This window comes from Streptomyces sp. KL116D (assembly GCF_030766975.1).
Taxonomy (GTDB): domain Bacteria; phylum Actinomycetota; class Actinomycetes; order Streptomycetales; family Streptomycetaceae; genus Streptomyces; species Streptomyces longispororuber_A.
This window is the reverse complement of sequence record NZ_JASERH010000054.1, coordinates 1-44,747: the sequence shown is the minus strand read 5'-3', so window position 1 is coordinate 44,747 and position 44,747 is coordinate 1. Positions and strand designations below refer to the sequence as shown.

At 73.5% G+C, this 44,747-nt stretch carries 31 protein-coding genes and 15 pseudogenes; 28 read left to right on the top strand and 18 right to left on the bottom strand.

The window, feature by feature from the left end; genetic code table 11:
• Positions 1 to 87: 87 nt before the first annotated feature.
• Positions 88 to 314: pseudogene (locus RBJ77_RS21660) on the bottom strand (response regulator); the annotation flags it as partial.
• Positions 315 to 1,188: 874 nt separating this feature from the next.
• Here RBJ77_RS21660 and RBJ77_RS21655 point away from each other — a divergent pair.
• Together RBJ77_RS21655 and RBJ77_RS21650 are read left to right on the top strand one after the other, a co-directional pair.
• A pseudogene (locus RBJ77_RS21655) lies at positions 1,189 to 1,790 on the top strand (DUF2064 domain-containing protein); the annotation flags it as partial.
• 1,627 nt (positions 1,791 to 3,417) lie between these two features.
• Complete coding sequence (locus tag RBJ77_RS21650; protein ID WP_372346543.1) at positions 3,418 to 3,573, top strand: hypothetical protein; 156 nt, start codon at positions 3,418 to 3,420, stop codon at positions 3,571 to 3,573.
• 7 nt (positions 3,574 to 3,580) lie between these two features.
• On the opposite strand, the pseudogene RBJ77_RS21645 reads toward RBJ77_RS21650, so the two are convergent.
• Positions 3,581 to 4,304, bottom strand: a pseudogene (locus tag RBJ77_RS21645) (aspartate/glutamate racemase family protein).
• 591 nt (positions 4,305 to 4,895) lie between these two features.
• On the opposite strand from RBJ77_RS21645, the gene RBJ77_RS21640 reads away from it, so the two are divergent.
• Positions 4,896 to 5,261 carry a hypothetical protein gene (locus RBJ77_RS21640; RefSeq protein ID WP_372346542.1) on the top strand — a complete coding sequence of 122 codons (366 nt, stop codon included), beginning with the start codon at positions 4,896 to 4,898 and terminating at the stop codon, positions 5,259 to 5,261.
• 760 nt (positions 5,262 to 6,021) lie between these two features.
• Here the strand turns inward: RBJ77_RS21640 and RBJ77_RS21635 are convergent.
• The 4 genes and pseudogenes from RBJ77_RS21635 to RBJ77_RS21620 form a co-directional block, all read right to left on the bottom strand.
• Positions 6,022 to 6,630: pseudogene (locus tag RBJ77_RS21635) on the bottom strand (isochorismatase family protein).
• Between the two features lie 45 nt (positions 6,631 to 6,675).
• Positions 6,676 to 7,104: a hypothetical protein gene (locus RBJ77_RS21630; protein WP_372346541.1), complete on the bottom strand. Its 429-nt coding sequence runs from the start codon at positions 7,102 to 7,104 to the stop codon at positions 6,676 to 6,678.
• Between the two features lie 1,004 nt (positions 7,105 to 8,108).
• A complete protein-coding gene (locus tag RBJ77_RS21625; protein ID WP_372346548.1) occupies positions 8,109 to 8,399 on the bottom strand; it encodes a MarR family transcriptional regulator in 291 nt (96 codons plus the stop codon).
• 221 nt (positions 8,400 to 8,620) lie between these two features.
• Positions 8,621 to 9,445 (bottom strand): annotated as a pseudogene (locus RBJ77_RS21620) (MerR family transcriptional regulator).
• Positions 9,446 to 9,840: 395 nt separating this feature from the next.
• On the opposite strand from RBJ77_RS21620, the gene RBJ77_RS21615 reads away from it, so the two are divergent.
• Positions 9,841 to 10,731 carry a hypothetical protein gene (locus RBJ77_RS21615; RefSeq protein ID WP_372346540.1) on the top strand — a complete coding sequence of 297 codons (891 nt, stop codon included), beginning with the start codon at positions 9,841 to 9,843 and terminating at the stop codon, positions 10,729 to 10,731.
• 304 nt (positions 10,732 to 11,035) lie between these two features.
• Here RBJ77_RS21615 and RBJ77_RS21610 read toward each other — a convergent pair.
• Positions 11,036 to 12,713, bottom strand: a pseudogene (locus tag RBJ77_RS21610) (glycoside hydrolase family 13 protein).
• Positions 12,714 to 13,358: 645 nt separating this feature from the next.
• Here RBJ77_RS21610 and RBJ77_RS21605 point away from each other — a divergent pair.
• The 5 genes from RBJ77_RS21605 to RBJ77_RS21585 all read left to right on the top strand — a co-directional run bounded on the left by RBJ77_RS21605 (position 13,359) and on the right by RBJ77_RS21585 (position 16,934).
• Positions 13,359 to 14,099, top strand: a complete 741-nt coding sequence (locus tag RBJ77_RS21605; RefSeq protein WP_372346539.1) for a hypothetical protein — start codon at positions 13,359 to 13,361, stop codon at positions 14,097 to 14,099.
• Entirely contained in the window at positions 14,093 to 14,494 is a 402-nt protein-coding gene (locus RBJ77_RS21600) for a hypothetical protein (RefSeq protein WP_372346538.1), read from the top strand. The genes RBJ77_RS21605 and RBJ77_RS21600 overlap by 7 nt, the downstream gene beginning before the upstream one ends.
• A 565-nt stretch (positions 14,495 to 15,059) precedes the next feature.
• Positions 15,060 to 15,218, top strand: a complete 159-nt coding sequence (locus tag RBJ77_RS21595) for a hypothetical protein (protein WP_372346537.1) — start codon at positions 15,060 to 15,062, stop codon at positions 15,216 to 15,218.
• A gap of 185 nt (positions 15,219 to 15,403) precedes the next feature.
• On the top strand, positions 15,404 to 15,610 hold the full coding sequence (locus tag RBJ77_RS21590) for a hypothetical protein (protein WP_372346536.1): 207 nt from the start codon (positions 15,404 to 15,406) through the stop codon (positions 15,608 to 15,610).
• Positions 15,603 to 16,934 carry a tetratricopeptide repeat protein gene (locus tag RBJ77_RS21585; protein WP_372346535.1) on the top strand — a complete coding sequence of 444 codons (1,332 nt, stop codon included), beginning with the start codon at positions 15,603 to 15,605 and terminating at the stop codon, positions 16,932 to 16,934. The genes RBJ77_RS21590 and RBJ77_RS21585 overlap by 8 nt, the downstream gene beginning before the upstream one ends.
• 871 nt (positions 16,935 to 17,805) lie before the next feature.
• On the opposite strand, the gene RBJ77_RS21580 is transcribed toward RBJ77_RS21585, so the two are convergent.
• Entirely contained in the window at positions 17,806 to 18,474 is a 669-nt protein-coding gene (locus RBJ77_RS21580; protein WP_372346534.1) for a hypothetical protein, read from the bottom strand.
• Positions 18,475 to 19,950: 1,476 nt separating this feature from the next.
• Here RBJ77_RS21580 and RBJ77_RS21575 point away from each other — a divergent pair.
• The 3 genes and pseudogenes from RBJ77_RS21575 to RBJ77_RS21565 all read left to right on the top strand — a co-directional run.
• Positions 19,951 to 20,085: a hypothetical protein gene (locus RBJ77_RS21575; protein ID WP_372346533.1), complete on the top strand. Its 135-nt coding sequence runs from the start codon at positions 19,951 to 19,953 to the stop codon at positions 20,083 to 20,085.
• A gap of 1,231 nt (positions 20,086 to 21,316) precedes the next feature.
• Positions 21,317 to 21,532, top strand: coding sequence for a hypothetical protein (locus RBJ77_RS21570; protein ID WP_372346532.1), 216 nt, complete (start codon positions 21,317 to 21,319; stop codon positions 21,530 to 21,532).
• Between the two features lie 118 nt (positions 21,533 to 21,650).
• Positions 21,651 to 22,114, top strand: a pseudogene (locus RBJ77_RS21565) (Lrp/AsnC family transcriptional regulator); the annotation flags it as partial.
• A gap of 458 nt (positions 22,115 to 22,572) precedes the next feature.
• On the opposite strand, the gene RBJ77_RS21560 reads toward RBJ77_RS21565, so the two are convergent.
• Entirely contained in the window at positions 22,573 to 24,615 is a 2,043-nt protein-coding gene (locus tag RBJ77_RS21560) for an AMP-binding protein (RefSeq protein ID WP_372346547.1), read from the bottom strand.
• Between the two features lie 231 nt (positions 24,616 to 24,846).
• Between RBJ77_RS21560 and RBJ77_RS21555 the strand changes: the two genes are divergently transcribed.
• On the top strand, positions 24,847 to 25,266 hold the full coding sequence (locus tag RBJ77_RS21555; RefSeq protein ID WP_372346551.1) for a hypothetical protein: 420 nt from the start codon (positions 24,847 to 24,849) through the stop codon (positions 25,264 to 25,266).
• A gap of 26 nt (positions 25,267 to 25,292) precedes the next feature.
• Here the strand turns inward: RBJ77_RS21555 and RBJ77_RS21550 are convergent.
• Positions 25,293 to 25,343: pseudogene (locus RBJ77_RS21550) on the bottom strand (hypothetical protein); the annotation flags it as partial.
• 414 nt (positions 25,344 to 25,757) lie between these two features.
• Between RBJ77_RS21550 and RBJ77_RS21545 the strand changes: the two are divergent.
• From RBJ77_RS21545 to RBJ77_RS21535, 3 genes and pseudogenes are all read left to right on the top strand, one after another.
• Positions 25,758 to 25,937, top strand: a complete 180-nt coding sequence (locus RBJ77_RS21545; protein ID WP_372346546.1) for a biotin carboxylase N-terminal domain-containing protein — start codon at positions 25,758 to 25,760, stop codon at positions 25,935 to 25,937.
• A gap of 173 nt (positions 25,938 to 26,110) precedes the next feature.
• Positions 26,111 to 26,929 (top strand): hypothetical protein, encoded by an 819-nt coding sequence (locus RBJ77_RS21540; RefSeq protein WP_372346531.1) that lies wholly within the window; start codon positions 26,111 to 26,113, stop codon positions 26,927 to 26,929.
• A pseudogene (locus RBJ77_RS21535) lies at positions 26,926 to 27,018 on the top strand (hypothetical protein); the annotation flags it as partial. The gene RBJ77_RS21540 and the pseudogene RBJ77_RS21535, both read left to right, overlap by 4 nt.
• Positions 27,019 to 27,113: 95 nt before the next feature.
• Here the strand turns inward: RBJ77_RS21535 and RBJ77_RS21530 are convergent.
• Positions 27,114 to 27,254, bottom strand: a complete 141-nt coding sequence (locus RBJ77_RS21530) for a hypothetical protein (RefSeq protein ID WP_372346550.1) — start codon at positions 27,252 to 27,254, stop codon at positions 27,114 to 27,116.
• Here RBJ77_RS21530 and RBJ77_RS21525 point away from each other — a divergent pair.
• The 3 genes and pseudogenes from RBJ77_RS21525 to RBJ77_RS21515 all read left to right on the top strand — a co-directional run.
• A pseudogene (locus tag RBJ77_RS21525) lies at positions 27,192 to 27,713 on the top strand (carboxyl transferase domain-containing protein); the annotation flags it as partial. The gene RBJ77_RS21530 and the pseudogene RBJ77_RS21525 overlap by 63 nt on opposite strands.
• Positions 27,714 to 27,807: 94 nt before the next feature.
• Positions 27,808 to 28,317: a carboxyl transferase domain-containing protein gene (locus tag RBJ77_RS21520; protein ID WP_372346545.1), complete on the top strand. Its 510-nt coding sequence runs from the start codon at positions 27,808 to 27,810 to the stop codon at positions 28,315 to 28,317.
• A 530-nt stretch (positions 28,318 to 28,847) separates the two neighbouring features.
• Positions 28,848 to 29,849, top strand: a pseudogene (locus RBJ77_RS21515) (Ppx/GppA family phosphatase).
• Positions 29,850 to 30,254: 405 nt separating this feature from the next.
• Here the strand turns inward: RBJ77_RS21515 and RBJ77_RS21510 are convergent.
• The 4 genes and pseudogenes from RBJ77_RS21510 to RBJ77_RS21495 form a co-directional block, all read right to left on the bottom strand.
• Positions 30,255 to 30,665 (bottom strand): LLM class flavin-dependent oxidoreductase, encoded by a 411-nt coding sequence (locus RBJ77_RS21510; RefSeq protein WP_372346544.1) that lies wholly within the window; start codon positions 30,663 to 30,665, stop codon positions 30,255 to 30,257.
• Between the two features lie 115 nt (positions 30,666 to 30,780).
• Positions 30,781 to 30,828, bottom strand: a pseudogene (locus RBJ77_RS21505) (hypothetical protein); the annotation flags it as partial.
• A gap of 20 nt (positions 30,829 to 30,848) precedes the next feature.
• Positions 30,849 to 31,076 carry a hypothetical protein gene (locus RBJ77_RS21500; RefSeq protein WP_372346530.1) on the bottom strand — a complete coding sequence of 76 codons (228 nt, stop codon included), beginning with the start codon at positions 31,074 to 31,076 and terminating at the stop codon, positions 30,849 to 30,851.
• A gap of 452 nt (positions 31,077 to 31,528) precedes the next feature.
• Positions 31,529 to 31,651 carry a hypothetical protein gene (locus RBJ77_RS21495; RefSeq protein ID WP_372343494.1) on the bottom strand — a complete coding sequence of 41 codons (123 nt, stop codon included), beginning with the start codon at positions 31,649 to 31,651 and terminating at the stop codon, positions 31,529 to 31,531.
• Positions 31,652 to 32,149: 498 nt separating this feature from the next.
• Here RBJ77_RS21495 and RBJ77_RS21490 point away from each other — a divergent pair.
• The 3 genes and pseudogenes from RBJ77_RS21490 to RBJ77_RS21480 all read left to right on the top strand — a co-directional run bounded on the left by RBJ77_RS21490 (position 32,150) and on the right by RBJ77_RS21480 (position 34,725).
• Positions 32,150 to 33,024, top strand: a pseudogene (locus RBJ77_RS21490) (AAA family ATPase).
• Positions 33,025 to 33,092: 68 nt separating this feature from the next.
• On the top strand, positions 33,093 to 34,070 hold the full coding sequence (locus RBJ77_RS21485) for a VWA domain-containing protein (RefSeq protein ID WP_372346529.1): 978 nt from the start codon (positions 33,093 to 33,095) through the stop codon (positions 34,068 to 34,070).
• A gap of 397 nt (positions 34,071 to 34,467) precedes the next feature.
• Positions 34,468 to 34,725, top strand: a complete 258-nt coding sequence (locus RBJ77_RS21480) for a hypothetical protein (RefSeq protein ID WP_372346528.1) — start codon at positions 34,468 to 34,470, stop codon at positions 34,723 to 34,725.
• 750 nt (positions 34,726 to 35,475) lie between these two features.
• Here RBJ77_RS21480 and RBJ77_RS21475 read toward each other — a convergent pair.
• Positions 35,476 to 36,488: pseudogene (locus RBJ77_RS21475) on the bottom strand (chitinase).
• Positions 36,489 to 36,828: 340 nt separating this feature from the next.
• Here RBJ77_RS21475 and RBJ77_RS21470 point away from each other — a divergent pair.
• Entirely contained in the window at positions 36,829 to 37,104 is a 276-nt protein-coding gene (locus tag RBJ77_RS21470) for a hypothetical protein (protein ID WP_372346527.1), read from the top strand.
• Between the two features lie 688 nt (positions 37,105 to 37,792).
• Positions 37,793 to 37,960: pseudogene (locus RBJ77_RS21465) on the top strand (solute carrier family 23 protein); the annotation flags it as partial.
• A gap of 153 nt (positions 37,961 to 38,113) precedes the next feature.
• Here RBJ77_RS21465 and RBJ77_RS21460 read toward each other — a convergent pair.
• Positions 38,114 to 38,464: a hypothetical protein gene (locus RBJ77_RS21460; protein WP_372346549.1), complete on the bottom strand. Its 351-nt coding sequence runs from the start codon at positions 38,462 to 38,464 to the stop codon at positions 38,114 to 38,116.
• Positions 38,465 to 38,688: 224 nt separating this feature from the next.
• Here RBJ77_RS21460 and RBJ77_RS21455 point away from each other — a divergent pair, with 224 nt between their 5' ends.
• The 4 genes from RBJ77_RS21455 to RBJ77_RS21440 all read left to right on the top strand — a co-directional run bounded on the left by RBJ77_RS21455 (position 38,689) and on the right by RBJ77_RS21440 (position 42,685).
• On the top strand, positions 38,689 to 38,826 hold the full coding sequence (locus RBJ77_RS21455) for a hypothetical protein (protein WP_372346526.1): 138 nt from the start codon (positions 38,689 to 38,691) through the stop codon (positions 38,824 to 38,826).
• 901 nt (positions 38,827 to 39,727) lie between these two features.
• Positions 39,728 to 40,012 carry a hypothetical protein gene (locus tag RBJ77_RS21450; RefSeq protein WP_372346525.1) on the top strand — a complete coding sequence of 95 codons (285 nt, stop codon included), beginning with the start codon at positions 39,728 to 39,730 and terminating at the stop codon, positions 40,010 to 40,012.
• An 874-nt stretch (positions 40,013 to 40,886) separates the two neighbouring features.
• Positions 40,887 to 41,141: a hypothetical protein gene (locus RBJ77_RS21445; RefSeq protein WP_372346524.1), complete on the top strand. Its 255-nt coding sequence runs from the start codon at positions 40,887 to 40,889 to the stop codon at positions 41,139 to 41,141.
• Positions 41,138 to 42,685, top strand: a complete 1,548-nt coding sequence (locus RBJ77_RS21440) for a solute carrier family 23 protein (protein WP_372346523.1) — start codon at positions 41,138 to 41,140, stop codon at positions 42,683 to 42,685. Before RBJ77_RS21445 ends, RBJ77_RS21440 begins: the two co-directional genes overlap by 4 nt.
• Positions 42,686 to 43,658: 973 nt before the next feature.
• Here RBJ77_RS21440 and RBJ77_RS21435 read toward each other — a convergent pair.
• Positions 43,659 to 43,931, bottom strand: a complete 273-nt coding sequence (locus tag RBJ77_RS21435; protein ID WP_372346522.1) for a hypothetical protein — start codon at positions 43,929 to 43,931, stop codon at positions 43,659 to 43,661.
• Positions 43,932 to 44,747: the final 816 nt, after the last annotated feature.

The window sequence follows — 44,747 nt, the reverse complement described above, 5'->3', positions numbered from 1 at the left end:
TTGTACTTCGTTCAGTTCGGATGTTTGGGTGTTTAGCCGTTTTCGCATTTATCGTGAAACGCTTTCGCGTTTTCGTGCGCCGCTTCACATGACGACAGGGACGGGTCCGCGCGAGGCCTCAGCGAGCGGCACACCTCAGGCCGTCCATGCCCGGCAGCATGAGGTCGAGGACGACGAAGGTCGAGGCAGTGCTCCGCGGGCGCGGGCGAGGCGCGGCGGGGCCCGTCCCCGGCCCGGTCGACCGTGCCCGGCCCGGAGGTCAGGTAACCCGCGACGACCTCGGCGACCGTGGGGTCGTCGTCGACGACGAGGACGCAGAGCCCGGCCCGCGTCTCCGCCGGCGAACCCTGTTCCGGACGACTGCTGCTGTTCCATGCGTCAAGCGTCGCACCGGCCGCAGCGCCCGGCCGCCCGCCGCCTCCGACGTCCTTGTTTCGTAAGGAGCTGAAGTCCGTTTGCGGCTTTTCGTTCGTAGGGTGAGCCGTGCTGATCCCTTCCACGCCCGATGGCGTCGATGTCGTCCTGCCCCTGCCTCGACGAGGCGGAGGCCTACCGTGGTGCTCGGCGGATTCCGCCGGGCTGGCGAGCGTCGTCGTGGACAACGGCTCCACCGACGGTTCGGCCGGCATCGCCCGCGCTAGGCGCCACCGTCGTCGAGGAGCCGCAGCGCGGTTCCGAGCGCCGCCTGCCACGCAAGGACGGCCGGCGACGGCCGTCGTGTGCTTCTGCGACTGCGACGCCTCCCTCGATCCGGCGCTGCTCGTGCCGTTCGTCGACGGGTGCGCGGCGGCACGGCTGGTCTGGTGCTCGGGCGGCGTCGGCCGCGGCCGGGGCGCCTGGCGCACACGCCCGGGCGGGAACGTCGCGCTGGCCTGCTGCTGCGCAGGCGCACGGGCCTGCGGCTGCGCGACCTCCGGTCCGCTGCGGGGCCTGCGCCGCTCCGGGAGGCGCGCCGACCTCGGCCTGTCCGACCGGCGCAGCGGCTACCCGTTGCAGATGGTCGTGCGGGCGGCCACGACGCAGTGGCGGGTCACCTGGCACGACGTCCGTACCTACCGCGCTCCAGCACTCAAGGTGACCGGCACCCGCTGGCGGGACCTGGCAGGCGTGCGCGACATGGGCTCGGGTGCTGGCCGAGCCGCCCCTCGCGCCCCCGTCGCCCGTCGCACCCCGTCGAGGAAGCCGTCCGTGACCACCCTGCTCGTGATCGCCAGGAACCACGGCCCGGCGGGTGAAGACCCGGCTCACCCGCCGTTCACCCCGAGCAGGCGGCGGCGCTCGCCGCGGCAGCCCTCACGGGCCGCGGGCGGTGGCCGCGACCCGGCGCGGCGCGGGTCCTGGTGCTGGACGGGCGGGCCGGGCCGCAGCTGCCGCCCAGCTTCGAGGTCGTCCCGCAGTGCGCGGGCGGTCTGGACGAGCGGCTCGCCGCCGCCTTCGCCGGCTGCACCGGGCCCGCCTGCTGATCAGCATGGACACCCACCCAGGTGACGCCGGAGCTACTCACCGTGGACTTCGCCAGGTACGACGCGTGTTTCGGCCCCGCCGCGGCAGCGGAGTTCTGGGCGCTGCGGCCTCGCCGATCCCGATCCGGCGCTGCTGCAGGGCGTCCTCATGTCGACGCCCGCGACGGGCGCCGTCCAGCGGGCCCGGCTGATGGCCGCGGGGCTGCGGGGTCAGGGATCTGCCGGGCCTGCGGGACGTGGACTACCGGCGGCGGATCGCGGAGGCGGTCGCCGCCGCCGCGGCGCACCGGCAGCCGCTTCGCCGCGGAACTGGCCCGCTGCCGAGCGGTCGGCCCGCCGATGAACGTCGTACGCCAAGTGCGGGGCCGCCGGGCGCCACTCGGTCGGCCGATCCCTACCGCCGGACGCGCTGCGGGCCGGCGGCGGACCGCTCTTCCCGCGCCGGGGCGACGGCTGGCCAAGCCCTGGAGGTCGACCCGCTGGTGCGCGGGCGGACGCCGTGGACCAGGCGCTCCTGGACCGCTGCGACCCGGCCGTCCTCGACGTCGGGTGCGGGGCCGGGACGGCACTGGTCGCGGAGCTGGCCGCGCGCGAGCCGGCACTCGGCAATCGACGTGCCAAGCGAGGCCGCGTCGCGTCGCACCCGGCAGCTGGGCGGGCGGGCGCTGGTGCGGTCGGTGTTCGCGCCGTTGCGGCGCCGGCCGATGGCGTGGCCGGCGCTGCTTCGTGGACGGCAATCTCGGCGGCATCGCGCGCACCCGGGGCGCACCGCTGGGCCCGGATGGCCGGGAACTCCCGCCCCGGCGGCCTGTTGATCGTCGAGACCGCGCCGGGCGACATCGGCGAGCGGGTCACCGTCCGGCTGGTCGGGAGCGCTGGCGGTCCGGCGGCCGCGAGCAACTTCGTTCCCGGGCCCGGCTCAGGCATCGCCCGCGTTGCTCCGCCATGCCGGGCCGTCGACGTGGCGGATCGCCGACCGGTGGACGGCGGGGCGGCCGGCACTGCGTCGCCCTGGCGCACCCACGTCCCGACGGTCGCCGGTCCGCAGACCACCACGGCATGGTCATCGACCAGCGTGCCCGGCAGATCGTCCCGAGCCGAACCGTCGAGAGGCGTCGCACGCGCCGGTCGGCGGTCGGCGAGCGCAGGGTGGATTCGACGGCCCCTGGCGTGCGGCAGGGTCCCGGCCCGGCCGGTGTCGCCGTGCTTTCGCCGCGCGCGCTCGTCGCGCTCCCTCGCCGGCACGTGGCTGCTGTCCGGGGCGCTGGTCGAGAGACACCGATCCGCTGGTGGTCGCGGCGGGCGCGGACCGAGGTGTGCTGCGCGGTGCTCTGCGGGGTGCGCGCGGCGCGGGCCGAGGGCGCCACGAGCTGCGTCAGAGGTACCGCGACAGCCAGGGGCGTTGGCGCTGCTCGCGCTGCTCGGGTTCGCCGCGTACGCGATGGGGACCGCTGCTCGCGCACCGCCCGCGCATCGGCACGGCCTCGCTGACCAATCTGGTCGTCGCGCTGATGCCGTGCACGCCTCGCTGGCGGTGGGGGCGCTGCTGTTCGGGCAGCGGGCCACGGTCCGGCAGGCCGCGGGGGCGGGTGCTCGCCGCGGTGGCGACCGAGAATTGCGTACAGCAGCGTGCGGGACGGGGCGGGCGGGTCGATCTCGCCGGGAGCTCGAGGCTCGCGGTGGCAGATGCCTGGCGTTCCGCCCGCGTACGGGTTCCTGTTGCCGGCGGCGGCTCGTGTCCGCGCCGATCCCGGCCCGCGCTGCCGGGTAGCTGCTGCTGGGGTCTGGCGACGCTCGCTGGTGATGCTGCCGTTCGCCGTGCCGGCCGACGGCGCCTCCCTCTCGCCCGGTGGGGCGGCATCACGTGCTGCTGGGCGGCGCGGTCCACGCCCCCGCCACATCTCGTGCGGCGCCGGCTGATCCTGCTGCGCGGTCCGGTGTTCCACGGCGGCGGTTGCAGCTGGCGGTGCCGTTCACGGTGCGCCTCGGCGACTGGGCGCTCGGCCCTGCCGGACCGCCGACGGTGTCCGAACTCGGACTGCTGGGCTGCGCGTTGGCGAGCATCGCGCTGGTGACCGTACGCCGCGGCGGGCGGCGCACGGCCTCCTGACCGGGTGTCAGGCCGTGCGCGGCGGCCAGTTGCGGATGGCCTTCGGGCGCGGCGGCGCGTACGTGCGCACCTTCGACGTCGTCAGGCCGAGCCCTGACCAGGGACTCGGCGATGGTCACGGCGGCGGCCACCCCGTCGACGACGGGCACGCCGGTGCGGGCGACGACCTGTTCAGTGAGGCCCGCCATGCCGCCGCAGCCGGGGCAGATGACCTCGGCGCGGTCCTGCTCGACGGCGGCCGCGGCCTGCTCGACGATCGCGGCGACGGCGGCGTCCGGGTCGCTCTCCAGCTCCAGCACGGCCAGGCCGCTGCGCGACGGAGGCGAGCCGGTGAAGACCCCTGCCAGCAGGCCGGTCCTCGATGAGCGGCACGGCCCGGTCGAGGGTGGTGACCACGGGTACTTGTGGCGAGGAACTGGGCGGTGCTGGCGGCCGCCTCGGTGATGTCGACGACGGGCACGTCGAGCAGTTCCTGCAGCCCCTCGCGGCCGGGTGCTCGCCGTACCCGGCCTGGATGACGGCGTCGTACGGCTCGGGGTAGGCGCGCGCACCTTCTCCATGACGGCGACGGCGGCGAGGTAGCTCTCGTAGTTGCCCTCGCAGGACTCGGACCGAAGTCCGGGGTGAGCGGCACGATCTCGGTGCCGGGGTGCGGCGACCGACTCCGCGGTGAGGGCGATGCTCTTCGTCATCGACTCGGTGGTGTTGACGTTGGCGACGAGGATGCGCATGCGGGTGGTACTCCCAGGAGTGTGGTTCATTCGGCGGCGACGGCGATGGCCTCGCCGTCGATGTGCTCGAAGGTCTGTGTGCGGTCGCTCAGCGACCCAGTACAGCGCGGCGGCGATGGCCGCGCCGTGAATCCAGGAGAATCCCGAGATCCCGGAGAAAGAACGGGACGAGGGCGATGACGACGGCGATCGCGGCGGACGGGACGAGAGAGCGCCGACGGCCTTCGGGTTGATGCCGCGCCGGTAGTGGTAGGTGGCCTCGGGGTCCTCAGGTAGAGGTGCGGCACGTTGATCTGCGCCTTGCGCAGCAGCCAGTAGTCGGCCATGACGACACCGAAGACGAGGGCCGAGCAGGGCGCCGAGGCCGCCGAAGTGAGGTGACCGCGACCGGGCTGTCGTACAGGTTCCAGGGCAGGATCACCCAGGCCGACGGGGCGCTGACGACGCCCGCGCTGCGCGGAAAGTCGAGGGCGCTGCAGGGAGGTTGACCAGCATGTAGACCGGCGCGACGAGAAGTTCGCAGGAGGTTCACGGCGACGGTCAGCTCGGCAGCGCAGAGGCAGGCGAGGGGCCAGCAGGATCGTGCTGGGGATGGTGCGCACGATGTCGGTGGGGCTGGTGATGACCTCGCCGTCGAGGCGGAACTGGGCGCCGGAGAGCACCGCGGCGATCACCGCGAAGAACAGCATGTTCACCGGGATGCCGATGAGGTTGCCGCGGGTGATGGAGCAGGGCGACTTCGCGGACCGCGTGAAAGTCGCAGAAGTTGAGGACGAACGTGCCGTAGACGACGACCCACAGCGCGGCGGCCTCGAAGATGTGCGGCCACTTCGCGCCGCCGGTGAACGGCTCGCCGTTGTCGAGCGCGATCGACATGTCCGCCTTGAGGTGAACATCCCGCACGGCGAGGGCGAGCACCGTGACCAGGACCGGTCCGGTGCGGCGACGGCCATGTAGCGGCGGATGGCCTACCATGCCGAAGCTGACGATGAGCACCTGGACGAGGCCACAGGAACAGGAAGCTGATCCAGCCGAGCGTGGACAGGCCGAGGATCGCGTTCTTGTCGTGGTCGGCCGCGCCCGCCCACAGCGCCGTGATCGGCGTGCGCAGCGCTACAGGAGGCGAGGTAGGTCTGGATGCCGAACCAGGCGATGGCGGCGGCCCCCGCGGACCACGGCGGGCAGTTGGGAGCCGCGCACCGAAGGCGATCCGGCTCATCACCGGGAACGGGACACCGGTGCGGTGTCCCATCCGTCGGACAGGTTGAGCAGCACGAACAGCAGCACGGAGGCGTCGCGAGGCGATGAGGGATGTCCCACACGCTCATGCCCAGCGCGAAGAGCCCGATGGCGAACGCGTAGTTGCCGGGCTGTGCGCGTCGTTGCCCAGAGCGTGAAGACGTTGTACGCGCAGCTGCGGCCGCCGCCTTCGTGGGGCCAGATCGCTGTTGTAGAGGCGGGGGCTGCAGTCCCGCGCTTCGGGCGTCGCGAGGTCCGTCGCCGGGTTGGGGGTCCCGTTGTTGTGCAGTGGCCATCGAAGACCCCTCGGTTCCGCTATCCGAAATCACACTTCCAAAGTCGTGGAGTGGACGTTACGGCCGCGGATTTCCGAGAGGTCAACAGATTTCCGATCATCGATCGATGGGTGAAATACGCCATAGCGCACGGGACTTGCGCACCCGTTCACCGCCGACGTATACCGCCCTTCCGGCCCCTCTCAGCGCTCTTCGGCCCTCTCAGCCGCGCCGGACCAGCATCTCAGGACGTCGTCCGTGGGCCCCGTCTCCCCGAGGCGCGGGAAGATCCCGCTCGACGCTGCCCCCGGTGCGCCTCGTCGTCGAGGTCGGTCATGGCGTCCGTGGCGAGGAGTGACGTGATAGCCGTGCTCGTGGGCGGCGCGGGCCGTGGACTCCACGCCGATGCTGGGTGGCGACACCGGTCAGGACGATCTGGGTGACGCCGCGGCGGCGCAGTTGCAGATCGAGGTCGGTGCCGTAGAACGCGGACCAGTTCCGCTTGGTGACGACGATGTCCCCGGGGTGGCCGGCGAGCACGTCGACCACCTCGTCCCAGCCCTCGGGCGGGGTGCCGCCGCGCTGCGGGGTGTCGGTGCGGCCGGAGCGTCTTGTCGGCGCCGTCCGCCGCGTACGTGACGCGGACCAGGACGACGGGGCAGGCCCTCGGCGCGGAAGGCGTCGGCGAGCCACGCGGTGCGCTGCACGACGTCGGCCGTGCCATGCGGGGGTGGCGGGCACGCCCATGAGCCCCTTTCTGGAGGTCGACGACGACGAGTGCGGAGGTGGGGTCGAAGTGCGGTGACGGGCATGGCTACGGTCCCTTTCGGATACGGGGGCGAGACGGGAGAGGAGGGTTACGCCTCGCGGCCGACGCGGCGCAGCGAGCTTGGTCGGCGAGGGCTCACGATGACCAGGAACAGCGCGGCGGCGACCGCGACGAGCGAGCCAGGCCAGGTCGGTGCGGTCCCGCGCCGGTGGTGGCGCGCCGTCCTGGAAGAAGGCGGCGTTCGCGGCGGCGGCGAAGCAGCGCGCCGAGGTAGGTGAAGGTGCGCAGGAGGCCCGGCGGACGCCATGCGGGCCGGATCGGCCTGGGCGTGCAGGGCGTTCTGGTTGGCGAGTCCGTTCAGCCCTTGCGGGATCCCGAAGGCCACGCCGACCAGGACGAGCAGCCAGCCGGGGCTGTCGGCGTCGAGGAACAACAGGGAGGCACAGCCGACGAGTTGGAAGGAGACGGCGCCGACGCGGCGAGCTTGCCGCACCTGGGGGTGGCGGCCGGTGAGCACGCAGTGACGGCGAGCGCCGCCAGCGACATCGGCGGCAGGAGCAGTCCCGCCGCCGGGCGCTCAGGCCGCGGCCTTCCTGGAGCCACTGCGCGTAGCCGTACGGGAAGACGTGCGCGGTGGTGTACGCGCGAGGGAGTTGCCGGGCGTAGGTCGCGAGCGGCGGTCCATTGCCGCCCAGGACCCGCAGGTCGAGGAAGGGTGCCGCGCCGCGCTCACGGCGGACGAACAGGGCGCCCGCGGCAGGCCGATCAGCAGGTACGCGTGCGCGAGGCCGGGCCCCATCAGGGCGAGCATGAACGCGGTCGGCGACGCGGCCGAACAGCGCCATCGGGTACGTCGGTGCCCGCGCGTCGGACCACGCTCGCCCTGCGGGGTCCTGGGCAGGCGCCGCGCGCCGAGGACCAGACGAGGCCGCCGACGGCGGCACGTTTGATCCGAAGATCAAGATTGCCAGCCGCGCGCGATGGGGACGCCGCCGAGGCGTCGGCCCGACGACGAGAGATGACCTGGGAGGACGCCGACGGGGTGGCGAGGGATGCCGCTGGGGCTCTTCAGTCCGGTGCGCTCCGACTCGGTGCGCAGCAGCGACATCGACGCGGGATAGGCGGCGGAGGTGCCGAAGCAGCAGGACCCGCAGAGACGACCAGCACCCACAGGGCCGGGGCGAGCACGCCGACAGGGATCCGGCGACGCCGACCAGCGCGGTGCCCACGAGATAGAAGGCGGCGCGGTCGCTGCGTCGACGAGCCGGCCGATGACCGGCTGGCCGACGGCGGTGGCGAGGTAGAGCCCGAGACGAGGCCAGGCCGTCTGCGGGCGGTGCGCCGAAACGCGCGGCCGATGGGGGATCAGCGCGACCGCGAGCATCGAGAGTTGATCGGGTTGAGCACCGAGCGGAGGACCATCGAGCGCGACCAGCCGCCGGTCGAAGCCGTCCCGGCCCGGCGGGCCGGGTGCGGCGGATGCGCTCGGATATCCGGCTCACGCCTGGGCCACCTCGTCGATCAGCTCCATGGCGGTGATCGTTGTGGCGGCGGATCTGCTCCTCGGTGCCGTGCTCCTGGAGGGCGCGGGCGAGCCAGGCCTGCCGGGCGCACGCCGGACGCCCTGCCGGCGCTTCGTGGCAGCTCGGTGAGGGCGACGAGCTGCCGGCGGCCGTCGTCCGGGTCCTGGCTGCGCCGGTCGATCCCGGCCTGCTCCAGGGCGATGACGGTCTTGGCCATGGACTGCGGCCGCACGCCCTCGATGGCCGCCAGATCGCTGGCGGACGCGGGGCGCTTGGAGAGCCGGGAGATGACGGAGGCCTGCGCGGAGGTGATGTCCTCCCGCCTTCCAGTTCCTCCAGGGCGCGCAGCCTGCGGAGCAGGCGGCCGACGACCACCCAGACGTCACCGGCCGCCTGGGCGGCGGCTTCGGAGACAGGTTCTTCGTTCTCGGTCATGCTTCACCGTAGATCGACAGCCCAGACTGTGCAACCAAGGCTGCACAGTCTGGGCTGTCCCGTCCCTGCACGGGGTCAGGCGAGCGGTTCCTGGAGTTCGGTCACCCAGTCGGCACGGTCCTCGGGGCACTCCAGGTTGATCTCCCCTGGGGTATCCGACCGAGCGGTGCCCGTGGGCGTCGATCCAGCGGGCGAGCGTCTGGACCGAGGGCAGGACGGCGTCCATCGATCCCCGGTGCACGAGGGTCGCGGCGCGCTCTCGACCGGCGGCAGGTCGAGCACCCGCACCCCGTCCCCGCTGTCGCCGCCGTCGCGCGGCGCGGCCGACACTCGACCCCCGCGTGGACGAGGATGCCGCCGTCCGGCGCGTCCTCGTAGCGGGCGACACCAGCCCCCGTGGGCTGGATGCCGGCCACGCCGAGGCGCCGGAACAGCCTCGTACAACGGCTGGATGACCGGCCCGATGGTGTCGAAGTCCTTTGCGACGGCGGTGAGTTCGGCGACGCGGACCGCGGGCAGCTGCTTGATGACGACGTCTTCGGCGGGCATGTGCCCCCTCGCTCTCGATGGACCGGAGCCGCGCCTCGACCTGGCCGAGCCGGGCGGCCGCCGCCGCGATGTCCGCCTCCAGGTCCGCCCGCCGCAGCCGCAGCATGGCGCGCAACTGCTCGGCGCCGACCTCGTCGTGCGAGGATCTCGCGACCTGCTGCAGAGGGTGAAGCCGAGGTCGCTTGAGGGCGATGACGCGGTTGAGCCGGGCGAGCTGGGCCGCCGTGTCAGTGGCGGTAGCCGGTGGCTGGGGTCGACGTGGGCGGGGCGCAGCAGTCCGGTCGCGTCGTAGTGGCGCAGCATCCGGACCGAGACGCGGCCGTGGCGGGCGAAGTCTCCGATGGTGAACATGGTGTCTCCACTCCACGGCCTCACGGTGTGAGGGTCAACCTCATCATCGCCGCCGCACCCGTCGCCCCCATTGACGCGCTCGGCCCCCACCCGTACGTTCCGTCGCGCCGTCACACCTCCGTCACGGAAGGAACGACGCCCATGCCCAGACGCCCCGATTCCCAGAGGCCCCGTGCCCAGACGCTGCGTGCCCAGACGCGGCACCCTCCGCCGCGGGCACGCCTGACGCACCCTGCTCCGCCGCTCCCTCGCCCTGCTGGCGCTCCCCCTCGCCGGTCTGCTGGCCGTCCCTCGCCCTGCCGCCGTCGGCGCACGGCGCGGGCGGCGGGTGGATCTGCGGCTGGCAGCCGCGCCCACCGGGGTGCCGGGCACCGACACGACGACGTTCGGAGGACGTGACGCTGCGGCAGATCGTGCACCTCAGCGTCGCCGGCCGGGCCGTGCGGGTCCGGCTCACGAACGAGTTCGGCAGCACCCCGCTGACCATCGGCGCGGCCCACGTCGCGCGCCGGGCCGACGGCGGCCCCGGCACCGCCGTGGATCCCGCCGCCGACCGGACGCTGCGGTTCGGCGGCCGGACCGCGACGACGCTCGCGGCGGGCGCACAGGTGTGGAGCGACCCGGTCGCCCTGGCCACCGAGGCGGGCGGCGACCTCGTGGTCAGCCTCTGCCTGCCGCAGCGCACGCCCGGCAGCACGATCCACTCCTCGGCGTTCCAGCACGGTTGGGTCGCGGCGGGCAACGTCGCGGGCAAGCCCGACATCACGCCGACGCAGACCATCACGAACCGCCGCTTCCCTGTCCGGCGTCTCGGTCGACCGGCAGCGCAGCCGGGCGGCTTCGGCGCTGGTCACGTTCGGGGACCTCGATCACGGACGGCTCCAACACCCGGCTCGACGCCAACCACAGGTGGCCCGACCTGCTGGCCGAGCGGCTACGCGGCGACCGCGAGCTGGCCGCCACCACCGCGTGCTGAACACGCGGGCATCGGCGGCAACCGGCTGCTGCGCGACCCGAACCCCGCCGCTGGGCTCCCCGCCGAGTCGTACGCGGCGTACTTCGGGAGAGCGGGCTCCGGCGCTTCGACCGCGACGTGCTGCGCCAGCCGGGCGCCCGCGCCGTGGTGGTGCTGCTCGGCGTCAACGACCTCGGTCACGCACCACCGCGCCCGCCGACGAGGAGGTCACGGCCGCCGAACTCATCGCCGGTCACCGGCGGTTGATCCGCTGCGCGCACGACCACGGCCTCCAGGCCCTGGGCGCGACGATCCTGCCGTTCGAGGGTGACTCGCTGGGCTTCTACACGCCCGAGCGGGAGGGCGGCCCGGCAGGCGCTGGAACCGGTGGATCCGGACGAGCGGGGCGTACGACGGAGTCGTCGACTTCGGGACGCCGCGGTGCGCGATCCGCAGCACCCCCGGACGGCTGCTCGCCGCCTACGACAGCGGTGACGGTCTGCATCCCAACGACGCGGGCATGGCCGCGATGGCGCAGGCGTTCCCGCTGAAGCTGCTCAGGCGCTGACCGGGCGGGTGGCGGCCGGCGCCGGCCCCGCCACCTCTTCCTCTGTCTCTTCCTCTGCCTCTTCTTGCTACGCCGTCGCCCACCACACGGTCGTGTCGCCGGGCAGCTCGATCTCGCCGTCGGTCACCTCGACCGGCGAGCTGGCCAGCAGGGACCGTGCCGGGCGCGGGGATCCCGGACCGGGGCGCCGGTGGATGTTGACGGTGCACGCGAAGCCGGGCCGCTCGAAGGCCAGCAGCCCTCTCGGGGGCGCCGTCCCACCAGACCGGATCGCTCGCCGTCACCGAGGCCCGCCGCCTGCCCGCCGCAGGGCGAGCGCGGAGCGGTACAGCTCCAGGGTCGAGCCCGCCACCCCGGTCTGCGCCTCGACGCTCAATCTCGCCCCCAGCCGTCCGGCTGCGGCAGCCAGCTGCCACCGTCCCCGAAGCCGTACGAGGGCCCGTGCGGGTCCACGGGATCGGCACCCGGCAGCCGTCGCGGAAGCCGTCCTGCCCATCGGCGCGCGGAAGAACGACGGATCCCTGCCGCGCCTCGTCCGGCAGGTCGGTGACGTCCGGCAGGCCGAGCTCCTCACCTGGTAGACGTACGCGCCGAACCGGGCAGCGCCAGCATCAGCAGCGTCGCCGCCCGCGCCCGGCGCAGACCCAGTTCGCGGTCGCCCGGGGTGCGGATCTGGGTGCCGCCGGGCGGGTTCGCGAACCGGGTCGCGTGCCGGGTCACATCATGGTTGGACAGCACCCAGGTGGCCGGCGCACACTGGGCGCATCGCGTCCAAGGACGCGTCGACGATCCTGCCGCAGTGCGACCGCGTCCCACGGCGTGCTCAGGTACTGGAAGTTGAAGGCCTGGTGCAGTTCGTCGGGGCGGACGTAGTTCGCGGTCCGCTCGACGGTCGGCGTCCACGCCTCGGCGACGAAGATCCGCTCGCCGTCGTACTCGTCGAGGATGGTGCGCCAGGTCCGGTAGATGTCGTGCACGCCGTCCTGGTCGAAGAACGGCGTGACGTCGTTGCCCAGCAGTTTGAGCTGGTCGTGGCCGCCCAGGTCGGGCAGTCCCCTTCGGCCTTGACCAGGCCGTGGGCGACGTCGATCCGGAAGCCGTCGACGCCCATGTCGAGCCAGAACCGCAGGATCGAGCGGAACTCGTCCGCCACCGCCGGATGCTCCCAGTTGAAGTCCGGCTGCTCCGGGGCGAACAGGTGCAGGAACCACGCCCCGTCCGCGACCCTCGTTCACGCCGGGCCGCCGAACACGGACTCCAGTCGTTGGGCGGCAGTTCACCGTCCGCGCCCTTGCCCGGCCGGAAGTGGTAGCGGTCCCGCAGCGGCGAAGCGGCCCCTTCGTCGACGGCCCGCCTGAACCACTCGTGCTGGTCCGACGAGTGGTTGGGCACCAGGTCGACGATGATGCGCAGACCCAGCGCGTGCGCGTCCGTGATCAACGCGTCCGCGTCCAGGAGCGTCCCGTACATCGGATCGACGGCCCGGTAGTCGGCGACGTCGTAGCCGCCGTCGGGCCTGCGGCGACGCGTAGAACGGGGACAGCCACACCGCGTCCACGCCCAGCCCCTTCAGGTACGGCAGGCGACGGCGGATCCCTTCCAGGTCCCCTCGTCCCGTCGCCGTCGCTGTCGGCGAAACTGCGTGGATAGACCTGGTAGATGACCGCGTCCCGCCACCAGTCGGTGGACTCACGGGTCGTGGTGGCGAGGGCGACGGGCTCGTCCATGGGGTGCTGCTGGTTCATGGGGGACAAGGTAGAAGAAGGCTGCGCCCGGGACGGCGATCAACACCGCGAACTTGCCCCGACCTGCCGGAACGCCGGTCAACGGACCCCGGCCGCAACCGAGTTGAACGCTGCTGCGACCCTCTCCGTAGGAGACTGCAGACCGGCGTCGAGCCGGGACCGACGGGGGCCGTGCGGGAGGTACGGATGGTGCGCAGAGCGCTCCGCTGATCGTTTTCTCTTCCTCTCAGGTATTTCCTGAATTCCTTTTTCCGCTGCCTGAGCCGGGCTTCCCTGCCCGGAATTCCTCGGAAAATCCTTCCCGAAGCCGTCCTGAAATTAATTTCCGGACGTCTCCGTTCCTCGTTGACAGGCCCGAATGCGGGTGCTGATGCTGGAAGCGCATCAGCGATTCCGGAATTCGCACAAGTCCAATCTCTCCGGGAGGGGAACGCCATGAAGAAGATTTCCGTCCGCAAGGCCGGTCCGATCCGTCTGACCACCGCCTGCTACTACCTCTGCGGCGACGCCGCGTAAGTCCTACGCCCGCGGGTCGGAGCCGGGCCGCCTTCGGGGCCCGGCTCCGGTTCCCTCAGAGAGGTGCGCGATGAGCACGACCGTGCGTCTGCACCGGCTCACGATGGTGGCCGAGGACGACGGCGTCGCATGATCAGCCGGCCCGAGACCGGGTCCTACGCGGTGTTCCCCGAGGAGGGGGCGCAGGCCCTGCGGATGTTCGCCGACGGGCTGCCGGTGGCCGAGGTGGCCGACTGGTACGAGCGGGTCTGCGGAGCGCCGCTCGATATGGACGACTTCCTGGAGACCCTGTCCGAGCTGGGCTTCCTCCGCACGGACGAGGCACGCACCGACACGCCCACCGTGCGGTGGCAGGGGCTCGGGCGGCTGCTGTTCGGGGCGCCCGCATGGCTGGCGTACGGCGTCGTCGTGGCGGGCGCGGTGACCGTGATGGTCCACGATCCCGGGCTCAGGCCCTCGTACCACCAGGTGTTCTTCACCCACTACCTGTCGCTGATCCCGATCACGATCTTCGCGCTCGCCATCCCGTGCATCGTGATCCACGAGGGGTTCCACGCGCTCGCGGGCCGCAGGCTCGGCCTGCCGTCGACGCTGGGGATCGGGCGGCGGCTCTACTACCTGGTCGCGGAGGCCCGGCTCGATTCCCCTGCTGAGCGTGGAGCGCCGCAAACGCTATCTCCCGTTCTGCGCGGGCATGCTGGCCGATGTCGTCCTGTTGTGCGGACTCACCCTCATGTCGCTCGCGCTCGACGGTCATGGAATTCCGTCATTGGATTCACAAACTCTGTCTCGCTGTCGCATTCACCTGCGTCCTGCGACTCATCTGGCAATTCCTGTTCTATCTGGAGACCGACATCTATTACGTGGTGACGACCGCGGCCCGCTGCACGGATCTGCAGAACGCGACGCGTTTCCGGATCCGCAGCGGCGTACGGCGTGCGCTGCGTCTCGCTCCGCCCGTCCCGGACACCGAGTGGTCCGAGCGCGACCGGGCGGTGGCCCGCTGGTACGCGCCGCTGCTCATCGCCGGGTACGGGTTCTCGCTGGCCTCGCTCGTCTGGGCCGGCCTCCCCACCGCGCTGCACTTCTGGTCGACGATCGCCGGCCGGCTCGGCGGCGCCGACACCCTCGTTCTGGGAGCTGGTCGACGCGGCGGGCTTCATCGCCCTGTCGGCCCCGTGCAGATCGGGCTGCTCGTCCACGTCACGCTGCGGGACCGGCGCACCCGGTCCCGCCCTCCACGCCGTCCTCCGAAGGAGCCCTGACATGACCGCCCTGCCGACCCGTCACTGGTGGCTGGACGCCACCGCACAGACCACCGACGGGCGAGCCGCCGCCCGCCGCCGCTCTGCACGTGCGCTGCCACCGCCGGTTACGCGGCCCGTTCACCGCCGCGCACTTCCTCCTCCACCAGACCGTTCCCAACTGGTCGAGCGGGACGCCGAGTTGGTGGCGGCAGCCCGGGCGCTGGAGGTGGAGTCGATCGCACCCGAACTGATGGCGATCGTGCCGACCCCGCCGCAGACACTCACCAACCTCTCGCCTCGGCCAGGGAACGCACCCGGCTTCTACCCGGCGGCCCGGGCGCTGCGCATCGCACGGCGTGGCCGAACTCCTCGTGGACTGGGCCGGGGCGGCCCACGAAGGGCGTCACCATCGCCTTCCGGGCCTCGACGACGCCGACCCCACCGACCGCGACCTGGTCGCGGTGCTGCTGCGGCGCTGCGACCCCGCGAGTACTGACCGTGGTCGTGGACGGCGCGGGGGCCGCCGACGACCAGCTCGGCCGGGCGCTGGCCGCCCACGCCCACCGGGCTCCCCGACTCCCCTATGTGGACCCCGGAGCTGCTGCCCGACACGGACGTCGCCCAGCTCTACGTCGACGCCGACGGCACCACCGACGAGCCGCGTCTGCGCCGCGCCTACGAGGCGCTGCCCGCCGAGGAGCGGGCCCGCTGGCACACCGCGCGCGCCGCGCTGCTCGCCTGAAACGCGACGAGCCGACCAGCGGCTCGGCGCGATCCCGTGCCACCTGGGCGCAGCGCTGGACCGCGGCGCGGGCGCCGGTCGATCGTCGAGGCCGTCGGCGTCTGCTCGACAAGGGGTTTCACGAGGCCGTGGTCGACCTCGCGCTGCGGGGCCGCGCCCCTGCTCGACGACGGACCCTACTCTACGTGCTGGAAATCCTGACGCATAAGATCGGCGCGTGCTTTGTGCACCTGGGCGCGGCCACGACCGCCTTCCCTCACTTCGAGGAGATGCGGCGCGGCTCGACCTCGCCGGACGTCCACATGGGCACCGCTTACCTCATGGCGATGCTGCGTACACCCGGTTCCTGCCGAAGGACGCCCACGACGAGGACCTCGCCCTCGCGTGGGTGAACACGTTGGGCGATCTCGACGCCGACGCGCCACCGACCCGCACAAGGCGGATCCTGGTACGGGCGTTCATGCGCAACGCGCGGGCGTGGAGCTGCACCGCGGCAGCGTCGACGGTTCGCTCGCGCTGGTCGACGAGGCGATGGAGATCACCGACGCCGACTTCGGGCCCGACGAGCAACTCCTGCACCGCAGCGTGCTGTTGTACAACCGCGCGCAGGTGCGCGGCGCCCGGCGACCACGCCGACTCGCTGGCCGACTACGACGGGTGATCCGCCGCGACCCGGACTACGGCGACTACTACTTCGAGGCGAGGCCGCCCAGCACCGGGCGCTCGGCCGGCACCCAGGGAGGCGCTCGCGGACTACGCGGCGGCGATCCGGCTCACGCCGCCGTTCTACGAGGCGCACTTCAGCCGGGCCGACCTGCTGCGCGAACTCGGCGACGAGGAGGGCGCGTTGCGCGATCTGGACCACGCGCGCTCGACCTGGAGCCCGATCACGTCGAGTCGCTGGTGCACCGCGCGGACCTGCTGCTGCGCGCGGCGCGCTCGACCGGGCCGCCGCCGACGTCGAGCACGGCCTCGCCCTCGCCCCGGACCACGCGCGACTCCGGGCGGCGCAGGGGGCGTTGTTCGCCGGAGCTCGGTGACGTCGAGGCGGCGTACGAGAGCTATTCGACGGCGCTGCATGCCGATCCGACCTGCGTGGCGGCGTGGGCGAACCGGGCGGTGCTCGCGTTCGAGGCGGGCCGGACCGAGGACGCGGTCGGCGATCTGGACGCGGCGCTCGCGCTCGTGGGCGACCCGGGAGCTGCGGGCCAACCGGGCGGTGGCGCTGCAGGCCCTGGGCGAGCACCGGCGGGCCGTGGCCGATCTGGACCGGGTGCTGGCCGCCGCGGCTCCGAGCCGATCCCCGAGCCGCTGTACCTGCGGGCGCCAGCCGCTTCGCCCTCGGGGACGCGGCGGGCGCGGTGGCGGACTGGCGGAGCCCGCATCTCGCCGCGCTCGGCGCCCGACGACGTGTCGCCGCACGCCGAGAGAGATCGCAGCGCGGGCCGGGACGCGCCCTGCGGGAGTGCAGGCGTGAGCGGGCGACTGCGACGTCGCGGGCCCGTCCGGCCGGAGCGCCCGATCTGGTGCGCCCCGTGCCGCTGTCCGGCACGCGCCAAGGGCGTCGCCGTCGTCACGGTCGGCGAGCGGCTGGTCGGGTTTCTGCGTGCTACGTCGCTGGTGTCGCTCTCCCTCGGCCGCCGCGCCGATGTCGTTCTGGTCGGTCGGGCTGCGGTCCGCGTCGTGGACGGCGGTGGCGGGACGCGACCTGGGTGATGCGCGGCGCGTGTCTACGCGGCCAGCCAGGAGGTGGCCCGGGTCTTCGGCGGTCCCGGCGGGGCCCGAGTTCGCCGCGTACGTCCTGGGTACCGGGACCGCTGGGACCGCCCGCGCTCGACGGGGTTCTGGCCCGGCGGGTCCTCACGCCTCCGTCAGCTGGCGTCCGGTCGGCGACCACGCCCCTGGGTCATCGGGCTCGTGGTGCCAGCAGGCCGGGCGGGTCTCCGGACGCGGGCCGCTGGTGCACCGACGGCGGGCCCGTCGCCCTGCCGGCCCCGGTCGACGCCACGCGGTGTGAACCGGCCCGCCACCGGGAGCGGAGCGGCGGATCGGGACCGCCGGTCAGTCCCCGAAGACGACCGGCACCTTTGCTGTCCCGGACGACGCGGGCGAGCAGCACCGGCGAGCGTGTCCCGCGCTCGGGTGTCGGTGAGGCCGTCCGGGAAGCCGGGCGATGCGGCGGCACGTCTCGTCGTAGAACTCCGACGGGGGCTGCGCCGCTCTGGCTCAGGGCGACCCGCACGGCCCGCCCGTCCTCCGGTCCGGGCTCCCGGCGCACCAGGCCACGCTGCGCGGTGCGGTCCACGAGCCCGGTCAGGCTGGACCCTGGCGAGGCCGAGACATCGTGCCGAGCTCCCCGCATCCCGTACGGCTGCGGCATCAGGATCGCATCAACTGGCCCTGCTGGTGAGTCCGTGCAGCCGCCTCGACTCCGCGTACACGGCGTTCACCAGGAACGAGGAGCGCACCAGCGCGGTGACCGAACATCCGCTCGCCGTCGGCGTCCTCGGACTTTCGCATCCGGCCAGCGCACGACACGGTCGCGAGGCACTAGGCGGAGGTTTCGACGGATTCGGCGGTGCGGTGGTCAGGACGCAGCGGCCTCGGCCGCCAGCGAGCGCAGCCAGCGCGCAGGGCGGCCGTGGCGGATCGCTCTCCACCGGGCGGCGGCCCAGCAGGTGGGTACGCGGTCCTGCCGGACACGAAGCCGCATGGGGCCGTCGCCGCGCGCCAGGTCGTCGACGAGCGCGTACGGCCTGATGGCGGTGCCGACGCACGCCGAGGCGGCGGCCTGCAGGGCAGAGCGAGAAGTGCCCAGGTCTGTTCGACGCGGCCGGGAACGGCTCCCTGGTGGCGGCGCCAGTCGTCCCAGGCCGGGGCGGGGGTGGCGGTGTGCAGCAGTGTGCCGGCGGCCGGGCAGTCGGGCCGGTGGACGGGTCCGACGTGCTCGGCGAACAGCCGGGTGGCGGGTGTCGGCGGGGAACGGGAAATGTCCCGGCGGATCGCCAGGTCGATGCGCCGCCCGCTCAGTGGACGGCCGCCCGCGGCGACGGAGGTGCAGAGGTGACGCGCCGGGTGCCCGCTCGGCCAGGTCCGGCAGGCGCGGGATGAGCCAGCGCATCAGGAGCGTCGGCTCGCAGGACAGGGTGAGCGGGCCGGTGGGCGGGCGGCGGGCGATCTCGCGGGCGGCCGTCTCGGTGTCGTCGAGCGCGTCGCGGACCGTCGCGGCGAGCCGGCGGGCCGCCGGGGTCGGCACGACGCGCGCGGCCCCGCCTCGAGGCTGGCGCTCGACGCCCAGGGGCCCGCCTCGAGCGCGCGCCCTGCCGGCTGACGGCGCCGTGCGTCACGTGGAGTTCGCGGGCGGCGGCGTGTCATGCTGCCGTGCCGCACCGCCGCCTCTCGAAGGGCTCCCAGGAGCGCCGAGCGAGCAGGTCGGGGCGGGGCATGGGTGAACTCTGAGTCACGGGTTCCGTGCGGTGGGCAGGGAGCCCGGACCGGGCCACCACCTGTGAGCCGTGCGCACAGCTGCGGTGGAGAAACGGTCGCTTGTCGCGTGACGCCCCGCGACCCTCACGATGAACCCGTCACCCCACTGACGAAGCGACCCCACCTTGCGTGTCTCGATCCTCGCCGGTCGACCTCACCAGCGCGGACGGCGCCGCCCGACCCGGTCCGGGCCCGCGTCCTGCTCGCCGCACCGGCCGCGCCCCCAGCCGGACAGTCGGGGTGCTCGCCGTCGACCTCGACGCACCCGGACCGGCGGCCTGGCGGGCGGCGGCCCGGACGGGCCGACGCGGCCCGGCTGCTGGGCGGTTCCAGACCTTGCTCCGGAAGACGGTCGACTCGACGCTCCGTCATCTCGCCGCCGAGATCCGGGGCCGCGTGGCACGGCTCGGGGCGGCACACCGCGGTGGTCGCCCCCGCGCGTTCCCGGACAGCGGCGGACCACCGTCCGGGGCGCAGTGCAGTGCGTGGCCGACGTACCGGTGCACCGCAGCGAGTTCGGCCGTGACGCGCATCCGGTGCGCCGCTCGGACCTGTGCGAGATCCTCCCCGAGGCCCACGCTCGCGGCGCCGGACGGCACGCTCCCGCCTTCTCGGCGCGGGCGGCCTGTTCGTCGGCGACGCCGCCTGCGACGCCGATCTGGACCGGGTCTGGTAAGGCGGCCGTGCCCGACCCGGGCCGACGCGCGCTGTGGAGTGGGCTCGCCGCCTGGCGGCGGCGCTCGCGCGGTGATTCGCCCCCGCCGGCCCGCGCCGGCCGCCCTGCCCCAGTCTGCCCGGGCGCGCGCTGGTCGTCGTCGGCAGCGCCAACTCCGGCCTCGCGGCATCAGCTCGCCACGCCGCTGCGGCACGCCCGACGCCCGCCTCCTGCACGCCCGACGACCGCCAGGACCCCTCGCCCTCCCGCTGACCTCGCGCAACGGGCCGGGGCGCAGGCTGGCCGACGCACTGCCGACGCCCTGGTACCGCTCACCGGGGCGAGACGGCTGCCGCGGTCCTGACCGCCGCAGGGCGCGGATGACCTGCTCGGACGAGCCCGAACCCGGCGTCGCCCAGGGCCTGTTGACCGGGACTGCCGGGCCTCCCCGCGTCCCGGTGGTGATCAAGGCGGGCGGTTCGGCGACGACGGACCCTGCTGCGCCTGTACCGGCGGCTGGGCGGTGCCGCGTGAACCGGCCGCTCCCCTGCGCCTCACCCTGGGCGATCCCGCGGGTACGGCCCGGAGATCGTGGTCCGCGCCTGCGCCGATCCGGCGCGCACCGCCCCGGTCGTCGTGATCGGCGACCTGCAGCACGTCTCTCGCCCGGGCGGCGGCGCGCGCCAGCGCGTCGAGTTCGCCGGTGCGCCCGGGACGTCGAACTGATCGTCCGCGAGGCAGCTGCGCCGGCAATGCCCGCCAGGGCGAGGTGGACGACGCGGGCAGGCGCGCGCCGCCTGCGTACGTACCGGCGCGCGGCATCGACGCTGGCTTCAGCCTCGCTGCGGCACGAGGTCCGCGCCCTGGTCACCGCGCCTGTCAAGCAAAAGAGGCGCTGCGTCGGGCGTCCTACCTGGGCGCACGGAGATCCTCGCCGACCCGGACTGGCAGCGCACCGATCGGCATGACGACGATGGCCACCGGCGAGCTGCGCGTCGATCCTGGTGACGGTGCGCCGATCAGCTTCGCGCCCGCATCGACGCGATCACCACGCGCGCGCTGCCGACGTCGTCCGGCTCGACGATCGCACGCTGCGCCGAGCAGGTCGTGCCCGCCGTACCGGATTCGCGGTGGCCGAGGCTCGTGTCCGCACGCGGGCGAGGACGGTTCTGCATTACCGGCGCGCGGACCCCGACGAGTCATCGCGCCTCGCCGTCCGGGCCGCGCGCAGCCGAGGCATCGACGCGACGGCCGTGCCCGTGCCGGCTGCGGTGTTCCTGCGCGCGCTCGGCGAGTTCGACGCGGTCGTCGCGCCGAGTACCACGACCAAAGGGCTGATCCCGGTCAGAGTGCCTCGGTGTCTGCGCGGCACGGCGTGAAAACATCACGATCGGACTGCCGCCCGTACGCACCAGCGTAACGACCACGGCACGCGTTCGACCTCGCGGGCGCGGGCGTCGCCGACGCCACCGGAGCACTGCTGCGCGCGCTGCGGCACGCCGCCGAGCTGGCCGCGTCCCCTCCGGGCACGACAACCAGGAACACGCGCCATGGACTTCATCCTCATGCTGACCCGCGCGGGACCGCACGGTCTCCGACTATCTGCCACCCTGGACGCGGTCGCGCGGTCTCGGCCTGCGCCACATCGGCTTCAAGGACGTCGCGGACCCGGACACTCTGCGCCAACTCACTTGCCGAATAAGGGACTTGGGCGCAACAGCTACCTCGAGGTCGTCAGCACCAGCCGCCGCCGCCCTCGAATCGGCGCGGGTCGCCGTGGATCTGGGCGATCGACTCGCTGCTGGGCGGCACCTGGATCAGGAGACGCTCGGCGTCCTCGACGGATCGACGTCACGTACCTGCCGTTCGTCGGGGAGCCGATCGGGCATCCGACGCGGCTCGGCGGCAGCCCGACCGGATCGCCGAGGGACTGCCCGGCGGGCCGGGCGGCGGAGCTGTGCAGGCGTCGACCTGCTCGCCACTGACCCGCACGCAGGCCGACCCCCTCGACCTGGTCCGGGCGGCGCGGGCCGCGACGGCGGGCGGCTCGTCGTGGCGGGCGGCATCCGGGCAGCCGCAGATCGCGGCGCTCGCCGCCGCCGGGGCGGACGCCTTCACGATCGGCTCGGCCCTCTTCGACGGCAGAGCGTCGACCCGACGGCCGCGACGCTGACCCCGGCAGCTCGCGCCCCGTCCCTGACCGCCGTGGCCGCGACAGGCGGCAGCGACTGAGCCATTGGTACAGTCGGCGCGGATCGACCGCGCCACCGAAGGAGCCGTACGCGTATGGCGTGGGACCAGCTCAGACACCCCGCATCCTGCGCCTCCTCCTGGAGCAGCCGCGGACCAGCGTGCGCGAGTACGCCCGGATCCTCGGGGTGGCCCGCGGCACCCTCAGGCCCGCCTCGACCGTCTCGAACGCGACGAGTGATCACCGGCGCGGCCCTCTAGCTCTCCCCCGCGGCGCTCGGCCGCGGTCCTCGCGTTCTACCGTGCACATCGAGGTCACCGGTCATCTGGCCGACGTCGCGGACGGGCCTCGCCGGGGTGCCGGAGATCATCGAGGCGCACTCGATCACCGGCGGCGGGATCTGCTCGCCCGCGCGGTGGCCCGCGACGCCGCCCACCTGGAGGACGCGGTGCAGCAGCTCAGCCGGCTGCCGGCGGTCCGCACCGGACCCGGGTCGCCCTGCGCGAGCGGGTGCCGCACCGGCTGCTGCCGCTGGTCGAGGCGATCGGCCGGTCCACGGCGCCGAGCCCCCGGCCGCGACCCGGTCAGGGGCGGTCAGGCGTCGTCGTCGAGGCAGCGCCCCGGCGAGGTGCCGACAGTGCGCCGGACGCGGCGAGGAACGCGCTGGGCGCTCGATCGGCGGCGCCGTGGGGTGGCGGTGCTCATCGCGCTGGCGGCGCGCCACGGGGACGGCGGGCACGCCGCGACCGGTTTTCTCCCTCGCGCTGCTCGCCGGCGCCGCCCTCGCTGTGCGGCGCCGCCTCATGGCGCTGGCCCGGGAGGACCGGCGCCGCTGATCCGCCTCCGGTGATCGTCCGGCGCCGATGTCCCTGTATGCTGGTGTGCATGAACGCCCCGATCGACTCCCATTACCGCTTCAGGCGGCACCGCGTCGTCTTCGACCTCGACGGCACCCTCGTCGACAGCGGCCCCAACTACTTCAGGCGTCCCTCGGCACGCTCGGCCGGTACGGCGTCACCAGTTCATCTGGGCCGATCACGAGACGTACGTCGGCATCTCCACCCCTGGAGACCCTCGGGATCTGGAAGGGGAGGTACGGCATCGAGGCCCCGGTCGCGAGCTGCCTCGACGAGACCTGAACACCCGCTACCTGGAGCTGGCCCGGACCGACGCACGTCTTCCCGCAGATGCGCCTGTTTCGTGTGAGCGGCTGCGCGCGGCGGGCCCTGCCGATGATCAGTCGCGTCGGGTTTCGTCGGCGGACGCGATCGAAGGCGATCCTGACCGGCACCGGCCTCCTCCTCTCCCTCACCGCGCGTGTCGGCGGACACGAGGTCGGCTACGGCAAGCGCGCCGGACGCGTGTTCCTGGAGGCGGCCACGCCGGCGGGAGGTTGGCGACCGGCGCCACTGCGTGGATCCTGGAGGACGCGGCGCCGGGCGCCGCCGCGGCGCACGGCGGGCGTGCGCGCCATCGCGCTGCCCGTACGGCGGCGGCGCAGGCGGACGGCGGCGTTCACCACGGCGGACCTGCTGTTTCAAGGGCGGTCCGGAGGAGTTCACGGCGCGGGCGCGATGCGACTGCTCGAGCGCGGTCAGCTCCGTCTTCCTGATGATCTTCCCGGTGTGAGGCGGAAGTGCGTCGAGGATCTCGACGACGCCCGGCGCCACGCACGGCGCCATCGACGCTGACCGCCCAGGCACGCAGGTCGTCATAGCCGGTGAGAGCCGAGCCGGACGGCAGCCGCACGAACGCGGCCGGCCGCTGTCCGCTGACCGGGTCTGTTCTGCGGCGGCGACGACCGCACGCGGCGGCGAGCACGTCCGGGTGCTGGGCGAAGGCAGAGACTCTCGACACTCAGTGGGGAGACGCTCATCCCTTGACGCTTGATCGTAGCGCTGTGCCGCGGCCGGGTAGTGGTGCAAGACCAGCCACTCCTCGTCAAGCGCCGATGTCGCCGGTGTGCAGCCAGCCGTCGCGCAGCACAGTTCGCGGTGGCGTCGGGCGCCCGCCAGTGGCAGGAGTGACGCGCGGAGGGCGCGGACGACGATCTCGCCGCGTTCGCCGAGGCGGCGGCGGGTGCGCCGGTGTGAAGTCGACGGCCATGAAGTCGGTGCCGTGCCGAGTCCGCAGAAGACGGTCGCTGAGCGGGTCGTGGTCGCCGTCCTGGAAGCCGAGCGTGTTGGTGTCGCTGGTGGCTGGGTCTCCGTCATGCCGTACGACGCCTCCGCGCAGCTACGCTGCGGTCGCCGACGGCCGCCTTCCACCTGGCGCGCAGGACGGGGGTGAGCTTGCGGGATGAAGGAGACGGTGAGCGGGGCGGTGAGGCTCGTCAGGTCGTGCCGGGCGAAGTCAGGGTGGTCGAGGAGTTCCAGGTAGTTCTCGACGGTGCCGGCCATGGTGCTCACGCGGTGGGTCTCGATGGCGCGCAGCACTGCCGGCGTTCCAGCGGGTGAACAGGGACGCTGGTGCCGCCGGAGACGAGCGGGGCGAGGATGCCGGGTTCTCGCCGGCGATCCAGAAGACGGGCAGGTAGCAGAGGAGACGATGCCGCGGGCCGTCTCGTCGGGTCGGGCATCCGGCCGTTGTCGATGGCGGTGGCCGTGAGACCATGTGGCGCTGGGTGTTCGCAGCCCTTGGGCGGTCCGGTGGTGCCGCCGGTGTAGCTGGAGGGCGGCGAGCGCGTCGGGGTCGTCGGCGATGTCCTCGTGGCGGGCGTAGGCGACGGCGTCGGGCCAGTCGGCGTCGGCGGGCACGGTGCGCACCGGGGTGTCGTCGCGGACGTCGTACGGACCGGCAGCAGGTCGTCGGGTGATGACCAGCTCCGGTGCGGCGTCGTTCAGTTCGTGGCGCAGTTCGGCCGCCCGGAACATCGGGTTGACCGGTACGTGCACCGCGCCGAGCCGGAGCACGGCGAGCAGCGCGACGACGAACCGGGACCCGTTGGGCGGGAACACGCCGACCCGGTCGCCGGCCCGCACCCCGTGCTCCGCCAGCCAGCCCGCCAACCGGGCCGACCGGTCGTCGAGTCGGCGGTACGAGAGGGTGTCGGCGTCGGTGACGATCGCGGGCCGGTCGGGGGTGCAGCGACGCCCACCGCGCGACGTGCGCAGGCAGCGTCAGCTCTCCCTGCGGGGTGGGCGGTTCCGTCCGGTTGGCGGCCCTGCCTCGCCTTGCTCTGGCGGGCCCTCAGGTCGGTCAGGTACGCGTCGGTCGATATGCCGGTGGACAACGTGCGGCTCCCTGCTGCTGGCTACTGCTGGGGTGGTGCTCCGATGCCGAGGAGGTGCAGGTACATGGCGGTGACGTCGCGGACGGCGGCGTCGTACGCGGCCGGGCGCTCGGCGACGAGCCGGGCGAACTCCCACGCTCATGCCGCCGACGGCCCGGGACAGGGTGAGCGGGTCGACGACCGGGCGGGCCCGCCCCTGGCCAGCGACCCGGCGGACGTAGCGGGCGGCGCGGCGGACCGGCCGCTCGCGGATCTCGTCCCACAGCGCCCGCACCTCGGCGTCGGCACGGGCCTGCTGTTCGAGCAGGACGAGGAGCGGAAGGTGGCGGGCGTACGCGGCGATGAACGCGGCGGTGGACGCCTCGGCGACGGCGGCCACGTCGTCCGTGTCCACGCCGGGCACGTCCTGCGCGGCGAGGAACGCGTCGCGCACCCGGGCCGCGAGGACCCGAACACCTCGTCCTTGGACGCGAAGTACACGTAGAAGCTCGCCCGGGAGACCTCGGCCGCCGCGGTGATGTCGGCGACGGTCGCCGGCCCGTACCCGAGCCGGCCGAACACGGACTCCGCCGCGTCGAGACAGCCGCCCGCGCGCCGGTGCGTCGGTGCGGTCCCGGGCGGTGCGGGTCGCCCACTCCTGTGTCTGCTGCGCGTGCCCCACAGCGCCAGAGCATTGACGCTGACGTCAGTGTCACGATGAGTGACGGGGTCTTTCGAGCGTCGCGCAGCTCGCGACCACGATCCGCCGGAGGGGCACTATGGGGTCTGCCGCCGTACTTCGTCGCCAACCAGCGGGGAGATCGCCGTCAGGTGCTGCGCGCCGCCGCCGAGCTCGGGCTGCGCACGGTCGCTGTGCACGAGCCGGGCGACGACGCGCACCTCCTCTCGCGGACGAGTGCGTGCCGCTGGAGCCCGGCGGCTATCTCGACGCGGCGGCGCTGGTGACCGCGGCGCGCCGGGCGGGGCTGCGGGTACCTGCACCCGGGGTACGGGTTCACTCGCGAGTCGTCCGAGCTGGCGCGGCGGTGCGCCGGGGCGGGGGTCACCTTCGTCGGTCCTCCGGCCGAGGTGCTCGACCTGTTCGGGGACAAGGCGCGGGCCCGCGCCCTGGCGGTCGGGGCGGGGGTGCCAGGTGCTGCCGGGCACGGCGGGTGACACCACGCCTCGACGAGGCGCAGGGAGTTCGCTGGCGGTCCGGTGATGGCAAAGGCGGTGGGCGGGGGCGGCGGTCGCGGGATGCGGGTCCGCGCACCGGCGAGAGCTGACTGACGCCTGGGAGCGGTGCAGGTCCGAGGCCCGGCAGGGTTTCGGGCGAGGCCGAGTTGTACGTGGAGCGGCTGTGGGAGGGCGCGCGCCGCATCGAGGTGCAGATCGTCGCGGACGGCGCGGGCGCAGTGCAGCACCTGTGGGAGCGGGACTGCAGTGCGCAGCGCCGCCACCAGAAGCTGGTCGAGATCGCCCCGGCTCGGGCTCGACGCCGCGGTCAGGGACCGGTTGCTGGACAGCGCGCTGCGGCTCGCCCGCAGCGCCCGCTACACGGGCCTGGGGACGGTCGAATTCCTGGTCAGGGGCGAGGGAGTTCGTGTTCATCGAGGCCAATCCGCGGCTCCAGGTGGAGCACGGTGACGGAGGAGGTGACGGGCGTCGACCTCGTGGCGGCGCAGCTGCGGATCGCGGCGGGCGAGGACCTGGCGGCGCTCGGGCTGGCCGGGCCGCCGCCCGCGCCGCGCGGGCACGCGGTGCAGGTGCGGGTGAACGCGGAGGTCACAGCGCCCGACGGGGCGGTGCGTCCGTCGGTGGGCCGGACCGCGCGGTTCGACGTGCCGACGGGCCCCGGCGTGCGGGTCGACACGGCCGCGCGCACCGGCACGGAGATCGGGGCGCGCTACGACCCGCTGCTCGCCAAGGTCGTCGCGCACGCCCCGCAGGGCGGTTTCGCGGCGGCGCGTACGGGCGCGGCGGGCCCTGGACGAGTTCGCCGTGGACGGCGTGGACACCGGGATCCCCCTGCCGCGCGCGCTGCTCGGCCACCCGCTTCACGGCCGGCGGCGTCGACACGGGCTTCGTGCCGCGCCGGCTGCCGGAGCTGGTGCCCGCGCTGCCCGAGCGGGCCGCGCGGGAGGCGGGCACGGTCGCCGCGCCGATGAGCGGCACCGTGGTAGCGCTCGACGCCGCGCCGGGCCGGGTCGTGCCGGCCGGGGCGACGCTGCTGGTCCTGGAAGCGATGAAGATGGAGCACGTGGTCCGCGCCGAGCGGTCCGGCGTCGTCCGGGCGGTGCGCGCCGCCGTCGGCGAACGGTCGCGGAGGGCGATGCCCTGGTGCCCTGGACGTCACGGACGACGGCCCCTGCCGAGCAGGGCGCGGCCGACGCCGTCGACCCGGACGCCGTGCGCCCCGACCTCGCCGACGTGGTCGCTCGGCACGCGTTCGGTCTGGACGAGCAGCGCCCCGAGGCCGTCGCGAAGCGGCACGCGGCGGGGCGGCGCACGGCCCGGGAGAACATCGAGGACCTGTGCGACCCGGGCACGTTCACCGAGTTCGGGGCGCTGGCCGTGGCGGCGCAGCGGCAGCGGCGGCCCTGGAGGAGCTGGTCTGCAAGACGCCCGCCGACGGCATGGTCACCGGCACCGGGCGGATCGGCGGTGCCCGCGGTCGCGATGTCGTACGACTACACGGTGCTGGCCGGCACCCAGGGCCTCAACAACCACCGCAAGACCGACCGGATGCTGCACGTGGCCGAGGAGCGCGGGCTGCCCGTGGTGCTGTTCGCGGAGGGCGGTGGGGGCCGTCCCGGCGACACGGACACCACGTCGGTCGCGGGCCTGAACGTCACGACGTTCCACCGGATGGCCCGGCTCAGCGGCAAGGTGCCGCTCGTCGGGATCGCGTCGGGCCGCTGCTTCGCGGGCAACGCGGCACTCCTCGGCAGCTGCGACGTGATCATCGCGACGCCCGAGGCGAACATCGGCATGGGCGGGCCCGCGATGATCGGGCGGCGGCTCTGGGTGCACCGGGCCGAGGGACATCGGGCCCGCTGTCGGTGCAGGTCCCGAACGGCGTCGTGGACCTGCCGGTCGCCGACGAGGCGGAGGCGGTGCGGGTCGCCCGCGCCTACCTCTCGGTACTTCCAGGGCCCGCGCGACGGTTGGGAGGCGCCCGACCAGCGGCTGCTGCGGCACGCGGTGCCAGGAGAACCGGCGGCGCGCCTACGACGTCCGCGCCGCGGTCGGCGGCTCGCCGACACCGGCTCGGTCCTCGAAACTGCGCCGCGGCTTCGGCGTCGGCATCGTCACGGCGCTCGTCCGGATCGAGGGCCGCCCGCTGGGGCTGATCGCCAACGATCCGGGCATCTGGGCGGCGCCGTGGACCGGACGCCGCCGACAAGCGCCCGCCCGGTTCCTGCGGTTGTGCGAGGCGTTCCGGCTGCCGGTGCTCTCGCTGTGCGACACCCCCGGCTTCATGGTCGGCCCGGACGCCGAACGCACCGCCACGGTGCGGAGTTCGCGGACCTCTTCGCGGCGGGCGCCCGGCTGACGGTGCCGCTGGTCTGCCTCGTGCTGCGCAAGGCGTACGGGCTCGGCGCGATGGCGATGATGGGCGGTTCGACTGCGGGCACCGCTCGCCACGGCGGCCTGGCCGAGCGGCGAGTTCGGCGGCATGGGCCTGGAGGGCGCGCGGTGCGGCTCGGCTACCGGCGCGAGCTGGCGGCGATCGCCGACCCGGCGGAGCGGAGCGGGCGTTCGAGGCGCGGGTGGCCGAACTGTACGAGCGCCGCGGCGGCAGAACGCGCGGCCGCCCTGGAGATCGACGCGGTCATCGACCCGGCGCGTCCCGGAGCTGGGTGCTGGCGGCGCTCGACGCGGGCGCTCCGGCGTGAACCGGTAGGCGGGCCGTCACCCGCCGCGCGGCGCCGCGTGCGCCGCGTCGAGCACCAGGTCGAGAGCCGGGCCGCCCGCGCCCTCCCGGAGCGCGAGTGGCGCGAACTCCGCCGTCGCCCTCGACGTCTCGAAGGACCGGGCCCCGGCCGCGCTTGGACCGTTGCCCGTTCGGGTACCGGGCCGATCATGCGAATCAGTGTGGTGGATGTCGGGTCGAACACGGTGCGGCTCGCGATCGCGGACGCGCGGACGGGGCACCTCTGCCGGTGCACACGGCAAGCGCAGACTGCGCCCTCGGAGCAGGTCGACGGGAGAGAGAAGACTGGGCCCGTGCGCCGTGGAGTCGATCGTCGAGGCGGTCCGGGCGGCCTGCGCGGAGGCCGAACGGTGGGGCAGCGACGAGCCGTTCGCGTTCGCCACGGCCATCGTCAGGGACGCGCCCAACCGGGACGAGGTGCTGCAGGCGGTGGAGGAGGGCACCGGTTGCGGCTGCAGGTGCTGCCGGGCGAGCGCGTGGAGGCCGAGCTGACGTTCCTGCCGCCGCGGCAGCTGGATGGGCTGGCGGGCGGGCCCGCTCGGTGTGCTCGACATCGGCGGCGAACGCTCGAAGTCGCTTTCGGGCGGGGAGGTTGCCGGACTTCGCGATCTCGCTGCCGCTGGGCGCGGGCCGTCTCACGCGGGAGCACCTGCGCGACGGCGGGCCGGCCTCGGACGAGACGCTCAGGACGCGTGCGCCGTCACGTGCGGCACCAGCTGAGGGACGTGGCGGCGCGGATCCGCTGGGAGGGCCGCTCACGGCGGCCGCCACCTCGCGCACGTTCACCCAGCTCGCCCGGCTGTGCGGCGCGCCGCCCGGCCGGCACGGTCCCTTCGTGCGCCGGGAGCTGACGCGCAGGACTCTCGGCTGCGCGGTCACGGAGCTGGCCGCGCCGCCCGCCGCGCGCCGCGCCGAGCCGCCGGGCATCTCGGCGCGCGCGCGGCCCAGTCGCCGGCGGTGCGCTCGTCGGCCACACGGCGATGAAGCTGATGGGCATCCGCGAACTCACCATCTCGCCGTGGGCGATCCGGGAGGGCATCCTGCTGCGCCGGATCGAGGGCGACACCGCGTGGTGGTCGGGCCATCCGCAGCCGACGGACCGCCGGCCGGCCGCGCAGCGGGCGGCACTGCGGCTCGCCGCCCCGCGCTGACGCCGGGGGCCGCAGGTCAGGCGGCGTGTCCACCTCCCGCGCGAGCTCGATGGCCCCGCCCGAGGGGTGGCGAGCCGCGCGTCGAGGGTGTCGCCCGCCGGGTAGAGGCGGACGGTGTCGACGCCGGCGTCCCGCCACACGGCTAGCGGGGCCCGCACCATGTCCTCGGTGCCGATCAGGGTCGTGGCGAGGACCATGTCGTCGGTGACCAGGGCGGCGGCCCGTCCCGGTCGCCCGCCCGCCAGCGCCGCGCGCACGGCGGCGGCGACCTCCGACCAGCCTCGCCTGCTGTAGGCCTGGCTGTAGAAGTTCGTGGTGGCGGAGCCCATGCCGCCGAGGCTGAAGGCGAGTTCCTTCTGCGGCTCGCGACGACCGTACGCAGCGTCTCCTCGTCCTCGGCGAAGTTCACCTCGGCGCCCTGGCGAGACGTCGAGGTCGGCGCGTGCGGGCCGGCGGCGGCGAGTCCGGCGTCGAGGTGGTCGAGTAGGCCTCCTTCGCCCCCTCGGGCACGAAGCTGGTGCCGAGCCAGCTGTCGGCCACCTCGCTGGTCAGCCGGAGCATCTTCGGCGACAACGTGGCCAGGCTACGGGTAGTTCGTGCCCGCGCGCATCGACAGCCGCATCGGGCGGTCGTCGCCGGGCAGCGGGAGGTGAACTCCCGCCCTCGTAGGCGATCTTCGCCGGCCGCCGCCATCCGCACGATCTCGACCGTCTCCCGCATCCGGGTCAGCGGGCGCGCGAAGGGGGACGCCGTGCAGTCCTTCGACGACCTGCGGTCTGACGGTCCGAGGCCCAGCAGGAAGCGGCCGCCGGAGATGTTGGAGAGGGTGATCGCCGCGCGGGCGATGGCGGCCGGGGGTGCGGGTGGCGAGCTGGATGATGCCGGAGCCGAGCAGCATCCGCTCGGTGCGGGCCGCCAGTAGCCCAGGGGCGAGGGTGCTTCGGAGCCCCAGGCCTCGGCGACCCCAGCAGACGTCCATGCCGAGCTTCTCGGCCTCGGTCACGAAGTCGACCGTCTCGCGCCAGTCGCCGCCGAGACGCCCTCGATCGTCGTCGACGTCCGCATCAGCGCTCCCCCGCCCCTTCGGCGATGGCCTTCAGGGCGTCGAGGGTCGCGCCGATGTTCCCGCTCGAACTCCCGCATCCGCACGAACACGATCTTCTGTTCCTTCTCCGGCATCCGGTCGATCGCGAAGGAGAGTCCGGAGCGGCCCGGGCCGAGCTGCATCCACTGGGTCAGGTCCGTCGTGCCGTCGTCGCGCGCGTCGAGGGTGAACCGCCAGACGGCGCTGGGCCGTTCGGGGTCGGCGACGGCCCAGGCGAAGACGCGTGGCGCCGTGCACTCGACGACGTACGAGGTGGTCTCCCCACTCGCCGAACGCGTCGTGCCGGCTGCGGCCGACAGCGCGCCCCGACCGTGGGGGCCGTCGTCCCCCGAGCCACTGGACCGACTGCAGTTCGTCGCTGAGCCGTGGCATCAGGGCGATGTCCGTGACCAGCTCCCACGCCCGCTCGGGCGACGCCCCGATGCCGCGCCGTACGGCGACGGTCGGGTGTCCGCGTAGCGCGCGCCTGTCCACTCCATCGTGGCCCACCTCTCTGCTGAACCGGCTGTGACCACGAGGTTTCGTAGATGGACTCACTGCGTCAAGAGGCAACAGGAAGGCACCTGGGCCGACTTCAGTTCTTCTCGAACCGCGCGCGGACGTCGGGACGGGCGGCGAGCCGGGGCGGATGGCCGGGGCCCGTCCGCGGCCGGACGGCGTCGGCGGTCAGCGGTTCGCCGCAGTCGGCGCACACCACGGCGGCGTCGCCGACGTGCCCGCACCGGTCGTGCTCGAAGACGACCGGCGCCCCTCGTCGCCGGACAGCCAGCGGTTCCCCACGCGTTCATGGCGGCGAGCACCCCGAAGAAGTCGCGGCCCTTCCGGTGAGGACGTAGTCGTGGCGGACCGGCGCCGTCCGTAGGCGCTGTCTCCATCAGCCCCTCGTCGACGAGCCGGCGCAGCCGTCGGCGAGGTCGTCCCGGGCGATGCCGAGCTCCTGCTGGAAGCCGTCGAAGCGGGTGATCCCGCAGAAACGCCCCGCGCAGCACGAGCGGGGTCCACCAGTCGCCCAGGAGGTCCATGGTGCGGGGCGATGGAGCAGGGCCAGTCGGCAAAGGAAGTACGCCTCATGCGGTCAGGATACGGACGGAGCGCCAGTGGGTCCCGGACGAGACTCGGCAGACGGCGGCGCACGACGTTCGCCATGAAGGGGCGCGAGCTGTTGTGGACGGCGGCCGGACCTGATCAGCTGGGAATCCGTGACGCACCGCCCTGGAGGCCCCCCGTTGTTCACTCCGTGGACGATGTCACCGCACGTCTGGCCGAGACCGGTTACCTGGCCTCGCCCGCGGTGGCGACCACCGTCTTCCCTCGCCGCCCGGCTCGGCAAGCCGCTCGCTCGTCGAGGGCCGGCGGGCGTCGGCAAGACGGAGCTGGCGAAGGCGGTCGCCGCGATCAGTGACGCGCGGCTGATCCGGCTGCAGTGCTACGAGGGCGTCGACGAGTCGCGCCCTGGCTGAGTGGAACCACGCCAAGCAGTTGCTGCGGATCACGGCGGGCCGCGACGACGACGTGGGACCAGACGCGCACGGACGTCTTCAGCGAGGAGTTCCTGCTGACGCGGCCCCTGCTGGCCGCGATCCGCGGCGACGACGCGAAGGTCCTGCTCATCGACGAGATGGACAAGGCCGACGTGGAGGTGGAGGGCCTGCTCGGAGGTGCTCTCCGACTTCCAGGTGACGGTCCCCGAGCTGGGCACGATCAGCGCGACCCGCCGCCCGTTCGTGGTGCTCACCTCGAACGCGAGCCGGGAGCTGTCGGCGCTGCGCCGCCGCTGTCCGTTCACATCGCTCCCGACGAGGAGTTGAGCGCCGGATCGTCGCCCTGAAGCGCGGAGCTCGACGCGGTGCTCGCCGAGTCCCCTGGTCCGGGTCGTCGGCGCGCTGCGCGCGATGGACCTGCGCAAGGTGCCGTCGGTCGCGGAGACCGTCGACTGGGCGCGCACCCCTGCTCGCGCTGGGCGCGGACCGGCTCGACGAGGAGGTCGTACGGGCCTCGCTCGGTGTCGTCCTCAAGCACCAGGAGGACGTCGACAAGGCTGCCGCGAAGCTCGATCTGGACGCCGTGTGAGCACGGCCGGTACGACCCGTCGGTCGCGGACCGGGTCGCGTCACTGGTCAGGGCCCTGCGCGCACGGGGTGCGGATCGGCACGGGCAGAGCGTGGACGCCGCGCAGGCCGTGGCGGCGCTCGGCCTCGACAACCGGGAGCACCTGCGCGAGGGCCTGGCCTCCCGCGCTCCCTGCACGACCAGGGGCAGCGCGCCGTCTTCGACCCGGTCTTCGAGCTGTACTTCCCGCGGAGCGTGGGCGCGCCGGAGGGGCCGTCCGGCCCCCGGACCGGGACGGTCTTCGCGAGCGGCTGGCCGAGGGCGCTGGCCGCGAACGACCGGGCGGCGCGCTGGCCCGGCTGGCCGCCGAGGCCGTCGACGCCTTCGGCGGCTACGACGCGAACGGCTGGTCGTCGCAGCAGACCCTGGACCGGCTGCGCCCGCAGAGCGCTGCTGGCCGGGATCATGGCCGGCATCGGTCCGGCGGCGGGCAGTCGGGGGCGTTCACCGACCGCATCGAGGCCGATGAGATCCGGCGCCGCATCGAGGAGTTCCGCGAGCAGGTGCGCGAACGAGGCGCGGCGGCAGGGTCGCGGAGCGGCGCGGCATCGGACGAGATCGCCCGCCGGATGCCGGTGCAGACGCCCGACCGCAATCCCTGTTCCTGTACGCGGGCAAGGAGCAGCTGGCCGAACTGCGGCGCACGGTCCACCCGTTGGCCCGCAAACTCGCCACGCGTCTCGCGGCACGCCGGCGCCGCGCCTCCCGCGGCCACATCGACCTGCAGCCGCACGCTGCGCGGCTCGCTGTCCACGGGCGGGGTGCCGATGCGTCCGGTGCTGCGCCGACGCCGCCCGGCCCGGCCCGAACTCGTGCTGCTCTGCGACGTGTCCGGTTCGGTGGCGGGCTTCGCCAACTCTCACGATGCTGCGGTGCAGGCGCCGCACCACCAGTTCAGCAGGATCCGCGTCTTCGCGTTCGTCCAACCGGATCGACGAGGTCACCGGCCTCATCGCGCAGGGCACCGCCGACCCCGAGGGGCCCTCGGCGCGCGGATCGCCGCCTGAGGCGACGCGCTGACCGGATGGCACGGCAGCAGTGACTACGGCACGGCGCTCGGTGAGTTCGTCGAGCGTTACGAGGCGGCGGTCGGCCCGCACCTCGGTGTTCGTCCTCGACACCCAACAACCAGCAGGACCCGAACCTCCCGGCGCTGCGCCGCATCGCGCACCGCCGCGTCCACTGGCTCAGCGGAGCCCCGCTCGCAGTGGGACACGGGTGACTCGGCGGCCGGGGTGCTCCCGGCAGCCGTGGTGGACATGTACGAGTGCCGCAACGCGCGGCAACTGAGCTCTGGTGGGGCGGTTGCTGCCAGTGTAGGTCCCACGGCGGCTAAGGCCCGGACCAGGGGCAGCGGCGCAGGTCGGGCCACCGGGCGAAATGTTCGGCGGACGGCGCCGGCGAGTGCCCAGGCCCCTGGAGGTCGCCGGTCGCGCCGGTCGTCCGGCTGACGACTTCGCCGAGCCGTGGGCGAGGCGCTGGCAGGCCGTGGCCGTGCCCCACGTCCAGTCCCGGTCCCGGCCCTGGCAGGTGGTCGGTGGTCCCGCACAGGGCGCGCTCGACGAGGACGCGTCACCGCGCAGCAACCAGCCCACGCACGCGTCGCCGAGGTCCTGCGGCGCCTCGGTGCCCGTGGCGATCGCGCGCCAGGTCGCGCAGTGAGGCGGCCTCCGCCGCGTCGAGCAAGGGCTTCGGCGGGGCGGTGGAGCACCAGCAGGTGGGGGAGCCGATGCGCAGATAGGCGAGGATTCCACGAGGCCACCGTTGCCGGTGAGGCCTGTTCGAAAGTCGATGAACCGGACGCCACCTGGCCAGTGTACGGAGTCGTTACCGAGGCACGGCGGTTATGGCCGTTGCGGCGGCGTTGGCGACGGTGGGGTCGGCCTCGCGATTGTTCGGTTCGGCCGTTGCGGCCGGATGGGGCCGACGCCGAGTTAGCGGCGGACCGGAGGGCGTCGACGTCGCTGTCGGCCGGCCCGGTCAGGCAGGCGGTTTCCGGCCACGGCGTCCGCGTCGGTTGCCGGACGTGCACGCGTGCAGGCGGGCCAGGGCCGTGGCGTGGTCGGTCAAGTCCTCGCGGGGCGTGCCCTCCTCCGACGTTTCAGGACGGATCGGTCCGCCGAGTCGGCGCCGGCAGGGCGGGCACCACGGCGGGCCCGGACCCGCGGGCCAACCGCGGGGCGGCTTCCTCGCGGGCATTACGCCGTTCGTCGGCCTCCGGCCCTTCGACCAGTTGCTTGACGACCACGGGCGTACCGGACACCTCGGCCCGCCACGCCGTGACCGTGGACTGCTGGCCATGCGCCGCGCCCGCCGCGGCTCACGCCGACACCGGCCCGCAACTGCTCCGAAAGTTGGTCCCCGCTTCATGGGGCCATGGTCCTCAGATGCCGCCGGGGCGCCTGCCGTGCGCTAGAACAGCCCCTTCACGTTGTCGCCGAACGTCCATCCCTTCGACCCGTCCCAGTTGATCGACCAGGGTCATCAGGCCCTTCAGCGCGCCCCCGAAGGTGTTCCCAGGCCTGAGCTACCTGACCGGTGGTCATGTAGCCGCCGCCCGCGCCCGGTTGGGCGGGCAGCCCGGGCACCTGCTTGCCGTAGGGGACCTTGATGGTGGTGCCCTGGACGACCAGGCCCTTTGTTCAGGCAGTCCGTCTGGGCGGTGAAGCCCTCGACGGTGCCGGCGGGTAGGAGTCGCCGGAGCAGCCGTACATGCTGCCGTTGTAGTACTGCATGTTGAGCCACCACAGGCGGCCGTTGTCGGCGTACTGCTTGATGACGGGAGGTAGGCGCCCCAGATGGAGCCGTACGTGATGCTGCCGCCGGTGACGTAGGCCGTCTCGGGCGCCATCGTCAGGCCGAACCCGGCGGGCATCTGCGCGAGGATGCCGTCGATGATGCGGATCAGGTTGGCCTGCGACGCGGGAGAGCTGGGTGATGGAGCCGCTGCCCGTGAGGCCGGTCTCGATGTCGATGTCGATGCCGTCGAAGTTGTACTTCTTCAGGATCGGCACGATCGTCTCGACGAAGTGGTCGGCGACGGCCGTGGAGTTGAGGTCGATGCCGGGTCGCGGCGCCGCCGATGGACATCAGGATCGTCGCGCCCGCGGCTACTCGGCCTGGCACATCTCCGCGGGCGTGGCCACCTTCACGTTCGCGTCCATGCCGTCCTCCCACAGCGCGGTGCCGTCGGGAGCGGATGACGGGGAAGGCGGCGTTGATGACGTTGTAGCCGTGCTGCGGGAGTTCGGTGTTGGTGATCGGGGTCCAGCCGAAGGCGGGTGGACCCCGTTGGCGGCACCGTCCCAGTTCTCCCAGTAGCCCTGGAGGACCTTTCGGACGGTCTCGGCTTCGTGGCTGCAGGTGTCGGCGGCCGGGGCGGTGGGAGCCGCGACCAGGGCAGGCTTGAGTGGCGAGGGCGGCATGCCGCAGGAGGGCGGCGCCGAGGAGAGCGGGGCGTACGACGGCGACCGCGCATAGGGCCTCCCGCATGAGTGCCGGACGAGTGGGGGTGTCGTGGAGCATGAAATCGCACGCTAGAGAGGGTCCAGACCTTTCGTCAATGGGTCTGCACCAATGGGGAGTCGGCGGGAACGACCTCGAGGAGCCATTCTGGTTTCCTGGGCGCAACGCGGGTGAAAACAGCGCCTTCCTACCGTCGCCCTCACACCGGTCATGGCTGCAACGGCCGGTGCGCGGCCGCTCCGTTCTCGGATCCGCCGGCGCTAACCAGCCGTCTTCCGCCTAGCTTTCAGGGAGTGAACGATGGCTGTCGCCGCGCATGCCGTCGCACCCGCACCGGCGCATCCCGTCGACGTCCGGCCGCCGGTGCATCGCCCGGTGCCGCTGAGTCTGCAGCATCTGCTCGTCGCCTACGCGGATGGCGACGATGCACGCTCTCTCGTGGGCACCGCGCCGCACCTTCCCGAGGACCGGATACGGCCGCTCATCAGCGCCAATCTGCTGGTCAGCGGGCTTGCCACGCCGTTGCAGTCGCTGGGCGTCAGAAGTGGTTCGAGGCCCGGCACGCCCACGTCGTGATGGGGTCCACCTCACCGCGATCACACCCGCCGTGCACGATCGGTGCGGAGCACGGGCTCGCCACGCCGTGTCTGGGGCCACGATCGTGCCGGGCCCGTGACCGTGGCCGTGGCGCCGTGGTTCGAGGCGGTGGCTCCTGCATCTGTTTCCGCCGCTGGTGACGGGACCGTCATCGCCGTCATCAGGTTCTCGCTCGTGCCGTCCGCGGCGGGAAAACAAATCGTCACGGGCGAAGCGGTGGTGGGCGCGGGCTCGCCCTGTGCCGCCGTGACCGTGCTGCTGGTGGTGGTCGTGGAGCGGCTCGGCGCCGCCCGCGGTCGGCCGGTTCTCGGTAGCTTGTCGCCATGGTGGCGGCGGGGACGGTGCTCGCCGATGCCCCGGCCCGTTCGACAGGTTTCGCGGCGGACGCGCCCCCGTGTCGCCGCGCGCCCGCACCCGACCGCCTTCGGGGCGCCCCGTCTTCGTGGTCCCGGCGATCGCCGCGATGCTTCGTCGATGCAGCTCGTGAACATGTGGTCGGAGATCCGTCGGCGACACCCTCGCGGTCGGGACAGATCGTGGAGCGGGGCGACGACGCCCCCACCGTCGTACGGGCGCTGCGCGCGGACGGTGCGGCCACCGTGGTGTCCGGGCGCTCTCGCCTCGTTCCCGATCGTGACCTTCGGACAGTCCGTCCGGGCTGGTCAGCGTGACCCGGGTCAGGAGCCGTCATGTCGTCGCCCTGTCAGGGGCGTTGATGGTCCTGCTGGCCTTCGTCCCCGTGCTCGGCGCGGCCGTCGCCGCCGTGCCGGGGCCGGTGCTTTCGGCGGGGTGTCGCCTCGTCATGTTCGGCACGGTCGGCGCGTGTGGGCCCAGCGCATCCCTGGCCCGCGCCGACCTCACCGACGCGCGGAACCTGCTGACCGTCGCGCTCGCCTTCCGGGCTCGGCGCCTGATCCCCCGGTCGGCGCGCCGGAGTTCTACGCGCCGCTCCCGCCGCCGCCCGCACCGTCCGACAGCGGCATCGCCGTCACCAGGGATCGTCGCCTTCGCCCTGAACCTGCTGTTCACCACCACGCCCCGCCTCCGGAAGGAACCGGTCCGATTGACGCCCGGCACGATCACCGACGTCACCGTGTACGGCGAGGGCGCGTGGCGTGCCGGACTGGACGTCCATCTCGCTCGGCGGCCGCGTCCACGGTGCTCGTACCGAAGGGTGAACGCACGGGCGGCAGGTGTTGGACGGTGCGGGCAGCGCCTCACACCCGGTCTCGTGAACACGCACACCCATCTCATCCAGGCGGGTCTGCGCGGCATCGGCGAAGGAGCTGCCGCCGCTGGCGAGGCTCAGCGCCGTCGGCGAGGAGGCGGTCGCGCTCACCCCCGAGCGGGCCTACGCGGACCACCGCGGCCGCCGCCGCAGCCGAGGCGTTGCGCAGCGGCTACGACGACGCTCGTCGTGAGCGCATGTGGCCGCGCACCTGTCGCCGGAGGTGCACGACGCCGTGCTGCGGGCGCCGCGCGACGGCGGTGTGCGGGCCGTGCTCTGCCGAGGTGTCGCCGACCGGGCCGACCGCAGCCGCAAGTGCTTTCGACCCGCGTCTGATGCAGCCGCTGAAGGAAGCGCTGGCGCACACGGACGAGCTGATCGCCGCCACGCGCGGCAGCCGGGTGGAGGTCGGCGTCGCCGTCCCCAACCCCCGGTGCCTCACGCCGGACGGGATGGCGGCCGTGCGCGCGTAATACGCCGAAACGAGCGCTCGGCTGTCTCCCTGCACCTGGCCGGAGACCACGACCGACGACGTGATGTGCCGGGAGCACGCGGGCGTGGGCGCCGTGGCCTATCTGGAGCAGGCCGGATTCCTGTGGGAGCGGCTGCTGGCGGTGCACTGTGTGGAGCTGGACGCGGCGGGACGGGCGACGCTCGCCGGGCACGGCGTCGGGGTCTCGTACAACCCGCTGAGCAACATGCGCCTCCGGCAGCGGGATCGCCCCGGTGCCGGACATGCTGGACGCCGGGCTGCGGGTCCGGACTCGTCGACGGCGCCGCCAGCCAACGCACACCCAGGACGTGCTGGAGGCGCTGCGCATCGGCGCGCTACCTGCAGCGGGCGGCACGCCGCGAGGCCGATCTGTTCGGCTTCCCCGAGATGTTCGCGATGGCGGCGAACGGCGCGAACCGGAGCCCTCGGTCTGGAGGAGCGGCCGGACGGCGTACGGGCCGGAATGCAGGCAGGATCTGGTGCCGCACCGCTTCGACCGGGACTACGCGTGCCTCCCCGTACGTGATCCCGGCGCGACGCTGCTGACCGTCGGGAGCGGCCGTACCGTGGCCGCGGTGCTGGTCGGCGGCGAGGTCCTGTGTCGGGACGGCGAGCACGTCCGGCTGCCGTCCCGGGCACCTGGCGGCCGGCCTCGGCTTTACGGCCGCGTAACACCATGAGCTCCCGGCGGAAACACCCTGGCGGGCAGGCTGAACATCGCGTGCGCGCGCCAGATGCGGGTCCCGCGCCAGCCCACGGCGCCGGGCCCGGCAAGGGTCCGCCGTGACCGTGCCCGCGGACCTCTGAGCGTCCGCGGTACGATCTGCAGGGCGGTGGCTGCGTCCCGTCCACCACGATCGCTTCGAGGAGCGACAGCCGCGATGACCGACACCGACATCACGTACGGGCTTGCCGAGCTCGACGAGGAGACCCACATGGGCGGGGCCGGGACGAACCTCCGCCGGGAGATCCGCCGGATCGACCTCACCGACTTCGAGGCCCGCAGGACCGGAGATCACCGAGAGCTAGTGGGCCGCCGCCACCGACATCGGCTTCTTCCAGCTCGTCAACCACGGCATCGAACCCCCCGGTCGTGGACGGGGCGTTCACCGACGCGGGCGGTTCTTCGCGCTGCCCGAGGGAGATCAAGGCGCGGCACGGACTGAAGAGGGCCTCCAACTCCGGGTGGGAGTCGATATTGGGTCCGTCCGTCGACCGGCACGCCCGACCAGAAGCGAGTCGTACCAGCTGACCCGCCCGCACATGGACGGACTGTGGCCCGACGACGCGCTCCCGGTTTCCGGGAACGCACGCTCGCGTTCGGAGGCGCGCTGCCGGGAGCTGGCCATGCGCGTGCTCGGCTGCTTCGCCGACCGGCTGGGGCTGCCGACGGGTTCTTCGCGCGGGCCCACGACCCGGCGAGCGACCAGTACCAGTCGACGCTGCGGATGCTGCACTACTTCGCCGTGCCCGAGGACGCCGAGATCCCCCGCGGACGTGTGGCGGGCCGGGGGCGCACACGACTTCGACTGTCTGACGCCGCTGTTCCAGCAGGACGGGCAGGGCGGCCTGCAGGTGTGCCCCGGCAAGGAGGCCGAGGCGCAGGAGTGGACGCCGGTCGAACCCGCCGACGGCGTCATCACGTGCAACATCGTGGGACATGCTCATGCGGTGGAGCGACGACCGGCTGCCGATCGAACTTCCACCGGGTCAGCTGTCCCCGGGTCCGGGACGACGACGGTCGGCCCGCCACAGCATCGCCTCTCTTCGCGCAGGCACGACCGTGACGTGGTGATCCGAGGGCCCGCGGGCCGCCGTCCGCCGATCACCGCCGCCGACTACGCCAGCAGCGGATCGCCGCCAACTTCGCGCGCTAGAGGGTGGTCGTGACGTGACGACGCCCCAGAAGAACGACGCCGGGTCTCGGCCGGCTCGCGGTGCTCGGCCTCCAGCACGTGCGCTGGTGATGTACACCGGGTGCGTGACGGGTGCCGCTGGTGTTCGGCGCGGGCGGCCGGGCTCGACGCCGCGACGGTCGCCGTGCTCATCAACGCCGATCTGCTCGTCGCGGGCGTCAGTCACGATGATCCAGGGCGCGGGGATCGGCCGGATCTCGAAGTGCGGATGCCGGTGATGGCGGGCGCGGCGTTCACCGCGGTGACGCCGATGATCCTGATCGCCGGCGAGTACGGGATCCAGGCGGTGTACGGATCGATGCTCGCGGCCGCGCGTGTTCGGGCTGCTCGTCGCCTATCCGTTCGCGCGGGCGGTGCGAGTTCTTCCCGCCGCTGGTGAGCGGCGTGGTCATCACGGTGGTCGGGCTCGCGCTGATCGGGGTGGGGGTGAACCTGGTCGTCGGGAACGATCCGAAGGCCGCCGACCACGCGGCGCCCTCACGGCTCGCGCTCGCCGCGTTCGTGGTGATCGTGATCCTGCTCGTGGCCCGCTTCGGCCGCGGCTTCCTCGCACAGACCGGCGTGCTGCTGGGCCTGCTGGCGGGGACGGCGGTCGCCGTGCCGCTCGGGCTCGTCGACTTCTCGGCGGCGCGGACGGCGGTCTGTCGGGGTCAGCGCGCCGTTCCGCTTCGGCGCCCTGCAGTTCCCGGCGGTCGCCGTGCCGTCGATGTGCGTGGTGATGCTGGTCCTGTTCGCCGAGTCGACCGCGGACCTGGATCGCGGTCGCGGAGCTCCACCGGGAAAGCGGCTGGACGACGGCCGAGACATGGCGCGGCGGCCTCGCCGCCGACGGGGCTCTCCGGGGTCCCTCGGCGGTGTGATGAACGCCTCTGGACACGGCAGGTGTTCGCGCGGAACGTCGGCCTGGTGACCATGACGAGGGTGCGCAGCCGGCACGTCGCCACGGTCGCGGGCGCGCTGCTCGTCGTGCTCGCTCGTCCCGAAAGCTGGGCGCGCGCTCGTGGCGGGCGCTGCCGCAGCCGGTGGTCGGCGCGGCGGGGTCTCGTGATGTTCGCGACGGTCGCGCCCGCCGGCATCACGACGCTGCGCGAGGGTCGACTTCGACGGCACCCACAACCCGCTGATCGTGCGGTGCTCCGATCGGCATCGGCATGGTACCCGAGGTGGCACCGGACCTGTACGCGCGGGTTCCCTCTGCGTGGGGATCGTGCTCGGCCCGCCGGTGACGAAGTGCGACGCTGCTGGCGTTCAGGAACCAACCTGGCGTTCAACGGCGGCGGTCCGGGCGGGCGCGGCGGCACGGCGCGGGGCGCCTGCGGTGCCGGAGCCCGCGCGCGAGCCGGTCGGCTGAAAGGTCAGGTACGGCCGCCGCGGTGGTACGAACTCCGGTACGGCCGCGCCCGGTCGGCTCGCTCGATGGGGCCACGCCGGAGCGGTCCTCCGGGGCGCCGTGCGGGCGCTCGGGCGCGCAGGGCGGCCAGCCCCGCGAGCATCGTCGGCGCGGTGGGCGGCGGCGGTCAATCCCAGCGCGGCAGGCGCGGGATCATCGCCGTCGTAGACGCCGGGCCGCGCTCCCGCAGGTGCGCGCCGACGTGCGACGCGAGGGCGTCCACGTGGTCCGTGCGTCGTACGCCCACAGCACATGGCTCGCGCAGCCGACCCGCAGCCACAGCGCGGGCGGCCGAAGCGGTAAGTCGCGTGCCGCCGAGCGTGACGCCGCGTGAGGGCGGAGCCCCGCCGCTCGGCCTCCCCAGTCGCCGTCGCGCCGCAGCCCCGCGCAGACCAGCCGCCGCAGCCCGTCACAACGCCATGGCGTACCGCAGTTCGGGCAGGCCCGGCCGCTGCGCCGCGGTCGCCCGCACGCCGCAGCGCGGACACACCACGAGGATCGCGCCGGCGAACCGGGCCAGCGGCGCTCCGTGATCCGTGTGCCGGACCGATCGCGCGACCCCTCCCGCTCTACTGCGCCGTCCACTCGGACTCGTACGCAACGACGGGTCGAGCCGGGTCGGGCTATCGATTCATCCCGGCGGCGTAGACCGTGCGCGGTGGTGCTCGGCCACCGGCCTCGCTGGATCCGCTCCCCGGCAGCACCGCCGGGATCCTCTGGCGGGTAAGGGCGTCGCCATCTCCCGCCGCGACCCGGCCCGCGGCCCGCTCCAGCGGCACCTCCTCGACGGGGCCGGCTAGGCGTCGCGGGGCGAGCACACCCGTTCCAGGCGCAGCTCGGAGGGTTTCGGCTTTACGGCTGACCGCAGCCGTCGCGCAGACGTCGCGGTGCGCGGCGACGTCCCGCAGAGCCGTCGCGAGCTTGCGGCGAGCGGCCGGGAGTCGGCGACCAGGTGTGAGCTGGGCGGCGATCCGGCGGTGGTCGGCGATCGTGCACGTCGAGGGAGCGGCGGGCGCGCAGCCGGTCGGCGACCCGCAGCCGGTCGTACCCAGGCCCGACACGTCGAGTCAGCAGGGGCAGCGGCCCAGGTCGATCGGCGAGTCCGGGTCCGGTGAGCCGGCGCGGCCGTGCCGCGTGCCAGCCCGGGGACACCACTCGATCGCCTCCCGTGCCTCGCGGGCCAACTCCAGCGCCGCACCCAGGAGTTTCACGCCCGTGCAGCCGCATCTGCGCCGCCAGCCGTCGTCCCGCGTGAATGATGACGGACGGGCTGGTGGTGCCAGGTCGGCGCAGGTGAGGTGGGTCGATGAGGTCGCCGCGCAGATGGAACACCGAGCCCTACTCCAGGCACTGCCCATCTTGTGGATGCTGGTGACGCGGACGTCGGCGCCGCGTCCATCGCCCACGTCGGCAGGTCGGGGTGGAACGGCAGATCGGCGCACGCCTCGTCGACGATCAACGAGAAGCCCTGCCGCGTGCGTGGCCGAACGTCGGCGATCGCGAACGTCAGGTGGCACGTCCCGTACGAAGGGTCGAGCTGGTGACCAAGGGCGCCGCAGGCGTCGGGGTGCCGAAGACCTCCTCGTACGCCGCAGGACGGCGGATGCGCAGGCCCCGCTCGGCGCGTCCCACTGCCGGGTCGATCCAGACGGGGTCGATGCCGCTGATCAGGCCGCTGACCACGGACTTGTGGGCGTCCCTGCCGATGAGCAGCCGGTCGCCCGGTCCGGCGACCCGCGAGCATGTGCGCGGCACTCCACGGACGGGGAGCTGCCGCACGTGGTGAAGAAGGTGTGGTCGGCGTGGACCGCGTCGGCCATCAGTTCCTCGGCGCGGGCGAGGACGTGGCCGCTGCGTGCGCCGAGTCGTCGAGGCCGCCGGACGCGAGCACGTCGGAAGTGGAGGAACGGCGTCGCCGAGCACCCGCGTCGCGCCTGCTGGTCGGCGCCCCGCGCCTGTTTGTGCCCGGGTGGCGTGAAGGCGAGACGGCCGTGCGAACGGTAGGCGTCGAGGGCTTCGCGCGCGGGGGCTGCGGTGTGTGGTCCATGGGGTCCGAGAGTACCGGTGTGCCGGTGCTGTTCATGCACGGTTCACTGCGCGCCGGGGGCGGCGCAGGTTCCTCCCCGTACGGCAGCGCCACGCCGGCACCGATGACACCCGCGAGAGCCGCGGGACCAGTTATCCCGTCTCGATGCCGATGGCCCGCGCGAGCCGGGCGCCGCTTTCCGGTCGGCGAGGTGTGCATGGCCGCTGGGTCACCGGAATCCGTCCGCGTGCGCAACCCTGATCCGGATCGTTCGCCGGGACCGGACATGAGGGCGGCGTACTTCGCGTACTCCGCGCCGGGTGAAGCGCCCGGACGACCAGCCAGGTCGCGCAGGCGACGCAGAGGGAGGTCAGGGCACGACGCACTCTGGGTGCGTGACGTGACGGAGGGTGTGACGGCGGTCCGCCCGGACACGCCCCTGACGCAGACCGCGCAGAGTGATGCGGGACGAAGGACATCGGCAGTGTGCTGATCGTCGACGGCGACGGCTGTGGTCTGCTCGCACCATTCAGGTTTATCGCCTGCGGGTCGTCGCGGGAGGGCGCGGA

Excerpts from the sequence above, each read along its gene's own strand:
- RBJ77_RS21455 (WP_372346526.1), top strand. The coding sequence starts at position 38,689 with ATGCAGCCGCTGAAGGAAGCGCTGGCGCACACGGACGAGCTGATCGCC.
- RBJ77_RS21595 (WP_372346537.1), top strand. The coding sequence starts at position 15,060 with ATGTGGACCCCGGAGCTGCTGCCCGACACGGACGTCGCCCAGCTCTAC.
- RBJ77_RS21500 (WP_372346530.1), bottom strand. The coding sequence starts at position 31,076 with ATGCAGCTCGGCCCGGGCCGCTCCGGACTCTCCTTCGCGATCGACCGG.
- RBJ77_RS21450 (WP_372346525.1), top strand. The coding sequence starts at position 39,728 with ATGACCGACACCGACATCACGTACGGGCTTGCCGAGCTCGACGAGGAG.
- RBJ77_RS21555 (WP_372346551.1), top strand. The coding sequence starts at position 24,847 with ATGGCGGTGACGTCGCGGACGGCGGCGTCGTACGCGGCCGGGCGCTCG.
- RBJ77_RS21605 (WP_372346539.1), top strand. The coding sequence starts at position 13,359 with ATGATCAGCCGGCCCGAGACCGGGTCCTACGCGGTGTTCCCCGAGGAG.
- RBJ77_RS21470 (WP_372346527.1), top strand. The coding sequence starts at position 36,829 with ATGGCTGTCGCCGCGCATGCCGTCGCACCCGCACCGGCGCATCCCGTC.
- RBJ77_RS21640 (WP_372346542.1), top strand. The coding sequence starts at position 4,896 with ATGGTGCGCACGATGTCGGTGGGGCTGGTGATGACCTCGCCGTCGAGG.